Raw genomic sequence first — 55,765 nt, 5'->3', positions numbered from 1 at the left:
CGCCAGCTGCGCATCGGTCCCGGGAACCGGTGACAACGCATTCGATCCGGACAACCCACCCCTGTTCGACGCCTCTGCACCCGGCGCGGACGCGGTACCGATGGACGGTGCCGGCATCACCCCCGACGCAAGCGAGACCGGCGGCACCGGCGGAGTTCAGCTGCCGAGCGATCTTCAGGTACCCACCAACTGATGACCGAGCCCACGACAACCGACAGCGCGGACGCCACCGCGTCCGCCACCAAGCCGAGCCAGCGCACCGCGCTGGTGGCGCTGGCGCTGACCGCCGTGCTGGCGATCGGTTTCGCGCTGGGCTTTCTGGTGCAGAGTCCGTTCCGGGACGACGACACCGCACCTGCTGCGGACTCGGTGGACGTCGGCTTCGCGCAGGACATGACCGTGCACCACAACCAGGCGATCGAGATGGCGGCGGTGGCGTTGACCAACGCGCCGGATCAGGCAGTCAAGAGCCTGGCGTTCGACATGCTCACCTCGCAGCAGAACCAGGTGGGACAGATGCAGGGCTGGTTGGCCCTGTGGGACCGAGCACCGATCTCGACCGACGGCTACATGAACTGGATGGCCGAGGACGACTCGCACGGTCACTCGATGGGCGGAATGTCCATGGATCCCGGATCCTCGGATCCCACCAGGGCCATGCCGGGCATGGCCAGTTCCGCTGAGCTCGCCGCTCTTCGCCAGGCCACCGGCTCGGATGTCGACGTGATGTTCCTGCAACTCATGCTGCGCCACCACGAGGGCGGCCTAGCGATGATGGAGTACGCGCAGACTCACGCGCAGTCACCGGCGGTGATCAATCTGGCGAACTCCATGGTCGCCACCCAGACCAGCGAGTCGACGCTGATGAAGCAGATGCTCGCCGAGAAGGGTGCGCAGCCGCTGCCCGAGGGGTGATTTCGGCTCGGGTCGCGGATGCGCTAGTCTTTCGTACAGCCCAACAGGCACACCGGTTCGTCCGGTGCGCCCCCGTAGCTCAGGGGATAGAGCGTTCGCCTCCGGAGCGAAAGGCCGCAGGTTCGAATCCTGCCGGGGGCACACATCTTTCACGCACGTCATCGTCGTACGGTGGCTGCTCGAACGAGACGGTGGACTTCGATGTCCGAGAATCTCCCCCGAGTCGAGACCGTCGTCGACGACCTGTACTCACTCCCTCCCGCTGATTTCGTCTCGCATCGTGCGGCATACGTCACCCGGTTCAAGAAGGCCGGCGACAAAGCCGGTGCCACCCGCATCGGCGCCCTGCGCAAACCCACTCTCGTGGCGTGGTTGGTGAACACACTCGCTCGCCGAGACGAATCGGCCCTGGCGGAACTGTTCGATCTGGGTGAGCAACTCGAACGAGCACAGCAGCGCGGCGACGGCCCCCGACTGCGTGAATTGTCCACTGCCCGAAGCACTTCGATACGTGCACTGACCGACCGAGCAGTCGCGCTCGGACGCGACCTCGGGGCGACCGTCGGCGACAACGCAGCCCGCGAGATCTCCAACACCCTGAACGCGGCGATGGCCGACGCCGAGATACGCGACCGCGTCCGCAAAGGCAGAACCGTGGTGGCCGAAACGTACAGCGGCTTCGGGCCTGCGCTGCTGTCGATCGTTCCGGACTCTCCCGACGATGACGACGCCGCCGAGGACGACCCGGTTTCTCCCGAGGTCGAGGACGACCGGCATAAAACCGACGAAGCCGAACGAAACCGACTGCTCGCCGAACTCGAGTCGGCCGAATCCGATCTCGATACCGCGCGAACCGAAGTCGACGAAGCCCAAGCGGACACCGAACGAAAAGCGTCCGAACTGCACAGCGCTGCAGAAGAAGTCGAGCGAATCGAGGCCGAGCTGGAGGCCGCCGGAGCCCGAGAGCAGGCTGCACGAGAAGCACACGAGGCCAGCGTCGTACAGGCGGAGTCGACGGCGGCGGCACTAGACGCGGCCCGCATCCGCGTGGCCGAAGCCCGGTCGGCCCTCGACTCCCTGACCTGACCTACCCTGGCGGGGTGACCACACGCTGGCAAGCCGAGAACTCCGCAGACGATTCCGCGCGCTACATCGAGCGATTCGACCGCCTGGCCGAACGCGGCGTGGATCTGCACGGCGAGGCCCGCATGGTCGACGCGGTGGTCTCCCCCGCGTCGAGCATTCTCGATGCCGGATGCGGGACCGGCCGACTCGGTGTCGAGTTGGCCCGCCGCGGACACCGTGTGACCGCAGTGGATCTCGATCCCGTTCTGGCCGAGGCCGCGCGAGCGCACCCCGAACTCGACGTTCATGTCGCCGATCTGACGACGCTCGATCTGGGCCGGACGTTCGACGCGGCCGTGGCAGCGGGCAACGTACTCGTCTTCATGAAGCCCGGTACCGAACGAACTGCGCTCCAACGCATCTGGGCACACCTGACCGAAGGCGGAGTGTTCGTCACCGGATTCGCCACCGATAGGGAGTACACCGTGGACATGCTCGACGAGGATTTGGCGGCGGTCGGTTTCGTCCTCGAGCACCGATTCGCGACGTGGGATCTCCGGCCCTGGCGGACGGACGCCGACTGGGCCGTCACCGTGGCACGAAAGCCGGCCCTGCTGGCCTGACACGGCATCGATCGGAGCGACGGGATTCGAATACCGAGGGTTGATTCGGACGCCTACGGGAAGACTGTGCGTCATGAAGGAACACATGGCGAAGCTGCGGGAATCGTTCTGGTTCATTCCCGCCGTCCTCGGGGTCGTCGCACTCGTGCTCGCGCAGGCTCTGGTGAGTCTCGATCGCTATCTGCTCGATACCCGGGTGGATCTGACGGGCTCGCTGCTCTACCACGTGGGTGCCAGCGGCAGCCGAGACATCCTCGGTGCCATCGGCGGGTCCATGCTCGGCGTGGCTGCGACGTCGTTCTCCATCACCATCTCCGTCCTCGCCACCGCCAGTTCCTCGTACGGCCCCCGCCTGGTGCGCAACTTCATGGCCGATCGCGGCAATCAGGTGGTGCTCGGCATCTTCGGTGCCACGTTCCTGTACTCGCTGATGGTGCTGCGGTCGATTCGCTCGATCGAATCCGACGGCTCGGTCTTCGTGCCGGACATCGCCGTCAACGTTGCCGTCGCACTCGCGGTGGTCGACGTGGGTGTGCTCGTCTACTTCATTCATCACATCGCACAGTCGATCCAGGTGGCGACGCTGTCCGGCCGCGTCCGCGACGAACTGTCGGAGTCCGTCGACGCGCTCTACCCACCCGAACAACCCGCCGATGCAGCGTCGGCAGAGGGCATCGTCAAGCCGCCCGTCTACACGACGGTGCTGGCCGAGGAGTCCGGGGTGATCATCGACATCGACGAAGACGCAGTGCTGAACATCGCTGGCGACACCGACACCGTGATCGATGTTCATCGAGTGCCCGGTGAACACGTCGTCGCCGGTGAACCGCTCGCCGATGTTCTGGCCGATCGATCGGCGAACATCTCCACCGACGCGGTCGGACGGGTTCGAGGGTCGTTCGCCATCGGCACCAGTCGAACACCGCGGCACGACATCGCTTTCGCCGTCGAGCAGATGACCGAAATGGCTGTGCGCGCCCTGTCGACGGGCGTCAACGACCCGTACACGGCACGCAACGCCATCGACGATCTCACGGTCGGACTGGTCGCGGTCGTCCAGCGTCCCAGGCCCTCCCGTGCTCGGTGCGGCTCCGACGGCACCGTGCGGGTGATCACCCGCCGCGTCGCGGTTCCGTCACTGATCGACCATGCCCTCGATGCGGTGCGGATCTACGGCACCGGCAGCCCCATGGTGGTGCAGGCCGGAATTCGCCTCGCCGAGCGAGTGGGTCGGGCGGCACAGGATTCCGAGAACGTCGACGCCGTACTGACTCAACTGGTCTTGCTGGACCGCGCGTTGGCCTCCGGCGACACCGATACCGCCCGCACAGCCGAAGCCCGCGAGCAGATCTCGCTTGCCCGCGCCGCGATCACGGATCGAGTTCCGCTCGCAGTACCTCGCGTCGTCATTCGGTAGACGCCGGAACCGGACACCGTGGGAGGATGGTCGGTATGCCAGCACCGTCTCCGCTTCCCCTCGATCCCATTGCAGAGGCACACCGCCAGTGGACCGAACACGGATGGTCCGACGCCGCCGACGGTATGGCCGCAGTGACCTCGTTGATGCGCGCGCAGCAGATCATGCTCGCCCGGGTCGAGGAAGCGTTGAAGCCGACGGGACTGACCTTTTCGCGCTACGAGCTGCTGACGTTGTTGACCTTCACCAAGAACGGGGCTCTGCCGATGGCGAAGGCGAGCGCACGTCTGCAGGTGCATCCCACGAGCGTGACCAACGCTGTCGATCGTCTCGAGTCCGTGGGATACGTTCGACGCATCCCACATCCGAGCGATCGGCGCACCACACTGGTCGAAATCACCGAGCAGGGACGCACTTTGGCCGTCGAGGCCACAGAGCGCTTGAACTCACTGGTGTTCGCACGCCCCGGTCTGGCACGGGACAAATTACTGGCGCTCGTTCGGATCTTGGCGGAACTCCGTTCGGATGCAGGCGATTTCGACAGTGAAAACATCACTACATCGTTCTGAGTTCGATCGTGACTCGTCACAAGACAATGGCACACCCGTACCGTTCGTGGTGCAATTGCTCCAGGAACAGGTCGGAGCCGATCTGCTGAAGGGCGGGGCGGGGTGCTGGTTTTGGGGGTCGGGGCGGGTGCGCACGGCGCACGCGCAATTCTGACGTATCTGGACAGCCCCCACCGCACACCCATCGTGTCCAGGACGGCGCGCCGAGCCCCGGGTCAGTCGCTGTCCACCACGATCGCCACCGGCGTCGACGCCATCCACTCCATCGCCGCGACGATGTCGCTCCCGGTTCAGTTCTCCGCCATCGCCTATCGGGTTGCCACCGATCCCGGCTCGGTCGCCACCAGCGGTACGGCGCGCACGGCCTCGCTCGTTCCGGAAACCGCTGCGCAGGTGCGCTATCTGCGTTTCATCGGGCTGGTGCCCAATCACGGCGTCACCGTGTTGTGCGATATCGGAAGCACCGGAACCACTGTCACCGTCATCGACCTCGCGTCCACTCGCACCCTCATGACGCGGCGAACGGCCACGTTCTGCGGCGACGATCTCGATCACTCTGTTCGGCGGCTGCTCTCGTCCAACGGTGTTCGCATCGGAATCGACGCCAGCCGGTCCATCAAGGAGCAACTGAGCGTCGACTCCGTCGTCAGCACCACCGATCCATCCGGTGCGGCGCGGCATGTGCTGACCCGACGCGACTTCGACGATCTGATCGCCGGACCGGTGCGGTACGCGGGCATGTTGGTGGAGCAGACCATCGAATTGTCCGGTGCCAGACCGCAGTCCATCGTCGTGGTGGGCGGCGGCGCGAACATCACCTCGATCGCGCGGTCGCTCGAGTTGCGAACCGGCCTGACGACGCTGGTGCCATCGATGCCGGAGTTGGTCTCGGCCCGCGGGGCCGCCCTCCTGTCACCCGACAGGTAGGGCGGGCCCGGGAGTGGAGCCTGCGGAACGACCCCGAAGGTCAGCTACCGATGCTGGAAGTTCGGCGTTCGCTTCTCGATGAAGGCCGACATGCCTTCCTTCTGGTCCTCGGTGGCGAAGGTCGAGTGAAACACGCGGCGCTCGAACAGAACACCCTCGCGAAGGCTCGACTCGAACGATCGGTTCACTGCTTCCTTGGCCATCATGGCGACCGGGAGCGACATCTCGGCGATGGTGGTGGCGGTCGCGACGGCGTCGTCGAGGAGATCCGCGACCGGCACGATGCGCGAGACCAGCCCTGCTCGCTCGGCTTCCTCGACCTTCATGTTGCGACCGGTCAAGCACATCTCCATGGCCTTGGCCTTGCCCACTGCACGCGTCAGGCGCTGCGACCCACCGATTCCCGGAATGACGCCGAGCTTGATCTCGGGTTGCCCGAATACCGCGGTGTCCGAGGCGATCAGAACGTCGCACAGCATCGCGAGTTCGCACCCGCCGCCGAGCGCGTAACCGGACACCGCCGCGATCAACGGCGTTCGAGCAGATGCCAATCGGTCCCAGGCGGCGAAGAAGTCGTCGAGATACACGTCCATGTAGGACTTGGGCTGCATCTCCTTGATGTCGGCCCCGGCCGCGAAGGCCCGCTCGGAACCGGTGATGAGAATTGCACCGATGTCGGAGTCCGCGTCGAGCTCCTCGACCACCGAGACGACCTCGCGCATCAACTGAGAATTGAGTGCGTTCAACGCCTTGGGACGGTTGAGCGTGATGATGCCGACGCGTCCCCGACGTTCGAGCAGAATCGTCTCGTAGTCACTCACAGGTCTGCTCCGTTCGAGCGCTCGCGGATGTCGTTGATGATGCCGGAGAAGTCGACATCGGTGCCGCCCCCAGTTGTTTCCTTGAAGCGAGCGTACAACTCGGCCGCCCGTAGGCCCAGAACACCCTCGACACCGTTGTCGCGCAGTGCATTGGCGGCCAGGCCCAGATCCTTGTCCATGAGCGCCGCCGCAAAGCCGGGCTTGTACTCGTTGTTGGCGGGGCTCGTCGGTACGGGACCGGGCACCGGGCAATTGGTCGTCAGCGCCCAGCATTGACCGGACGCAGTCGAGGCCACGTCGAACAACGCCTGGTTGCTCAAGCCGAGTTTTTCCCCCAACACGAACGCCTCGCTGATGGCGATCATCGACACTCCGAGAATCATGTTGTTGCAGATCTTGGCGGCCTGGCCGTTGCCCGCTGCGCCGCAGTGCACCACCTTGCGACCCATGACGTCGAGAACTGCTGCAGCAGAAGCGAAGTCCTCTTCGGATCCGCCCACCATGAATGTCAACGTTCCCGCAGCCGCTCCCCCGACACCACCGGAGACCGGTGCGTCCAGACTGCGGTGGCCAGCCTCGTGCACCAGCTTGTGCGCGGTGTGTGCGTCGGCGACGTCGATGGTCGAGGAGTCGATGAACAACGTGCCCGGTGCGGCAGCAGGCAGCAGGTCCGCGTACAACCCGAGTACCAGTGTGCCGTTGGGCAGCATCGTGATGACGATGTCGGCATCGGTGACGGCGGCCACGGCCGATTCGACCACGGTGACGCCGTCCTTCGTGGCCTGCTCGAGCGCGGCGGGCACCAGATCGAAACCCTGCACCGTGTAGCCCGCCGCAGCCAGATTGGCGGCCATCGGTCCACCCATGTGGCCGAGGCCGATGAAGCCGATCGTCTTCTCGCTCATGACTGCTCACCTTCTGTGTGTGCGTTCGACAGGCCCAGTTCCGCGTCCCCGAGAGGTGCGAAGTACCGATCGACGTCCTCGGGCGTGACGTCTGCCGACGTACGCGGTTGCCATTGCGGGTTGCGGTCCTTCTCGACCACCTGTGCTCGAATTCCTTCGACGAGGTCGTGACTGCTCAGGGATGCGACCGACACGCGGTACTCCTCGTCGAGCACTGCTTCCAGCGTCGGCAGCGTGGCTGCCCGGCGCAGTGACCTCAGCGTCACGGCCAGCGACACAGGCGATTTGGACGCGATGTCCTCCGCGGACTTCTGCGCCTCCGGCACCGTGCTGGCTGCCAGAGCGTCGACGATGGCCTGAACGTCGTCGCCGGCGTAGCACTCGTCGATCCATCCCTGCTGACGGGCAATCGTGGACTCCGGTGCCGGCTCGCTGAACGTCGCGACCGCCTCTCCGACGCTGACCGTCTCGAGTGCCGAGTAGAAGTCTTCCAGCTTGTCGGACGGGATGTAGTGATCGGCGAAACCGACTGCGATGGCGTCGCCGGCATTCATCCGCGCCGTGGTGAGCGCGAAGTGGGTGCCGATCTCGCCCGGAGCACGCGAAAGTAGGTACGTACCACCCACATCCGGAACGAAACCGATTCCGACCTCCGGCATCGCGATCTTCGATCGCTCGGTGACGATGCGAGTGTTGGCATGTGCCGAGAGCCCGACGCCTCCGCCCATGACGATGCCGTCCATGATGGCGACGAACGGCTTGGGGAATCGAGCGATCGCGGCGTTGAGGATGTACTCCTCGCGCCAGAATTCCTTGCTTCCGCTGCCACCGTCCTTGGCGTCGTGGTAGATGGAGACGATGTCTCCGCCTGCGCACAGTCCGCGCTCACCGGCTCCGGTCAGAAGGACGACGTCGACAGCGTCGTCGGTTGCCCACTGCGCCAACGCCGGCGCGATCTCACGCACCATCGCATGATCGAGCGCATTGATCGCTTTGGGGCGGTTCAGGGTGATCCGACCGATTCCGCCGGAGACCTCGAGGATGACGTCACTCATGCGGCACCCACGATCGAACGTGCGACAACCACTCGCATGATCTCGTTGGTCCCTTCCAGAATCTGGTGCACTCGAAGGTCACGAACGATCTTCTCGACGCCGTATTCGCTGAGGTAGCCGTACCCACCCAGCAGCTGCAATGCGCCGTTGGCGACCTCGAAACCGGTGTCGGTTCCGAAACGCTTCGCCATCGCGCACATCTCGACCTTGTCCGCAGCGTCGTTCTGCAACGCGTCCGCGGCCCGCCACAGCAGCGTGCGGGCGGCTTCGAGTTCGGTCTTGAAATCGGCCAGTCGGAACTGGAGCGCCTGTGCATCGAGCAACCGTGCCCCGAACGCCTTGCGCTCGGCCAGGTACGCAACGGCCTTGTCGAGAGCGGACTGCGCTCCGCCGATCGAGCACGCGGCGATGTTGATGCGTCCGCCGTTGAGTCCGTTCATGGCGATACGGAACCCGTCGCCCTCGTTGCCGAGCAGATTCTCGGCCGGAATGCGGACTCCTTCGAGAACGACCTGCCGAGTGGGCTGAGCGTTCCACCCCATCTTCTTCTCGTTGGCTCCGAAGGAGAGGCCCGCCGAATCCTTCGGCACGATGAACGCGGAGATGCCACGAGGGCCCGGAGCACCGGTACGCGCCATGACGACGTACACCTCGGAAGTGCCTGCGCCGGAGATGAATTGCTTGACACCGTCCAAGACGTATTCGTCACCGTCGCGCACCGCCTTGGTGCCGATCATCGCGGCATCCGATCCCGCGCCTGGCTCGGTGAGGCAATAGCTGCCCAGCTGATCCATCGTGCACAGGCCCGGCAGCCAACGCTGCCTCTGCTCGTCGGTTCCGTAGGTGTCGATCATCCAGGCGACCATGTTGTGAATGGAGATGTATGCCGCGATGGACGGGTCACCGGTGGCCAGCTGCTCGAAGATCCGCACCGAATCGACTCTGGTCAGACCCGATCCGCCCACGTCCTCGCGAATGTAGATGCCGCCCATACCCAGTCCCGCTGCCTTGCGCAGTACGTCCACGGGGAAATGCTTGCTCTGGTCCCACTCGACCGCGTTCGGGGCCAGAAACTCGTCGGCGAATTCACGAGCGGTGTCGTTGATCGCCCGCTCGTCCTCGTTCAATGTGAACATCGCCGAATCAGTCCATGTTCGGAATGACGAAGTGATTCTGTGCCGCAGCCTCTTTGGTGCCCGACGGCCAGCGCTGCGTGACGGTCTTGGTCTTGGTGTAGAAGCGGATCGAATCGGGTCCGTGCTGGTTCAGATCACCGAATCCCGAGCGCTTCCAACCGCCGAACGTGTGGTACGCGATCGGTACCGGAATCGGCACGTTGACCCCGACCATTCCCACCTGGACGCGGGAGCAGAAATCGCGTGCAGTGTCGCCGTCACGGGTGAAGATGGACACGCCGTTGCCGTATTCGTGCTCGGTGGGCAGACGCAGCGCATCCTCGTAGTCTTTTGCGCGCACGACGATCAGGACGGGCCCGAAGATCTCTTCCTTGTAGATCCGCATGTCGGTCGTCACTCTGTCGAACAGTGTTGCGCCCGCGAAGAATCCACCCTCGTGGCCTTCGAGGCTGAAACCGCGCCCGTCGACGACCAACTCGGCACCCTCGTCGACACCGATCTGGGTGTAGTCGTTGACCCGCTTCAACGCATCGCTACCCACGAGCGGGCCGAAATCCGCGTCCTCGTCGTCGGAGCGACCGATCTTCAGCTTCGCAACCCGCTCGGTGAGCTTGGCGACGAGCGCATCCGCGGTCTCTTCACCCACCGGAACCGCGACGGAAATGGCCATGCAACGCTCGCCCGCGGAACCGTAGGCGGCACCGAGAAGGGCGTCGGCGACCTCGTCGAGATCGGCGTCGGGCATCACCAGGGCGTGGTTCTTGGCTCCACCGAAGCACTGTGCACGCTTGCCGTGCTTCGCTGCGGTCTCGTAGATGTACTGCGCGATGGGAGTCGAGCCGACGAACCCGATCGCCTTGACGCGGTCGTCGGTGAGCAGCACGTCGACGGCGGTCTTGTCACCGTTGACGACGTTGAACACACCCGGCGGCAGTCCTGCTTCGAGGAAGAGTTCGGCGAGCTTGAGCGGGACGGACGGGTCGCGCTCGGAGGGCTTGAGGATGAATGCGTTTCCGCAGGCGATGGCCGGGCCGGCCTTCCACAGGGGAATCATCGCGGGGAAGTTGAAGGGGGTGATTCCGGCTACGACACCAAGCGGCTGACGCATCGAGTAGACGTCGATCCCGCCGCCTGCACCCTCGGTGTACTCGCCCTTGAGCAGATGCGGGACGCCGACGGCGAACTCCACGACCTCGACGCCGCGTTGGATGTCGCCCTTGGCGTCGGCAATCGTCTTGCCGTGCTCGGAGGACAGCAGGCGGGCCAGTTCCTCGGTGTCGCGAGTGACGAGCTGCAGGAACTTCATCAGGACTCGCGCCCGGCGCTGCGGGTTCCACTTGGCCCATTCACGTTGGGCCTGTTCGGCATCGGCGATGACGGCCTCGACCTCGGATACGTCGGCCAGGGGAACACGGGCCTGAACCTCGCCGGTGTTGGGGTCGAACACGTCCCCGAAGTTTCCGGAGGTGCCGGCGACGTGCTTGCCGCCGATGAAGTGCGTGAGTTCGCGAGCCATGGAGTTTGTCCGTCCTCGAGCGTGGAAAGTGAAGTACGCCCATCCTATAGTCGGATGTCCACGTAAGTCCAGAAGTCGTCACATTCGGTCGTAGAACTGCCTCAGATCGGCACCGGCGCGACTGACCTCGGCCTCGGAGGAGCCGTCGGCGCGGAAGATTCGACGCAGGATCAACGGATCGAGATCGTCCATCGCGGGAGCGAACGATACCTGGGGAAGTTGGGGGAACGACGCGCGATCGCCGAACCAGTCATCGGGGTCGAACTCGTCGTCCCCGTCGCCGACGCCCTCGATCAGTTGATCGAGATCGACTCCACGCAGTGTCAGGATGGTGGCGGCGGATGCGTCGATGTGCTCGGCGGCGATGTACATCAGCGCCGCCGCGTGTTTGCAGGGCCACCCGTCGTCGGGGCACGTGCAGTCGAAATCGAGCTGCCCCTTGTCGTGCGGCAGCAACACCGACGCCAGCGCCTGCGGAATGGCGTTGGAGGCCAGCTCGGCCAGCATGCCGGGGTTCGAACGCACCCGGCCGACCAGTGCGGCAACCTCACCCTGAGTGAGCGGGTCAACGGTGACCGAGGCCGAGAACGGCTCGAGCTGACTGCCCTGCACCTCGCCGTATATCTGCCCGCGCTCGACCCCGAGAGTGAGCACCTGCCCTTGGCGCGCATACGTTCTACCCCGAGCGATCCGGCCCGGATCCGCGAGGTCTTCCATGGCCGCCACGAAATGCCTGCCCCACCACGTCTGCCCGAAGGCACCGCGCTTGTTTTTGGACTCGATGCCGCCCTTGGCTTTTCGACGCTTGCCGTACTGCGAGAAGTCGACCATCACTCCCCCACCGCATCCTCACTGAGGCGGAACAGTTCCTGCAGCTCCGCGGTGTCCATCTCGGTCACCCAGTTCTCGCCGGTGCCCACCGCCAGATTCGCCAGGTCCTGCTTGGAGACGAGCATCGAGTCGATCCGTTCCTCCACGGTGCCCACGCACAGCAGTTTGCGCACCTCGACGTTCTTGCGCTGCCCGATGCGGAAGGCCCGGTCCGTCGCTTGATTCTCCACCGCCGGATTCCACCAACGATCGAGATGAACAACATGGTTGGCGGCCGTGAGGTTCAACCCGGTGCCGCCGGCCTTGAGCGAGAGCATCATGATCGGCGGACCGTCGTCGCTCTGGAACTTCTCCACCATCTCGTCACGCTTGGCCTTGCTCACCCCGCCGTGGAGGAACGGCACCTCGGTGCCGAATCGTTCGGCGAAGTAGGGTGCCACGAGCTCACCGAACTCCCGAAACTGCGCGAACAACAACGCTTTCTCGTTGTCGCCGAGAATCGAGTCGAGCATGTCCTCGACCAAGCCGATCTTGCCGGAGCGATGCTGACCCCTCTTGAGCACCGGCGAGCCGTCGGACAGGAAATGGGCGGGGTGATTGCACACCTGTTTGAGGCGAGTCAGCGCGGACAGCACCGCGCCCTTGCGCTTCATGCCCTTCGCGTCGGCGATCTGCGCCATCATCTCGTCGACGACCGCCTTGTACAGCGCAGCCTGCTCGGCCGTGAGGTTGGCGCGCACGGTCATCTCGTTCTTCTCGGGCAGATCCGAGATGACCGTCGGATCGGTCTTGACGCGACGCAGAATGAACGGCGACGTGATGGCGCGCAGACGCGAAACCGCGCTCTCGTCGTTCTCGCGCTCGATCGGAACCGAGAATCGCTTTCGGAAATCCGACGGCCTACCGAGCATGCCCGGATTGGCGAAGTCGAGAATGGACCTCAGCTCGTCGAGACGATTCTCGACCGGCGTTCCGGTGAGCGCCAGCTTGTGATCCGCGGGGATCGCGAGCGCCGCCTTGGCCTGCACGGTGCCCGAGTTCTTGATGTGTTGCGCCTCGTCGAGGACCACACGACGCCACGTCTGCTCCGCCAACTGCGCGCGATCCTTCGCCATCAGCGCGTACGTGGTGACGATCAGATCGTGCTCGGCGATCGCCCGGTCGAGCTCCTCGTCGCGTAGTCGCGTCGGACCGTGATGCACCAGAACCCGCAGTGCCGGAGTGAATTTCGCCGCCTCACGCTGCCAGTTGCCGACCACCGACATCGGTGCCACCAGCAGTGTCGGCGTCGAACTCTTCTCGTGCGCGAGCAATGTCAGCACCTGCAGCGTCTTGCCCAGCCCCATGTCGTCGGCAAGTACCGCCCCGAGACCGAGCCGACTCATGAACGCGAGCCAATCGAGCCCACGCTGCTGATACGGCCGCAGAGTCGCGTTCACACCGTCGGGCACCGGGATCGTCTCCGGCACCGCACCGGGCTCGAGCAACGTGGCCGCCCAGCCGGTGGCGCGGATGTCCTGGACCGGAGCAGGTGGCGGATCGGCCAACGTCATCTCACGCATCAGCGTGCTGAGCGCAGTCCCGTCACCGTGATGCTCGGCGACGTACTTGGCGGCTCGCGCGAGCTGACCGCCGTCCGCGAGCACCCACTGACCGCGGAGCCGCACGAGATCGCCCTTCGAGACGGCGAGCCTGTTCATCTCCGCCTCGGTGAGCACCATGTCGCCGAGTTGGAGTTGCCAGTCGTAGGACACCAGTTCGTCCATGCCGACCGCCCGATCGGCTGCCGCTTTCGTCACCGCCGGTGAATCGACGCGCAATCTCATCGACGGATCGAGCCTCGTCCAGGCCCGGGGAAGCAGAACCGTGGTTCCGGTGGCCTGCAGTGCCGTCGCACCGTGTTCGACGAGGTCGATGACCACCGACGTCGGAAGCAACAGATCCAGGGTGCCTTCCTGAGACGGCAGATCGCGCAGTCTCGGGTACGCCGCCACGGCCTCACCGAGCTTGCGCACGGCGATGGAGAGCAGCGTGGCACCGACCTTGCGGCTCATCGGAACCGGTCGCGGCGCTTCGCCGTCCGCGCGCAGACACACCTGCAGCGTCCAGTACGACTCCACCGCTTCCGCGGAGGAACTGTCGACGGCGTCGTCGCCATCGGGTTCGAGCAGCCGGAGCACCAGCGAGGGTTCGTCGACGGTGAGGCTTCCGCGCCACTTCTCGAGCAACGTCGACATCTGTTGAGTGCCATCGGCATACGGGTCGTCGCGAACCAGAGCCGACAACAGTGGATGCTCCGAGTCGGGTCTACCCAGAACCGATCTGACGATCGGATCGGTGAGCTCCTCCACCATGTCGTCGAGAATCTTCTTGGGCCGCTCACCTGCACGCTGCACCGACGGCATCGCGACGGCGAGTTCGCTGAGCCAGGCACGTTGACGCTCGCCCCCGACCAGACGCCACCGTGGCCACCACTGCCCGTCCATCAACTTCAGGGCCGGAACGACGCGACCGCCGCGGACCCAGCGTTCGATTCCGCGGGCGACATGCGCCAGGTAACGGAGGTCACCGGAGATCGCCGCGTGGTCCGGCGGCGTCCGCAACAGCAGATCGGCGCCGTCGTGCGGGGCGAGTGCGATGGCCGGAACCTGCACCGGGGCCTGCGCGGTGGCGGCGCGTCCGGGTGCCGGAAACGACACCGCAGCACGGTGCCGAAACGTTCTGGTGAGCACGTGCGCGTGGGTCGGCGGCAAGTCGGGTTCGTCGCCGGTGGTGATCTCGTCGTCCCACAGCATCAGCCCGGCACCGGGAGACCAGAGACCGTGCAGCATCGGTCCATCCAATCAGCAAGCACCGACAGACTTCGGGTGAGGCGCTTCGAGTGAGTCGCTGGGTGAGGCACAGTATGTGCATGATCGCGTACGGCTTCAGTGAATACGGCGGACCCGACACCGAATACCTTCTGGACCTACCCGTCGCCGAGCCGGGACCTGGCCAGATTCTCGTCGCGGTCCACGCCGCCGGCGTCAATCCCGCGGATTGGAAGGTGCGGGCGGGCAATCGCAAGGACACCGTGCCGATCACCCTGCCTGCGGTACTCGGCCGGGAAGTATCGGGCACGGTCGTGTCGGCCGGTGCCGGTGTGGCCGACTTCTCGGTGGGCGACCACGTGTTCGGAGCCACCGCGTCGGGATACGGAGGCTATGCGCAGTACACCGTGCTCAACGCGTCGAGCACAGCCCACAAGCCCGAATCCGTGTCCTGGGCGGCCGCAGCCACTCTGCCGGTGGCCGCCGGGACCGCATACGACGCGCTGGCGCGGCTCGCCGTTGACACGGGTGACTCCATCCTGGTGCTCGGCGCGGGCGGCGGCGTGGGTTCGACCGTTCTGCAACTCGCGCGAGCCGACGGTATCGACGTTCTCGCAGTCGCGAGTACGGGCAAGCAGGAGTGGATCGAGAGCCTCGGAGCCGAATTTCTCGCCTCCGGCGCCGATTTCGTCGACTCGCTGTCACGACCGGTGAACGGCATCATCGATCTCGTCGGGGGCGAGAGCTTGCGCGCCGCCGCGACCGCTGTGACGGCGGGGATACCGATCGTCAGCGTTGCCGACCCGGTGCTCGCGGCGCAGTGGGGTGGTTCCGGTGTCGATCGCGACCGCACCACCGCGGCATTCGCCCGGCTGGCCGACCTGACTGCGTCGGGCATCATTCGTCCGCGTATAGACCATGTGTTCCCGCTCGAGCGTGCGGGTGAGGCTCTCGCTTTGGTAGAGGACGGGCACGTGCTCGGCAAGGTCGTGGTCGAGGTTCGCTGATGCCGGGTTGGCGTGAGCGGAGAACTGTCGGTGTCTTCCGGCACACTGCTGACGCAAGGAACGACAACCGAGGACCGAGATCGACGATGGGGCGTGCGTGAGAAAGCTGTGGGTGGCGGTACTGCTGGTGATCTCTGCGGCCGTGATGGCTGTGTTCGGCTCGTGCGACCGGCCCGTCATCCCCGGTTTCTCCCCCGCCGAACCCGCTCCGGGTAGTCCCACTCGCACTCAGGTCGAGCAATTGCTCGCGCAGGTTCGCGTGGTCGCCGCCAGGCCCGACGCCGTCGGCTACGAGCGCGGATGCAAGAGCGGCGAAGGGTGTGTGTTCGGCCCGGCGTGGACGGACGACTACGACGGGCCGGGTGGTCACGACGGCTGCGGTACCCGCGACAACGTCCTGGCGCTGTCGATGACGGAAGTCGAATTCCGCGCCGGCACCCGCGACTGCGTCGTGCTGTCGGGTTCGCTCGCAGATCCGTACTCCGGTGAGCCGATGCAGTTCACCAAGGCCGATGCCGGAAAGATCCAGATCGATCACGTCTACCCCCTGTCCGCCGCGTGGGACATGGGCGCGAACACGTGGTTGCCCGACAAGCGAATTCGGTTCGCCAACGACGTGGCGTTCAATCTGCTCGCGGTCAACGGAGTCGACAATCAGAGCAAGAGCGACAAGACACCCTCGCAATGGTTACCGCCGAACGAGGCCTACCACTGCTTCTACGCGGGAAAATACCTGTCGGTCGCCGCCCAGTACGAGTTGCCGATCACCCAGGCCGATCATGGTGTTCTCGCTTCGGTCGCCTCGACGTGCGCGGCGTAAAGTCTCAGCGATGGCACCAGCACACGCGCGCAGCTTCCTCGACCGTGAGACACAGCTCTGCATGTCCCTGTCCGGCCGACCGAGCAACATCGGAACACGCTTTCACAACTATCTGTACGACGAGTTGGACCTGAACTTCGTCTACAAGGCGTTCACCACCACCGACCTCGCCGCCGCGGTGGGAGGCGTTCGCGCGCTGGGCATTCGAGGCTGCGCCGTGTCCATGCCGTTCAAGGAAGATGTCATCGAACTGGTCGACGTGATGCAGGAGTCCGCCAGCGCGATCGAATCCGTCAACACGATCGTCAACGAGAACGGCGTCCTGCACGCATACAACACCGACTACCAGGCCGTCGCGAACCTACTCGGCGCGAGTGGATTCTCGACCGATTACTCGGTGGCGGTCACCGGCAGCGGCGGTATGGCCAAAGCTGTCGTTGCCGCGCTGCGGGATTCGGGTTACACCCGGGGTACCGTCGTCGCCCGCAACTCGAACACCGGCCCCGCCCTCGCCGACACCTACGGCTACGACTGGTCCGCCGAAGCGGTGGGCGCAGACCTGTTGGTGAACGTGACCCCGGTGGGTATGGCCGGCGGACCGGACGCTGATTCGGCACCGTTCACCGACGAGCAGATCGACGCGGCGAAAGCCGTGTTCGACGTCGTCGCCATGCCGTCGGAGACGCCGCTGATCGTCGCCGCTCGGGCCGCCGACAAACCTGTGATCACCGGCGCTCAGGTCATCGCCCTGCAGGCGGCAGAACAGTTCGTCCTCTACACCGGAGTCCGGCCGTCGGACGAACAGATCGCGCGCGCATCGGAGTTCTCGCGCAGGTGACTCACAGGTGCTGCCACCGGGGCTTGTTGGTGTAGGCGTACCGGTAGTACTCCGCGAGTGCGAGCGACGACGCCGCGGCCTCGTCCAACAGCACCGTTGCGTGCGGGTGCCATTGAATGGCCGACGCCGGACAGTACGCCGACAGCGGTCCCTCGACGGCCGCCGCCACCGCGTCCGCTTTCGACTCCCCCGTTGCGATCAACACGAGGTGGCGCGCCTCGTCGATGGTGCCCAGCCCCTGCGTCAGTACGTGATGCGGTACGTCCTCGGGAGAATCGAAGAACCGGGCATTGTCGACGCGCGTCTGTTCGGTCAGCGTCTTCACCCGCGTCCGCGACTTCAGTGAGGATCCGGGCTCGTTGAAGCCGATGTGCCCGTCGGTGCCGATTCCGAGGATCTGGACATCGACGCCACCTGCGGCCGCGATCGCGGCGTCGTACCGCTGCGCCTCTGCCGCTATGTCGTCCGCTTCGCCGTCGGGCGAGAACACCGCGGCGTCGTCCAGGTCGACGTGGTCGACGAAGTTGTCTCGAATGAACGAGAAGTACGACTGCTCAGCGGCTTTCGCCAGTCCGATGTACTCGTCGAGGAGGAAGGCGCGACAAAGCGCGAACGACAGGCCGTCCTCCCGATGCCGTCGAGCCAATTCGCGATAAGTGCCCACCGGGGTCGACCCGGTCGCCAGTCCCAGTACAGCCGGACCGGCTCGCACCACTCGTTCGACGATGTCGGCGGCCGTTCGATCCACTGCGTCGACCCCCTCGAGGATCACTACCTCCATCTAGCTGTCCTCTCCGATTGCAGTTCCGCCTCTGATCACCTGCAGTGGCTCGAACGCCGCGTCGACCACCAGGACGTCAGCTCTCATGCCCTCTTCGAGGCAACCGATCTCGGAGTCGAGGCCGATCGAGGCCGCCGGAGTCGACGATGCAGCCCGCACGGCCTCGACCAGGGGCACGCCGGCGTCCAGCACGGCTCGGCGCACCAGGTCCAGCACGGTAGCGGTTCCGCCCGCGATCGGAGCGGTCTCGTTGTCTGCGTCGCGGGACAACCGTGCAACCGCGTGGCGGACGGTCACATCCAGTGGTCCGAGTCGATAGCGACCGTCCGGCATGCCGGCTGCGGCCATCGCGTCGGACACCAGTGCGATCCGTGCGCCACCGACGAGATCGAACACCGCACGCACGGTCTCGTCGGCGAGATGCACTCCGTCGCCGATCAATTCGAGCACCATCATGCTGCGCGCCGCGGCCGCCAGGCATTCGCTCACCGGGCCCGGCGACCGATGATGCCAGGTCGGCATTCCGTTGAACAGATGTGTTGCAGTCATGGGGCCGTCCCCCAACGACTCGATACCGCGTCGAGTGGTGAGCGCGTCGGCGTCCGTGTGCCCGATGCTGGGAAGTATTCCGTTCTCCCGCAACATCTCTGCGATGACGGGGAACCCGTCGATCTCGGGCGCCAGGGTCATCGACCGCACCGCGCCGCGGCCCGCGTCCAGTATGTCGCGGAGCAGTCCGGGATCTCCGCTGCGCAGCGAGGCCGGATCCTGTGCGCCGCAGCGTGCGACGGCGAGAAACGGCCCCTCGAGGTGGACGCCTGCGATGTCACCGGATTCGTACAGATCGGCCAACAGCGACGTCTGCGCGATCAGCCGATCCGGCGGTGCCGACACCAGTGAGGCGAGCATCGTCGTGGTCCCGCGATAGCGGTGATGCCGTACCGCCGTCATGAGATCGACGGCCGGTGAATCGGGAAACGACGTTCCAGCTCCACCGTGGCAGTGCAGATCGACCAACCCCGGGAGGATCGTCGAATTCGTTTGCGGGACGGCCTCACCGGGCCACGCCGATGTCGGCCCGACCCACGAGATCCGGTCTCCCGTCGACGCGACGACGCCGTCCTCGATCACCCGGTCGCGCGTGACGACCCGTCCGCGGTGCGTCGTCGCAGTGGATGCGGTCATGCTCGGTCGGGTTCGAGCACGGCGTCGTCCTCACGTCCGGGGGTGCGCAGGTTCCACTTCTTGATGACGAAGCTGAACAGGAAGTAGTAGATCACCGCGTACACCAGGCCGATCGGAATGAGCAGCCAAGCCTTGGTGGCGATTCCGTAGTTCAGCAGGTAGTCGATGCCACCGGCGGAGAAGAAGAAACCGTCATGGATTCCGAGGGCATTGGTCAACGCCATCGAGGTTCCGGTCAACACCGCGTGGATGATGTAGAGCGGCCAGGCCACGAACATGAACGAGTACTCGAGCGGCTCGGTGATCCCGGTGACGAAGGCAGTCAGGCCGGTGGACAACATGATTCCGCCGACGATCTTCTTCTGCGACGGCTTGGCATTGCGGTAGATCGCGAATGCCGCAGCGGGAAGGGCGAACATCATGATCGGGAAGAATCCGGTCATGAACACTCCGGCGGACGGGTCGCCGGCGAAGAACCGGTTCAGATCGCCGCGGACCAATTGACCGCTTGCATCCTGGTAGTCCCCCACCAGGAACCAGACGACGGAGTTCAGAATGTGGTGCAGCCCGGTGGGAATGAGCATGCGGTTGGCGAAGCCGTAGATTCCGCTGCCCACCACACTGTGGTCGGCGACGGTGTTGCCCACCCATTGGAGAGCGCTGTAGAAGAGTGGGTACACGAACGACATGATCACGGCGACGACGAGACCGGTGATCGCCGTCATGATCGGCACCAGACGACGGCCGCTGAAGAAGCCGAGATAGTCCGGCAGCTTCTGGCGATAGAAACGCTGCCAGAGAATTGCCGAGAGCAGTCCGATGACGATGCCTGCCAACACGCCGTAGTCGATCACGGCGGGGTCACCGTTGGCATCGAACTCTCCGTCGAGCACGACCGGCGACATTGCCGTGAAGACGCCGTTCATCACCATGTAGCCGACCACCGCTGCGAGCGCCGTCGAACCGTCGGACTTCTTCGCCCAGCCGATGGCGATACCGACCGCGAAGATGAGGGGAAGCCAGGTGAAAACCGACTGACCGGCGGCGGAGATGACCGCAGCAGTGGTCTCCAGTGCGCTGAATCTCCCCAGCAGGTCGTCCTGACCGAGCCGCAGGAGAATTCCGGCGGCAGGCAGAACAGCGATCGGCAGCATGAGGCTGCGACCGAACCGCTGCAGCCCGGCCAATGATCGTGATTCCTTCTTCGGCTCGGTATCGATCGAGTCCGTCTTCTTCGGGGTCATGGCGACCTTCTCTTCGAGGCTGGTCCTTCGGGGGCGATTTCTCTGTTGTGACCGGATGCCATCAGGGGTACTGTCCGGTCATTACCAGTTGTAGTTTGGCCAGGTGGCAGGCTCGTGTCAACCCGGCCGTGTGATCCACCCGACAGATACAAGCCGACAGAAAGCGAGAATCCACATGTCCAAAGCGGACGCGATCGTCGAAGGCCTCGGCGGTGCCGACAACATCGTCGAGATCGAAGCGTGCATCACTCGACTGCGCACCGAGGTGAAGGACGGGTCGTTGGTGAACGAGGCGGCGCTCAAGGCGGCAGGTGCCCACGGCGTGTTTCACAAGGGAACCGCCGTTCAGGTCATCGTCGGCCCCGAAGCGGACACGCTCGCAGAAGACATCGGCGACATCCTGTGAGCGCACGGGCGATCCTCAGCCCGGTTGCCGGGCAGGTCATCTCGCTCGCCGATGTGCCGGACCCGGTGTTCTCGGCGCAGATGGTCGGCTCCGGTGTCGCGCTACGCCCGGCTCCGAGCGACGGGGCCGTCGAGGTTCGGTCACCGGTCGCAGGCACGATCCTCAAACTCCATCCGCACGCGTTCGTCGTCTTCACCGAGGACAAGGCGGGCGTGTTGGTGCACATCGGCATCGACACCGTGAAGATGAAGGGCGCGGGCTTCGAACTCGTTGCCGCAGAGGGTGATCGAATCCAGGCCGGCGACCTCGTCGTCACCTACGATCCCGCAGCGATCGCGGCGGCAGGCTACTCGGATGTCGTTCCGGTGGTACTGATGGACTCGAAGCCGGATTCGGTCACCAGTGCAAGCATCGACAACACCGTGGCAGTGGGCGATCTTCTGTTCGAGCTGCCCTGATCTCACCGACGCTGCGGGGTGCGCCGCCCGCCTTCGACTTCCATCGACAGTTGATACCGATCGCAGCGGTACCAGCTCTCGGTGTGTTCGAGCGGCTCGTCGCCGCTGAAGGAGACGCGGTCGAAATACAGCACGGGGGCACCGCGCTTGGTGCCGAGCAGAGTGGCGATATCGCTGTCGGCCGCAGTGGCTTTGACTGTCTGCTCGGCCCGGTCGATGGTCAACCCGTAGTGGATCTGCACGGCCTCGTACACCGATTTGCTCAGGTCGTGCTCGATCAGGCCGGGGAGCAGGGAAGCCCGGTACCACGCGTCGTCGACGCTGACCGGTTCGGCGTCGGCGAGCCGGAGGCGCTTGACGTGGTAGGTCTGTTCGCCGTCGGCCAGGCCGAGGGCACGAGTCGTTGCCGCCGAAGGGCTTTCGAGCCGTGCGAACAGCACCACCGTGGTAGGCGTCAATCCTTGCGCGCGCATCTCCTCCGAGAACGACGCCAGGTGCAAACGAGACTGAACGGTGCGACTGGCCACGAACGTGCCCTTGCCACGCACCCGAACCAGGTGTCCGTCGTTGACGAGCTGGCCGATGGCCTCGCGGACGGTGATGCGGCTGACGCCGTAGTCCTCCATCAGTTTTCGCTCGCTGGGCATCAGATCGCCGGGTTGCAACTCCTTGGTGCAGCGGTGCAGCAGAATCGCGCGAAGCTGTTCGTGCTTCGGGACTTGACTGTCCCTCAGATGTACGGGCATCACCACTGCGCCGGCCTTTCCGTCACTCGCCGACCCAGCGGTACGGACTGGTCCGGTCCAACCCAAAGACTACGTCACGTCGACCGTGCCCCGACAGCGTTCGGCCACCGACTCCGAGCGCCGACCCGGCGCGACGGGAAACGACGCGACAGGCGACGGCCCACAGTGCATCATCGTCAGTCGTGACCACTGCCGACGCCGCCGACAGACCGACGCCGCTCTCGACCCCCGTCAGCGCGGGAATCGTGGCATCACTGGTCGGCTTCACCAGCTCGTTCGCCGTCGTGCTGACGGGCCTGCGGGCGGTAGGGGCAAGCCCGACCGAGGCGGCCTCCGGATTGCTGGCGCTGTGTGTCACCCAGGCCGTGGGCATGATGTGGCTCGCGCGCAGATACAGACAGCCCATCACGCTGGCGTGGTCGACGCCGGGCGCTGCGCTGCTCGCCGGAACCGGCATGGTGGTCGGAGGGTGGCCCGCCGCAGTGGGTTCGTTCGTCACTGTTGGGGTGCTGATCGTCCTGACCGGCCTGTGGCCACGACTCGGTGCCGTGGTCTCGAAGATCCCGATACCACTCGCTCAGGCGATGTTGGCCGGAGTGCTGCTGCCGCTGTGCGCGGCACCGGTCGTTGCATTTGCCGACTCCCCCGCCCGGATAGCTCCGGTGGTACTCGTCTGGCTGCTGGTACTTCGCTTCAACGCGCGCTGGGCGGTGCCCGCTGCGTTCCTCGCGGCAGCTGCAGTCATCGCAGCGGACTTGATCGGCGGCGGCACACCCATCGCGGCCTCCGATCTGATTCCTCGGATCGACTGGACGATTCCGCACTGGACGTGGCAGGCGACCGTCGGTATCGCAGTGCCGCTGTACATCGTCACCATGGCGTCGCAGAACATCCCGGGCACCACCGTCATGGCGTCGTTCGGCTACCGAATTCCTTGGCGTGCGTCGATGACCGTCACCGGAACCGGAACCGTCCTCGGCGCTTTCGCGGGTGGGCACACGATCAACCTCGCGGCGATCAGCGCTGCGCTCGCGGCGAATCCCGGTGCCCATCCGGACCCGAAGCGGCGATGGGTCGCGGCGTTCTCCGCCGGCTCCTCGTATCTGGTGCTGGCGCTGGCGTCCGCGGCCCTGGCGACCCTGGTTGCCGCAGCGCCTGCAGGCGTGGTCGAAACCGTTGCCGGACTTGCCTTGTTGGCAACTCTCGCCGCGTCGCTGTTCGGTGCACTCGAACATGCGTCGGACAGGGAGGCGACCGTTCTGACGTTCCTCGTCGCCGCTTCCGGCCTGACGTTCGCAGGAATCGGCTCCGCATTCTGGGCCTTGGTCGTCGGGCTGGTGGTCCGAGCGATCCTGCGTCGGCAGTCCCCGGCGACGTCCGCTTCCGACGCCACTGGTTAGGGTCACGTTCATGACCGATCAGGTGAACCCAGGGCCGGAATTGTCGCACGCATCGGACTTTCCGGCTCTGTGGCCCGTGACGACGCGATGGGACGACAACGACCACTACGGCCACGTCAACAACGTCACCTACTACGCGTATTTCGATACCGCCGTCAACGGTTGGTTGATGGAGACGACCGGACTCGATATCCGGACACTGCCGGCGATCGGTGTCGTCGCCGAAACCTCGTGCCGCTACCTGTCCGAGTTGAGCTTCCCGGATCGACTTCAGGTGGGCCTGGCCGTCGAGAGGCTGGGCACCCGAAGCATCGTGTACTCGCTCGGGTTGTTCCGCGAGGCCGGCGACGATGCGTTGGAGTTGGCGGCGAGGGGTCGATTCGTACACGTGTACGTCGATGGGGTCACCCGTAAGCCGGTGGCGATTCCGCCCGAAATCGAGAGCGCAGCGCGCACTTTGGTGATCGGGACCGCGTCGAGCTGACCGACTACAGGCCGATCTCGTCGGCCGTACGCAATGCCCTGGTGACTATGTCGTCGATGAGCGTCGTGGTCGGCCCGCCTGCCACGGCCCGGTTTCGCGAGTCGGCTTCCATCCGGCGCATGACGCCTTCGGCGATGATCGAGAGCTTCCACAGTGCCAACACCTGCCAGAATCCGACGTCGGAGACGTCGCGCCCGGTGTGCTGCGCATACGACTCGACAAGCTCGGCCCTGGTGGGAAAGCCCGGCAGAGTCGACGCCATGAACGGACCGGCGACCCCGTCGTCGGCTTGCGGCCAGTAGGCCAGCAGACCGCCGAGGTCCGCCAACGGATCTCCGAGTGTGCACAGTTCCCAGTCGACGACCGCCGCGACACGGCCGTCTTCGCGGGCCGTGATGACGTTGCTCAGGTGGAAGTCTCCGTGCACCAGGGCCACCTCGTGCTGCGGAGGAATCCCCGCTGCCAATCGAGTTGCCAGCGAATCGATACCGGGTACGTCGCGAGTGCGCGAGGATTGCCACTGATTCGTCCACCGGGCGAGTTGGCGAGCGGCGTACGGTTTGTGACTGGCAAGATCTGCCAGACCCGCGGAGTCGAGATCGACGCGGTGGATGTCGGACAGCGCCACCGTGAGGCCGAGTCCGATGCGGCGTCGGTGATCGGGGTCGAGTTGTTCGGCTGCCGCCACCGAGTCGACGACGATCCCGTCGACGAAACTCATCAGCACGAGCGGGACCTCGGACACCGAAGGATCCTCGGTGATCGCAATCATCTTCGGAACCGGCACCGCCGTGTTCTGCAGGCCGGACAGAATTCGGTGTTCGCGCACGACATCGTGTGCGGAGGCCAGCAGATGCCCCAGTGGTGGACGTCGAAGCACCCAGTTACTGCCACCGGCGTCGCGGACGGCGTAGGTGAGATTGGACTGACCGTTGCCGATCCGCTGAAAGGTGAGGGGCGAGGTTGCGCCTATCCCCAATCCTGCGATCCAGGTCGATACTGCGTCTTCGTCCAGTCCCACTGCGCCCATACAGAACCCTCACTTCGCCGCGCGACACCGTTGTCGCCTGCCGTCACCGGAATTCGACCGATAGTAGCGAAGCGGAACCTGCCCTGGTGCGAAAGACTCCGGGCTCGGGGCGTGTCAGCTGGCGCGCACGAACGCGGGGACCAGATCCGGTGCGGCAGGTACTGCGGCCGGCACCGCTGCGCCGCGCTTGACGGCGATTTCGTCCACTTCACCGATCAGCATTGCGACCAACGTCTCCGGTTCTGCCGCCCACACCGAGGAGATGTTGCGCACCTCGGCCGGAGCGAAGAGGCCGCTGTTGGTCAGTGCATCGATCCACTCGGCGACGGCCTCGGCGGTGGGCTCGGGCACCGTGGATCGATCGAGGGAGTCCGCCTCGAACTCGTTGCAAAAGAAGGCGCGGACCATGTCGAGCTGTCCCTGAGACATTGCGGTCATGTTCTTCTCCTTCGAGTGTCCGGCGTCCGTAGTTGTCGAATACCCCGTGGCTACGGGTTACGACGGGTAGCACGGTCCGTTTCCAGATCGTTATCGTTTGGGCTGTAACGGTCGAATGCGGGTTTCCGATGCGGCTGAAACTACGCCCTTCCGGTGGGTCTCGCCCAGGGTGAACTGGACTATGTGAGTATCGTCACACAGTTTTACCCATCCGATCAACGCTTTGCAACGAAGTCATAGTTCGCTTTACGAACTGCTGTGATGGGGAACAATGCGAGGACAAATGCCCAGCTGAGAGGGCCGAGGGCCGACCCGGGGTGCTGTTCGACACTCGGACATGAGCACCACCGAATCGAATCCACCCCGCTCCGTTCCAGGTCAGAGGATTGCTGCCACGCATGCAAACATGGTCGCGCACCTGAATATGGCGCTGAAACAAACTTCCAGAATTTGACGGCGCAGACTCTGCTCCTCGACAATTCACGGTTCCGCACACGCGACCCGGTGTGATCGAATCGTTACCAGAGCAATGATCAGCCGGTTCCCAAGTTCCTCACATCCGCCGTTCAGCAGGTTCTGGCACCGTGGCACCCATGTCACCACCGAGCCTGGACTCCGGACCGATTCGCGCGTCGACCGACGCAGAGACGACTGCGCTGCCGTCCAGCACCTCGAGCCGCAGACGCAGGCGAGCCGTCGTTGCGCGCTCGGCCGTGTCAGGTGCCTCTGCGGTCCTGCTGCCGATCTTCCTGATGTGGGCACCGCACATCGCAACCACGACGTCCTGGGAATCGACCCCGGCCGCGGCACTGGCCGCTCATCTGCTCGATGCGATCGATGTGACCGCGGTGTTGATCGCCGTAGCCGCGCTCGCCGTCGTGGCGCTGATACGCAAGCTGCCGTACGGAATCGGGGTGGTGATCGCCTGCACCGTCGGTGCCGTCGTCACCAGTGCGATCGCTCGCGAGATCATGGGAGCGTCGATGCCGTCCGCAGACCTTCCGAGCGGTCAACTCGTCGCCGTGGCCTCGCTGCTCGGAGCTGCATCCATGGTGGCGTCCGCGGCGTGGCGGCCCGTGATCCTCGGTCTGGGAACGGTCGCAACACTCGCGGTGGCGGCGGCCGCCCTGATCGCCGGATCCGCGTCCGTCACCGGGATCGTGAGCGCCGCATCGATCGTGTTCGTGTGGTGGCCGGCGTGCTCGATCGTCATGCTCTTCTCGCCCGATGCAGCTGCCCGTGAAGCCCGCAACCCGATCGACACGGCCGCTCTGGCCGTTCGACGCAAGACGGGGCGCTCCCGTTGACATCGGGAGCGCCCCATTCTGCGTTGCTACGAGGTCGTGACTAGAGAGCTTTGAGCTCCTCGGTCACCTCGGATACCGACTTCTTCGCGTCACCGAACAGCATCGAGGTGCCCTCGGCGAAGAACAGCGGGTTCTCGATGCCTGCGAAGCCCGAGGACATGGATCGCTTGAGGACGATGACCGACTTCGACTGATCCACGTTCAGGATCGGCATCCCGTGAATCGGGCTCGACGGGTCGTTGCGCGCCGCCGGATTGGTCACGTCGTTCGCGCCGATGACCAACGTGACGTCGGTACGGGCGAACTCGTCGTTGATGTCGTCCATCTCCTTCATCGCGTCGTAGGCGACGTCGGCTTCGGCAAGGAGCACGTTCATGTGCCCGGGCATGCGACCGGCGACGGGGTGAATGGCGTACTTGACCTCGACGCCCTTCGACTCCAGCAGCTTGGCCATGTCCTTGACCGCGTGCTGCGCCTGCGCGACGGCGAGGCCGTATCCGGGAACGACGATGACCTGGTTGGCGTACGCCATCTGGATGGCAGCGTCGGCTGCGGAGGTGGCCTTCGCCGTTCCGCCGCCTGCACCCGCAGGACCTGCAGCAGCGTCGCCCCCGCCGAATCCACCGGCGACGATCGCCGGAATGGAACGGTTCATGGCCTTGGCCATCAGGTTGGTCAGGATCGTGCCGGACGCGCCGACGATCATGCCGGCGACGATCATCGCAGTGTTGTTGAGCGCCAGGCCTGCGGCCGCCGCAGACAGACCGGTCAGAGCGTTGAGCAGCGAGATGACGACCGGCATGTCAGCGCCGCCGATGGGCAGCACCACCGTTAGACCGAGAATTCCGGCGAGAACGAGAACCGCCACGATCCACCACTGCGACACCCCGCCGCCCGGAGTGGCGTTGATGCCGATGACCACGGCGGCGGCCACAGCACCGATCAGCAGCAGAGCATTGAGCGGCTGCTGCAACTTTCCGATGGTGATGGGCGAGCCGGGCAGGGTCTCCTGCAGCTTGAGGAACGCGATCAGCGATCCCCAGAACGAGATCGACCCGATGATGGCCGCGAACAGCGACCCGATGACGATGTGGACCGTCGGCGATTCACCGTGCTTGAAGTTCGAGAATCCCGACGTGTCGAGGAATTCCGCCCACGCGATCAGCGCAACCGTTCCACCGCCGACGCCGTTGAACAGGGCCACCAACTGTGGCATCGCGGTCATCTTGACTCGGCGAGCAGGCGGGATACCGAGCGCGACGCCGACGACCAAGCCGACGACGATCAGAATCCAGTTTCCGGTATCGCGAATAGAGATCAACGTCGCCACGACGGCGAGGAACATGCCGACAGCGGCGATCTGGTTGCCGCGCACGGCTGTCTTCGGTCCGGTCAGACCCATCAGTCCGTAGATGAACATGCTAAAGGCGACGATGTAGAGAATGTTGACGAGATTGTCCATCAGGAGTCAGCACCCTTCGTGGCCTTGGCAGGAACGGGCTTGGACTTGAACATGCCGAGCATGCGGTCGGTGACCACGAATCCACCGATGACGTTGACCGTTCCGAACACGAGAGCGACGAACAGGATGACCTGCAGGCCGATGGACGGATCCTCGACCTTGCCGAGCACCACCAGGGCACCGAGCACGACGATGCCGTGGATGGCATTGGTTCCCGACATCAACGGGGTGTGCAAGGTGTTGGGCACCTTGGAGATCACCGCGAAGCCGACGAACCCGGACAGCACCAGGATCGCGATGTTCGCGAGCAGCGGGGTGTACATCAGTTCTCCTTCTCACGTGTCACGCAGGCGCCGGCGAGGACCTCGTCCGAGAAATCCGGAGCGAGCTTGCCGTCCACCAACATGAGTTCGAGCAATGCCGAGATGTTCTTCGAGTACAGCTCGCTGGCGTGCTCGGGCATCGAGGCCGGGAGGTTCAACGGGGAGCAGATGGTGACGTCGTGCTTGACGACGGTCTCGCCGGGCTCGGTGAGTTCACAGTTGCCACCGGTTTCCCCTGCGAGGTCGACCACGACGCTGCCCGGCTTCATGCCCTCGACGGCCGCGGCCGTGACCAATCGCGGGGCAGGGCGTCCGGGAACCAACGCGGTGGTGATGACCACGTCGAATCCCTTGATGGCCTCTTCGAGAGCCTTCTGCTGTTGCACCCGCTCGTCTTCGGTCAGCTCACGCGCGTATCCGCCCTCGCCAGCGGCGTCGATCCCCAGATCGAGCCACTGCGCGCCGACGGAGCGAACCTGATCCGCCACCTCCGGACGCACGTCGTATCCGGTGGGGCGGCCGCCGAGACGCTTCGCGGTGGCGAGCGCCTGCAGACCTGCCACGCCGACGCCCAGCACAAGCACGGTGGCGGGCTTGACGGTGCCCGCAGCGGTGGTGAGCATCGGGAAGAACCGGGTGGACTCCGACGCTGCCAACAGCACGGCCTTGTAGCCGGCGACGTTGGCCTGAGAGGACAGTGCGTCCATCACCTGCGCCCGTGAGATCCGCGGGATCGCCTCGACGGCGAAAGCCTGTACTCCGGCCGCCTTCAACGCCCCGATGCTGTTCTCCGCGTTGCGCGGTGCCAGAAATCCGATGAGCGTCGAACCCGACGTCAGCTTGGCGATCTCGGCATCGGACGGCGGCGCGACCTTCACCACGACGTCGGCCGACCATGGATCACCGATGGTCGCTCCGGCGGCGACGTACAGCTCGTCGGGAATCAGAGCGCCGAGACCAGCGCCGGACTCGACGACGATCTCGACGCCCTTGCCCGCCAGGGAGGCAACGATCTTGGGCACCAGGGCGACGCGACGTTCGCCCTCCCCCGATTCCCGAACCACACCGACGACAGTCGTGGATCCCGAACCCTTCTCAGTGCTCTGCGATGTATCCAAATCTCCGTCTTCCTGCGTTGAATGGTGTCCACGAATCGACCAACGGCTCCGAGCCTGCGACGAGCGGACGAAACCATGCGACAAGGCACAAGGTCCCTGATAGTAGCCAGAGGAGACAGACCGCGGGTAGCCCGGAACACAGTCCGATTCGTTCTGAATCGAGTCCGTTTCGACATTCCTCGGCCACGGGGAGCGCAATTGTGATGCGCACCATATGGGTCTATCGGTGATGAACGGACCCTACAGTGACAACCGTGGAACCTTGCATCTTCTGTGCCATCGTCGCGGGTGACGCTCCCGCGCACCGCGTGTTCGAGAACGAGCATGCCGTCGCGTTTCTCGACATCCGGCCGGTCACTCGCGGCCACCTGCTCGTCGTTCCGCGCGAGCACGCCACCGATCTGAACGCGACCCACCCGGACGCGGCCGCAGACGTGTTTCGCGTCGGGCACACGCTGGCGCGCGCGGTCCGGCACTCGGACCTGCGAGCCGACGGAGCCAATCTCGTGATCAACGACGGTAAGGCCGCATTTCAGACGGTCTTCCACCTGCATCTGCACGTGGTGCCTCGTTGGCACCGGGACCGCTTCCGGTTCGCGGCCGGCTTCGTGACACGTCGTCTGAGTGAGCCCGAGCGTGTTGCAGACGCCGTTCGTGTCGGGTTGGCCCGGCTCGATGGCGATCCGACAGCATGAAGCTGTTCCTGTCGTCGTATCGATTCGGTGGCCACTCCGAGGCTTTCGTCGACCTCACCGGCCCACCGTCCGATCTCGCCGTGATTGCGAACGCATCGGACGCGTGGCCGCGCGCCGCTCGCGAATCCTCGCTCACAAGCGAGTTCGTTCCGCTGCGGGCGCTCGGGTATCGGCCTGCCGAGCTGGATCTGCGCGAGTACGTGGGTCGGTCCGCTGCTCTCGAGCGCGCCCTCGACGACTTCGGCGCGGTGTGGGTGCGCGGGGGCAACACGTTCGTCCTGCGCGCTCAGCTCGCCCGCTCGGGCGCAGACGAGGTCATCGCCGAGCGTGTTCGGCGAGGATCGATCGTGTACGGCGGATACAGCGCGGGCGCGTGTGTTGCCGCACCGTCGTTGATCGGCGTCGAGGACGCGGACGACCCCGGCGAGGTTCGGCCCGCGACAGGTGTCGATCCGGTGTGGACCGGACTGGGCCTGGTCGGTTTCTCGATCGTCCCGCACCTGAATTCCGTTCTGGACGAGAACGATTCGGGGCATGCAACGATGCAGCGCCTGCGCAGGGACGGCATCGACTGCCGTGGGTTGACCGACGAACAGGCCATCGTCGTCGATGCGTCGGGAACGCGTGTGCTCGGTAGTTGACCGTCCTTCGGCCCGGGCGAGTCTTCAGCCCAGGCGAGCAAGTGGAGCGAGTCGGTCCAGCGAGGACCACGCCAGCGAGCACCGTCTGGCGGTCATTTCGTCCGCGTCGAGCACCAGCATGTCGAACAACTGGCGAGGGGCCTGATGCCACGAGTCGGCAATTTGCGCGATGGCTGCTCGATCGAAGAGCCCGGACTGTGTCAGCGCCTGAACCCACTCGTCGATCTCGCCTCGGTGAATGCGCTCGATGGTGTCGTATTCGATTCCGCCCCCGAGAAATTCGTACGAGAACATCGCGGCCACGTAGTTCCAGGAGTCACTTCCGGGATCGATCATGGTGCAGCCTCCTTGTCGACTCGCACCGCGTGGAGTGCGAGGTTCGCTGCGCTGGACGCTAGCGTGGCGAACTACAAATTTACGTGTCGACGACGCATCGATCTGGTAACGCCTGAGGCTGGTGTTACTGATGTGACTCACTTCGGTCAAACGCTCTCCCTCTCCCCGACAGGGTGGGTAAAGTCCGCGTTCGTGCGCACTCGAGCCGTTGCAGCCTTGATCGCTGCGGTCGCGTGCGGGCTGGTCGGATGCTCGAACACGCCGGCCACCGAGGCCGGTCCGGATACGTCCGAGACGGCCGACCGACCCATCACCGAAGAACTCTTCGTCGGTGAATGCGGCTCGATGGACGACGCAGAAGTGCAGGAACTCACGGCCGTATCCGACCTGACGGCGGTGTCCGAGAACGCCATTCGTTGCCGCTGGGAATCCGCGAGCGGCGCGTACGCGATGTTCACCTGGTACCGCGGCAGCCCCATCGACCGAGAGAGTTCCGTGGCCGAGGCCGTCGGTCGCACCATCGAGCGCATCGATGTGGACGGTCACCCTGGATTCACCGCCGCGGCGTCGGGAGCGTCGTGCGAGGCCGGAGTCGAGAACGGGGACGGCTTCGTGCACTGGTCCGTCAACTTCGTGGTCGACGGCCCCCGCGATTCCTGCGACGTCGTCGAGGATCTGGCCAGAACCACGATCTCGAAGGCGAAGTAGCCTGATGTCGACATTCCGCTCCGCCGATTCCACCCGCCGCGTCCTCGCCGCTGTCCTCGTCACTGCGGCCGTCGGTACCGGATGCACCACCACCGTGACCGGTACGGCCGTGCCCGCTCGATCCGGCGGCAGCGGACAGTTCGACAAGCTGCTCGGGGAGTGCATCGCCGTCCCTGATCCCACCATCGCCGAAACAGTGGGTGCCGACCTCGTCGAGCAGTACTTCTACGGTGCAGTGTGCATGTGGACCGGCATCGGCGGCGGCGGACTCATCGATGTGACTTTCGCCTGGTTCGAGAACGATGCACTCTCGCGCGAGCGAGACCTGGCCGATCGGCTCGGCTACGCGACCGAAGACGTCACCGTTGCCGGCACCACGGCGTTCCTGTCACGACGGCCGGACGATCCGTCGTCGTGCGGAATCAGCGCGGCGTACTCGGGTGTCATCACTTGGTGGGTGCAGTACCGAGGCGCCAGTCCGGCCGACCCGTGCGCCGCCGCCACCGAACTCGCAGAACTGACGCTGCAACGCAATCAGTGACCGAGCGCCGACCGGCCCCGACTCCACCGCACACGCGGCCGTGACACACTCGAGTGGCGACGGTCACAATTTCGATGTGAGGAGACCGAGATGTCGGTGACGACCGATACAGATGCCCGCCTGAGCGAGCTCGAATCCCTGCTGTCACCCGGCGCGGTGGTCACCGACCCGGACATCACCGAGGGCTACCGCCGCGACTGGGCGAAGGATCCCGACGCCGGCACCCCACTGGCCGTCGTGCGCGCACAGTCCACCGAGGACGTTCGCGCCGTCATGCGGTGGGCCACCGAGCACAACGTGGCGGTCGTCCCACGCGGCGCCGGATCGGGTTTGTCCGGTGGAGCCACCGCCGTGGACGGCGGAATCGTGCTCACCACCGAGTTGATGCGCGAGATCACCGTCGACCCGGTGACCCGCATCGCCGTCGTACAACCCGGGCTGCTCAACGTCGAGGTCAAGAAGGCCGTCGCAGAGCACGGCCTCTGGTACCCACCCGACCCGTCCTCGTTCGAGATGTGTTCCATCGGAGGCAATGCGGCCACCAATGCGGGCGGCCTGTGCTGTGTGAAGTACGGCGTCACCACCGATTACGTTCTCGGTCTCGAGGTCGTCCTGGCCGACGGTACCGCCGTCCGACTGGGTGGGCCACGCCTGAAAGACGTTGCGGGCCTGTCCCTTGCGAAGCTGTTCGTCGGCTCCGAGGGCACGCTGGGCATCATCACCGAGATCACTCTTCGACTGATCCCGGCGCAACCTCCCGCCAGTACGGTGGTCGCGTCGTTCGCGTCGGTACACGACGCGACCGCCGCAATTCTGGCCATCACCCGGAACTTGAGGCCGTCGATGCTCGAGTTCATGGACCGCGCGTCCATCGGTGCCGTCGAAGATGCCATGAACATGGGACTCGATCGCGAGGCGGCAGCGATGCTCATTGCTCGGTCCGACTCCCCCGGTGCCGACCGAGGTCGCGAGATCGAGATCATGGCGGCCGCGTGCACCGAGGCCGGCGCATCGGATGTCTTCACCACCGACGACCCCGACGAGGGTGAGGCCTTCGCTGCCGCACGGCGATTCGCCATTCCCGCGGTCGAGCGACTCGGCAGCCTGCTGCTCGAGGACGTCGGGGTTCCACTGCCCGCACTTCCGGCCCTCGTCGACGGAATCGCCGAGCTGTCCACGAAATACGACGTGCTGGTGGCGGTCATCGCCCACGCCGGCGACGGCAACACCCACCCCCTGATCGTCTTCGACCCCGAGGACGCCGACATGACACGGCGCGCCAACATCGCCTTCGGCGCGATCATGGATCTGGCAATTTCGTTGGGCGGCACCATCACCGGTGAACACGGTGTCGGTCGCCTCAAGAAGGCCTGGCTGCCCGATCAGGTCGGTGAGGACGTCATGGAGCTGACCCGCAGGATCAAGACTGCCCTCGATCCGGCGGGCATCCTCAACCCCGGTGCGGTGCTGTGATCACCCGTCGACGGTGAACCCGTCCGCGACCGTCAGCACCTCGTCGAGGATTTCCAGTCCCTGACGAATCTCGTCCTCCGAGGTCGTCAGCGGGGGCGCGATCTGCAGACGGTTACCTGCCACGAACGGCCACAACCCACGCGACTTTGCCGCGGCGGTCACCGTGCCCATGGCCGCCGCGTCCTTGCCCGACGCAGCGAACGGCACCAACGGTTCCCTGGTCTGGCCGTCCTTGACCAATTCGACGGCCCAGAAGAATCCCTTGCCGCGCACCTCGCCCACGCTCGGATGAGATTCGGCCAGCTTCGACAGGCCCGCCCCGAGTACGTCCTCCCCGACGTGACGCACGTGCGGAAGAATCTTGTCGCGCTCGAACACTCCGATGGATGCCACGCCGGCGGCGCACCCGAGCACGTGACCGGAGTAGGTCAACCCGCCGGGATAGGGCTTGTGATCGAACTGCGAGGCGATCTTCTCCGAGATGACCACCCCGCCCAGAGGCACGTACCCGGAGTTGACGCCCTTGGCGAACGTCATCAGATCCGGTGTCACATCCCAGGCCTGGCATGCGAACCATTCGCCGATTCGCCCGAACCCGACCATCACTTCGTCGGCGATGTAGACGATTCCGTACTTGTCGCACAGCGCCCGAACGCCGGCCAGATATCCGGGCGGCGGGATCAGCACACCGTTGGTGCCGATGACCGATTCGAGGATCAGTCCGGCGATGTTCTGCGCACCCTCGAGCACGATGACCTGTTCGAGGTGTGCCAGTGCTGCGGCCGTTTCGTCCTCGGGAGTCGTTGTCCCCCAGGGTGACCGGTAGGGATACGGCCCGAAGAACCGGACGACGTCGACGTTGGTGGGTTCGGTGCCCCAACGCCTCGGCTCACCGGTGAGACCGATCGCAACTCCGGTTCCACCGTGGTACGAGCGGTACGCGGCAAGCATCTTCGTGCGCCCGGTGTGCTGTCGGGCCAGCCGCACCGCGTGCTCGACGGCTTCTGCGCCACCGGTCGTGAAGAACACTCGATCGAGATCACCCGGCGCACGTTCGGCGATCAATGCCGCGAGTTCACTGCGTTTGTTGTTGGCCACGGTCGGAGAAATGGTCGTCAGAACCTGGGCCTGTTCGACGATGGCGGCAACGACGTCAGGGTGCTGATGCCCGAGGTTGACGTTGACCAACTGTGACGAGAAGTCCAGGTATCGCTTGCCCTTGTCGTCCCAGAACCACGATCCCTCCGCACCCTCGACGGTGATCGGATTCAGTTCGGCCTGCGCCGACCAGGAGTAGAACACGTGATCCATCTACTTGCCGCCTTCCTCCAGTGTGACCTCCATCGGAGCGTACGACTCTCCGGTCACATCCACACCGTCGGCCTTCAACAAATCCAAAGCCTCGGTGACGTACTCGTTGGTGTACGCCTCGGCGTCGGGGTCGGCCGTCAGCACCGTCGAGCCCTCGGCATTCCGGGTGGACTTCGCGATGTCGACCGTCTGCTGCCAGGCCGCCTCGTCGATCATTCCGATCCCGTCCGCGGACGGCCAGATCAGTTTGTTGACTTCGTTGACCTGCCACAGCTGATGACTCGCGCCGAGTGTCGAGCCCGCAGCGACGGTGATGTCGCGGCACGTCTCGACGTTGTCGCGGCAGAATATCCAGCCCTTCAACGATGCCGCCAAGAATTTGACGGTCTGCTCCCGGTACGCCTCGTCGGAGAGCTTGTCGGTATTGGCCCAGATCGCGTCCTGCAGCATCGCGACGCCGTCGTCGTTCCAGTTCAGCGACGTGAAATCGTCCTCCGTGTAGAGCGCACCGGTTGCGGGGTTCACGGTCTCGAGCAACTGGGCGTACTCGTTGTAGGACATCGCCTGGGCTGCGGCGATATCTCCGGACAGAAGGCCGTTCATGTCGAACTGCTGCTGCACCAACGTCACGTCGGAGGGACTGACCCCGGCCTTGGTCATACCGGCGAACAGCTCGAATTCGTTGCCGTATCCCCAGTTTCCGACGGTCTTGCCCTGGAGATCGGCCGGTGTGGCGATGTTCTGATCCTTGAACGAGACCTGCAATGTGCCCGACTTCTGATAGATCTGGGCCACGTCGGTGATGCCGGCTCCGGCCTCACGGGATGCGAGCGCCTTGGGTACCCACGCGACGGCGTAATCGGCCTGCCCCTGTGCGAGCACGGTTTGCGGAACGATATCCGTTCCACCGTCGAGGATTTCGACGTCCAGCCCCTGTTCCGCATAGAAACCCTGATCGACGGCGGCGAGGTAGCCCGCGAACTGGCCCTGTTTGAACCACTGCAGTTGCAGCTTGATCGTGGTGTTCCCGTCGGCCGCGGTGTCGGTGTCGGTCGTGGTGGTGCTGCAGGCCGAGGCGACCACCGCCAGAGCCATGACGACGGCGAGAAGGGGTCGGGGGGTTCGAGTGATGTTCATATCCATCTTTCCTGGGGACGACGCCGGGACACGAGTTTCTCGAGCAACAGAACAACCACGAAGAAGAGCAAACCGACTGCGATGGCACCCATCACGTAGGCCCACGCCCGGGGGTAGGCCGTGTTCGCCGCGGCGGAGGTGATCCGCGACCCCAAACCGTTCTGCAGTCCACCGAAGTACTCGCAGATGATGGCAGCAATGACAGCATTGGGAGCGGCAACCCGCAACCCGGTGAAGATGTGCGGAACGGCGGACGGGAGGCGAACGATTCGGGTGAACTGCCAACCGCCCACGGCATACGACGTCATCAGGTCGTGGTGCACGGCCGAGACCTGACGCAGTCCTTTTGCCGCACTGACGAATACCGGGAAGAACACGACGATGGTCACCACGAGTCGCCGCGGTAGGTCGGTGGTCGAGGAGAACATCGAGTTGAACACCGGCGCAAGAGCGACGATGGGAACGGCTGCGGCACCCGCCGCCAACGGGGTGAGCAGTTCGTCGACGATCCGCAGGCGAACCGCGGCCATTGCTGCGAGGAGACCCAGAACCGAACCTGCGATCAACCCCACGAGAGCGTTGGTTCCCGTTGCCAGACTTGCCGATCCGATGTTGCCGAGGTTGCGCACGAATTGCTCGGCGATGGCGCTCGGCGACGGCAGCAGGAACGACGGAACCCCCGCGACGACCGTGAGCAACTGCCACAGGGCGAGTGCCGTAGCACCGAACACCACCGGTGGCAGCCAGAGCTTCATCGCAGATCCGCACTGCGCACCGCACGGCCGTGCAATGCGTCACGAACCGCGGTGATGGACGCGAAGAACTCCGCCGATTCTCGTGGATCCCCGTTCGCATCGAAACTGTCGATCGTGAGTGTGTCGACGATCCGTCCCGGCCGAGGGGACATGACAACCACCCGATCGGACAGGTACACCGCTTCCGGAATCGAATGGGTCACGAACACCACTGCTGCGCTGGACTCCTCGGCGATGCGGAGTAGGTCGTTCTGCATCTTCTCGCGGGTCATCTCGTCCAGTGCCCCGAACGGTTCGTCCATCAACAACAGTCCCGGCGTTCGAGCCAGCGCCCGTGCGATCGCCACTCGTTGCTGCATCCCACCGGACAGCTCACTGGGAAATTTCTCTGCGAAATCGGTGAGTCCGACGAGGTCCAGCAACTCGCGAACCCGTTCTGCTCGCTGACGTTTGGGAACCTTGTGCAGTTCCAGCGGCAATGCGACATTCGATTGCACTGTGCGCCAATCGAGCAGCCCTGCCTGTTGAAAGGCGATGCCGTACTTCTGTTCGACGCGGGCTCGGCGAGCGGACAGGCCGAACACCGATACCGAACCGGACGTCGGTTGCTCGAGATCGGCCACGATGCGGAGCAACGTCGACTTACCGCACCCCGAAGGCCCGATCAGCGAGACGAATTCACCGGGGGCGATCGCGAGCGATACATCCTCCAGCGCAGTCACTCCCCCGTCGAACGTCTTCCCCACGCCCTCGACGAGTACCGCATGCTCGGTCATGACCGATCCTTTCGACCGGGCGAGCGGCCCGCATAACGGCCGAGCGCGACATCGAGCAGCGATACCAGTGCGGTCACCACCAACCCGAGCACCGCTGCGCCGAGAACAGCGGCGTACAGGCGGGACGCGTCTCCAGTTGCCTGCTGCGAGAACACGATGATCTGCCTACCGATACCGCCGGTCGTTCCGGTGGAGATTTCGGCGACCACGGCACCGATCACGGCTGCGGCTGCAGCCAGCCGCAGCGCCGGAATCAGATGCGGCACAGAGGCGGGCAGGCGAAGTCGAACGAGGGTGCTCCACCATCCGGCCGCGTAACTGTGCATCAGATCGAGTGCTGCCCGATCGGGTGCACGCAGGCCGCGCAGCATTCCCACCGCCACCGGGAAGAATGCGAGATACGACGCGATGACGGTGATGCTCATCCACGGCTGCCAGGCGTAACCGCCGATGGCGATCTTCCCGCCCCAGCCCGCGACGAGCGGTGCCAACGCGATCAGCGGAACCGTCTGCGAGACGATCACATACGGCAACACGGACCGCTCGACCCACACGAACCGTTGCATCGTCACGGCGAGCAACAGCCCGACCACCGTCCCCAGCGCGAACCCGAGTACGGCGAGCCCGAACGTGAACAGGCCACTGGACACGATCGCGGCACCGACACTGCGAGCACCGGCGACGTTCACCTCGGGCTCGGTCAGCGCCGCCAACACCGACCACACGTGCGGTAGTGCACCGTCGTCGGTGCGCGGCAGCACCCGCACTCCGGCGACACTCACCCCGTTCTCGGGGACGAGCACTTTCACCAGCTCCCAGACCGCCAGCAACGAGCCGACAGCCACCACTGCCATCACCGGACGCCGCACTCCTCGATTCGCACCGGCGGGAGTGGGTGCCACCACCGCAGCCCGATCGAGCAGACTCGTCACGACGTTGCCGTCACGCTCGGGCGGATCTGCGGAATGATGCTCTCTCCGTATGCCTCGAGTGTCGCGGCCTTGGCGTCGTGCTGCAGGTACACCGAGAACTGGTCGACGCCGAGTGTTTCCAGCTCTTTCAGCTTGGCGATGTGATCGGCCGGAGTGCCCAGTAAGCAGAACCTGTCGATCACTTCGTTCGGAACGAATTCTGCGTGCGAGTTTCCTGCTCGACCGTGCTCGTTGTAGTCGTACCCTGTGCGCGCTGCGATGTAGTCGGTGAGAGCCTGCGGAACACCACCGCCATCGCCGCCGTATCGCGAGACGATATCGGCGACGTGGTTGCCGACCATCCCGCCGAACCAACGACACTGATCTCGGGCGTGTTCGAGCCCTGCGTCGGTACCGTCGGTGACGTAGGCGGGAGCTGCAACGCAGATCGAGATCGAGTCCGGGTCGCGACCCGCTTGCTCGGCCGCAGCGCGGACCCGACCGATCGTCCAGGCCGCGATATCGGGATCGGCCAGCTGCAGAATGAACCCGTCCGCCACCTGTCCGGTGAGCTCGAGGGCTTTGGGCCCGTACGCCGCAACCCATACCTCGAGCCGGGACCGCTCCGCCCACGGGAACTGCACCGTCGTCTCACCGACCCGGGCGCTCCGACCGTTGGCCAGGCTTCGGATCACCTCTATCGATTCCCGCAGCGTTGCAAGGGTTGTCGGCTTGCCGCCGAGGGCACGGACCGCCGAATCACCGCGGCCGATGCCGCAGACGGTCCGATTGCCGAACATGTCGTTGAGCGTCGCGAACGTCGATGCCGTCACCGTCCAGTCACGGGTGGCGGGATTGGTGACCATCGGGCCGACGGTCACCCGTCTCGTCGCGGCCAGAATTTGGCTGTAGATGACGTACGGTTCCTGCCACAGCAGGTGCGAATCGAATGTCCACACGTGCGAGAAACCATGTGTCTCGGCCTGTCTGGCCAGGTCGACCACACGGGACGCCGGCGGATTGCACTGGAGCACTACCCCGATGTCCATGGCTCAGATCAGATTCTGAGACAGGTCGCGTCGGACGAATCGGCCGTGTCCCGCAGTGCCGGAATAGGATCCAGCGTCGACGATGATCCGGCCTCGCGAGATCACGGTATCGACGTGACCGTCGATCTCGAAACCTTCGTACGCCGAGTAGTCCATGTTCATGTGGTGGGTCTTGTCGACGCCGATGCTGGTGTGTCCGTTCGGGTCGTAGATCACGATGTCAGCGTCGGCGCCCGGGGTGATGACGCCTTTCCTCGGATACATCCCGAACATCCTGGCCGGAGTGGTGCAGCAGACGTCGACCCATTTCTCCAGCGTGATCCTGCCGCTCTTGACGCCCTGGAACATCAGATCGATGCGGTGTTCCACCGAACCGATCCCGTTGGGAATCTTGGAGAAATCGCCGATACCCATCTCCTTCTGGTCCTTCATACAGAACGGGCAGTGATCGGTACTGACGGTCGATACGTCACCGGTGCGGAGGTACCGCCACAACTCGTCCTGATGCCCCTCGGCTCGCGACCGCAGTGGCGTCGAGCAGACCCACTTGGCACCCTCGAAGCCCGGTGCACCAAGTTGTTCTTCGAGAGACAGATAGAGGTACTGAGGACACGTCTCGGCAAACACGTTCTGCCCGTTGCCACGGGCCTGCGCAATCTGTTCCAGGGCCTGCTTGGCCGAGACGTGTACGACGTAGAGCGGTGCGCCGGTGACGTGAGCGAGCATGATCGCTCGATGCGTCGCCTCCTCCTCGAGCTGCCACGGCCGTGACGTGCCGTGGAAGTACGGGGCCGTGTCTCCACGCGCGATCGATTGAGCAACGAGTACATCGATCGCGATGCCGTTCTCCGCGTGCATCATCAGCAGTGCACCCGTTTCGGCGGCGGACTGCATGGCGCGCAGGATCTTGCCGTCGTCGGAGTAGAACACACCCGGATAGGCCATGAAGAGTTTGAAGCTGGTGACGCCCTCGGATACCAACTCGCTCATGGCTTTCAGCGAATCGTCGGTGACATCGCCGATGATCTGATGGAAGCCGTAATCGACGGCGCATTGCCCCGCGGCCTTGTCGTGCCATTGCGCGAGAGTGTCCTGGACGCGCTGACCGGGTGTCTGAATCGCGAAGTCCACGATCGTCGTCGTGCCGCCCCAAGCGGCTGCGCGCGTTCCGGTTTCGAAGGTGTCGGAGGCGAACGTACCGCCGAACGGCATCTCCATGTGCGTGTGTCCGTCGACCCCACCGGGAATGACGTATTTGCCGGTCGCGTCGACGACGACGTCCGCCGAGGTCTTCAGGTCGGCGGCCAGGGAGACCGATCCTGGTGCCAGCACGGCCACGATGCTCTCACCGTCGATGAGCACATCCAATGCCTGTGCGCCGGTGGTGGATACCACGGTTCCGCCGTGCACGAAGGTGGTGGCCATCAGGGTTGCACCAGCGGTCCGTATGCGTCGGGCCTGCGGTCACGATAGAAGGCCCACCGGTCGCGTACCACCTTGAGCAGGTCCATGTCGAGGTCACGCACGATTATTTCGGGTTCCGTATCCGACGCCACTTCGCCGACGAATTTGCCTTCGGGGTCCACGAAATAGCTGGTCCCGTAGAAGTCGTCGTCACCGTATTCGGATTCGATTCCGACTCGATTGATCGCGCCCACGTAGTACTCGTTGGCGACGGCCGACGCGGGCTGTTCGAGCTTCCACAGATAGTTCGACAATCCACGCGAGGTGGCCGACGGATTGAAGACGATTTCGGCACCGGCAAGACCGAGCGCCCGCCAACCTTCCGGAAAATGCCTGTCGTAGCAGATGTAGACACCGATACGCCCGACCGCGGTGTCGAACACCGGCCACCCCAGATTGCCGGGGCGAAAGTAGAACTTCTCCCAGAATCCGTTCACGTGGGGGATGTGGTGTTTTCGATACTTGCCGAGATAGGTTCCGTCGGCGTCCACCACGGCAGCGGTGTTGTACAGAAGTCCGGGCTGTTCCTGCTCGTACACGGGCAGAATCATCACGATACCGAGTTCTTTGGCCAACGCGGCGAAACGGTCGACGGTAGGCCCAGGTACCGATTCGGCATATTCGTAGAATTTCGCGTCCTGCAATTGGCAGAAGTACGGACCGTAGAAAAGTTCTTGGAAGCAGACGACTTTCGCGCCCTGCTCGGCGGCGGACCGAGCAAACCCCTCGTGTGCCGCGATCATCGATTCTTTGTCACCGGTCCACTTGCTTTGGACCAGAGCAGCTCGAACTGTGGACATCATTGGCACTCCATCTCTCGCTGGCTTGCACCCTCGAGAATATTTTGCGCCGTGTTACGGGGTCGTTCGGCCGGTTTCGTATGTATTAATCGTCGGGACTGTTTTCACGAGTGTGGAAGGAGTGCGCGCACGGCGTCGATGGAGTCCGCGGTGGCGAGGTCCTTGTCGGGGCGATACCGCAGTACTCGCGCGAATCGCAGGGCCACGCCGCCCGGGTAGCGCGGGCTGACCTGCACACCGTCGAGTTCGATTTCGACGATCAGTTCGGGACGCAGGTACACCGTGTGCTCGTCGCGTTCGCGCTCGTGTTTCGGGAATTCCTCGGTCTGCCACTGCAACAGAACGTCGGTCAGGCCCTTGAAGGTCTTACCGACCATGATCGGCTCACCGCCGTCGGGATCGCGAGCTCCGAGATGCAGATTGGACAGGTAGCCGGTGCGGCGCCCGTATCCCCACTCGGCTCCGAGGACGACGAGGTCGAGCGTGTGTTCGGGTTTGACCTTCTGCCAGCTCTTTCCGCGGCGGCCCGCGGCGTACGGCGCACCGAGCGCTTTGAGCATGACCCCTTCGTGCCCGGCGTCGAGTGCAGCGTCGAAGTGGGCCGCTGCTGCGTCCGCATCGGGCCGAACGGCACTGGGAATTCGGTGCCCTGGCGCTACCCGGTCCAGTGCGGCCAGGCGCTGCTCCAGCGGGGCATCGAGCAGGTCCACGCCGTCGAGGTGCAGGCAGTCGAAGAAGTAGTGCTGCAGCAGCAGCTCGTGTGCACTCTCGGCACCGAACCGACTCATCGTTTCCTGGAACGGTCTCGGCCGTCCGCTGTCTTCGAGCGCGAGGGTCTCCCCGTCCAGGACCACCGAATCGCACGGCAGCTCGAGAACCAGTTCCACCAGCTCGGGCACACTTGCAGTGATGTCGCGCAGGGTTCGCGTGTAGATGCTCACGTCGGTTCCGGAGCGGTGCACCTGAATTCGCGCACCGTCGAGCTTGTATTCCACGGTGAGGTCGCCGGACAACTGTTCCCAGGCAGCGTGTAGAGACTCTGCGGGAGAGGCAAGCATCGGCCGGACCGGGCGACCGACCTCGAGCCGGAATGCATCCAACGCGTCGACGCCACCGCTGATGGCGGCAATGGCCGTCGCAGTCAAACGACCCGAGAGCATGAATGCGCGACGCACCGGTGCCTGCGGCAGGTTCGTGGCCGCGGCAACAGCGTCGACCATGATTCCTTCGAGCGCGCCCTGACGCAGCTCGCCGGTGACGAGCCGGATCAGAAACCGACGCTCCTCGGCTGTGCTGCGGGAGAACAGGTCGGTCAGTATCGCTACCCGCCGCGCAGCAGAACCGGCTCCCGACGTCGCCGCGACCGAAGATATCGCCTCGTCCACCTCGGCAACCGTCAGCGTCGAGTCGGCAGCGGCCGCCACGTCGAGATCGGCCAGGGTGCGCCAGCCGACTCCTATCCGCCCCTGCGGCAATTCTCCCGACAGCCACGACACAGCGGGCTCGATGTCGTCGGTCTCGGCCTCGGCGAGCAGGGCAGCGATCTGCCCGATCTTGATCTTGCGCGAACGCGTCGCCGACACTGCACGGGACGTTTCGACGATCCTCGACATCAACACACAACGAACATAACCGCCCCCACCGACAGACCCGCCTGATCAGGTCATTCCGCAGGCTCCACTCCCGCGCGCTGACTTCCAATTGTTACCGGTGTGACTCGAGCGACCACTGTTCTTGCTGTTACGTTCGATTCATGTCAGCCACGTCCGTGCGACAGAACGCGCAGGAGTGGAGCCTGCGGAACGACTCCGTTGCATGGATGACGTGTCAGCTGAACCCGAGAACGCGGTCGCCCCACGCCGCGCGCATGTCGCCGTCTGGGTCGTCGACGAGAGTGTCGGATGCATCGATCACCAGCGTCCAGCGCGTCTTCTCGGTGTACGGAGCCCAATGCTTGGACGCATCCAGCGCGGCGGGAACACCGTACCGCGCGAAAGCGAGCCAGCGTCTCTGCATCCGCGCGGACACCGCCATTGCGGGCTTTCGGCCACCGAGCCAGAAGGTGGGGTCTCGGTTGAGAGTTCCGAAATTGCCGAAGACGTACGGCAGCTCGGTCGCATGTCCCGCTCCCACCCGTGCGGCCTTGAGCATCGGCGTCGCATGATCGAATCGGTACATCCATGTCGGCGAATGCCTGCTGTGCGCGTCGGCGATCCACAGACTGGGCATGAGAAATCCTGCGTCCCGCGAAATAGCTTGTGCTCCAGCGGGTTTGTCTCGGTCCGGATACGCTGCCATGATTTCGGCGACACGATAGGCCGGCAGATCCGCGTGGTCGTGCGCGATGGCGCGGAACATCTCGGAGACGGTGTCCGAGGTGATCGGCATCAACGGAGACTTCATGAATCGGAAGATCGAGGGCTCGTCGTGGTTGGTGCCGATGATCAACGGGATCTTGTGCGAGAGCCCCTTCTGAAAGGCAGCCACGGGATAACGCGGAACGATATCGCCGTCGACGACCGGCGAAAGACCAAGTGTCCCAGGAACTGTCGTCGGGATCTCGTAACAGAGCGTGTCGCCGGCGGTGACCAGCCGGGTGAAATGCATGTCGAACAATTCGCCGATGTCTTCCCGGTCGACGCCCACCAACTCGAGGAATCTCGACGCCACCGCGGCTCCGCGGTCGGGGCCGTACACCGAGGTCGCAGGCGCGCTCTGCACGATCGCGCGCTGGAACAGCCCCTCGGCCTTGGGAGAAGTCATCAACGTGGTGACCGACGCTCCCCCGGAGGATTCACCGAACACCGTCACCTGATCGGGATCGCCGCCGAACGCAGAGATGCACTCGCGGACCCACTGCAGTGCGGCAATCTGATCTCGCAGCCCCAAATTGGTCTCGAACGTGTGCTCGTCGGTGGAGAACGAGGAAAGGTCGAGGAACCCGAACGGGCCCAGTCGGAAATTGATGGTCACCACCACCACGTCGCCGTTCTCGCTGAGGTTCCTCCCGTCGTAGACCCGCTGGGCGGACGATCCGAGCGAGTACGCACCGCCGTGGATCCAGACCAGCACCGGCCGCAGTTCCGCGCCGGGACGGGGAGCCCAGATGTTGAGCGTGAGACAGTCCTCGGAAATCGACAGCGACGGATCGATCGGCACCGGACTGTCGCGACCCTGCGGAGCCATCGCACCGAACTCGAGGCCGTCGAGCACCCCCGACCAGGGTTGCAACGGACGCGGCGCACGGAACCGGAGCTTGCCCACCGGAGGCGTCGCGTAGGGAATACCCCTCCAGGCCACGATCGGCGACGCATCGGCAGCGACCGGATAGCCGAGAACGTCGCCGTAGGGCGTGCTCACGAGCACGGTGGAATCGGACGCAGCGGAGTCAGACGCGGTGTCCATGGAACCTCCCCTTCGGTCGTTGCCCAACGTACCAACATCAACCATCCCCTCGGCGACGATACGCACAGCGTCGACGCCCGCGAGCGAAGGAACCGACGATGAAGACAATCGGATGTGCCGCAGTGGCAATCGTCGGGGCGTGCCTGCTCGGAGGCTGCGGCTCGAGCGGGGAAGGCAACGGTCCGATGGCGACCGTGATCACCGACCGCCCCACCCCGATCACCACGGCTCCCTCCGTCACCTCCGCCGCGCCGGCATCACCGTCCACCCCAACGACGACCACGCCGACGTCCACCACGGCGGCACCGACGAGTCCTGCTGCAGCCCAGGCAGAACCGCAGGATTACGCCGGTAAAGCACCCGGCTGGTACTACTTCACGAGCCCGAGCGGGAAATTCGAGTGCGGTATCGCCGTCCTCGAGTCCTCGATCGCCGGATGCCACGGGTCACTGCCTGATTCGGCACCCGAGGTTCCCGGCAGCGGGGCGTCGGGAACGGCGGTGAAACCCAACGCTGTGCAGCTGATTGCCGGGTCTGCGGCGAAGTTCGAGAGCTTGGGTGATCCCAAGTTCCACCGTTTCGACGGCACTGCGGCGGCCTTGCCGTACGGCGAAGTGCTCACAATCCCCGGAAGTGGCTCCACCAACGGCCTCCAGTGCAGCGTCGACGAGCAGACCGGGGTCACGTGCACCGATCAGGTCGGCCACGGTTTCACCGTCTCGGACGACGATTTCGACCTTCGTTGACGGTCTCGTTCGCGCGGCAAACAACCAGGCGTAATGTCCGGGGACGGTACGACAATCCCTGCCGTACGGTCTCCCCAGCGGCCGACGCCTGTGCGCGCGGCCGGAAGGTGCATCACTCATGAATCAGACCTCGGACCGCCACACAGCGAAGGTCATCGGCGTCAGCATCGCCGCTGCTGTGGGCGGATTCCTGTTCGGCTTCGACAGCTCGGTCATCAACGGCGCTGTCGACTCGATCGAAGATCACTTCCTCCTCGGTTCGTTCACCACAGGCTTCGTGGTCGCGATCGCGCTCATCGGGTGCGCAGTGGGTGCCTGGTTTGCCGGCAGCCTCGCAGACCGTTGGGGACGCAAGAAAGTCATGCTGCTGGGCTCGGCCCTGTTCGTCATTTCCTCGATCGGTTCGGGATTGGCCTTCAGCGTCCCCGACCTCATGCTCTGGCGCGTACTCGGTGGCCTCGGAATCGGCATCGCCTCGGTGATCGCCCCGGCCTACATCGCCGAGATCGCTCCGGCCAAATGGCGCGGATCCTTGGCCTCGCTCCAGCAATTGGCCATCACCATCGGCATTTTCGCCGCTCTACTGTCCGACGCTCTTCTCGCAGGCGCAGCCGACGGCGCGTCCAACGACCTGTGGTTCGGCATCGAGGCATGGCGCTGGATGTTCCTGGTCGGCGTGGTTCCCGCTCTCGTGTACGGGTTGCTTGCCACCCTCATCCCGGAGTCTCCGCGCTACCTCGTCGGTCAGCATCTCGACGAGGAAGCAGCCCGAGTCCTCGCCGAGATCACCGGGGAACTGCACCCGGACGAGCGCATCCACGAGATCAGGCTGACGCTGCGCAAGGAGTCGCGTTCGTCGTTCGCCGACATTCGCGGTCCGAAGTTCGGCCTGCAACCCATCGTCTGGGTGGGCATCACCATGGCTGTGCTGCAGCAGCTGGTCGGCATCAACGCGATCTTCTACTACTCGACGACGCTGTGGCGTTCTGTCGGATTCACCGAGGATCAGTCGTTCACCACCTCCGTCATCACCGCGGTGATCAACGTGGTCATGACATTCGTGGCGATCCTGTTCGTCGACCGTATCGGTAGGCGCAAGCTGCTGATGGGTGGCTCGATCGGCATGTTCGCCGGACTGGTGATGGCGTCGGTGGCGTTCTCGCAAGCAACCGGCAGCGGCGACGACGTCACCTTGCCCGCTCCGTGGGGTGCGATCGCCTTGGTCGGGGCCAATCTGTTCGTCATCTTCTTCGCCTCGACCTGGGGTCCGATCATGTGGGTCATGCTCGGTGAGATGTTCCCCAACCGCATGCGCGCCATGGCGCTCGGCATCGGTACCGCAGCCAACTGGATGGCCAACTTCGCTGTCACGCTTGCCTTCCCGCCGCTGACGTCGTCTGTGGGCCTGTGGGTGATCTACGCAGGATTCGCATTGTTCGCCGCGCTCTCGTTCTTCTTCGTCAAGGCCAAGATCCGGGAGACCAAGGGTATGGAGCTCGAAGACATGCTGGGGTGATGCCGGACCGCAGATACAGGGGCAACAGCAGCGCCATCGAGTGACCGGTGTTACTGTCACTGTCGTTCTGACACGGGGTGTGTCCGCCGATGCGGATGCTGAGATCAAACCCGCCGAACCTGATGCAGGTAATGCTGACGAAGGGATGTCAAGGCGATGACGCCTGTTGTATCTGCGGACCCGGTCCGCTTCACCGATCGACTGTGGGATGCGTCCGAGAACATTCGACGTGCGATCGACGACCTCGAATTTCTTCGGCTCCTCGGGGCGGGGACGCTTCCGCTCGACGCGTTCCGTCGGTATCTCGAACAGGACTCGCTCTATCTGGGCGGATACGTCAAATCGCTGTCACTGCTGGCAGCGCATGCACCGAACCCGGTCGTCGGCGCGTTCTGGGCGAGCGCCGCCGCGAGTGCGATGGACGAAGCCGCATCGCACGAAGCGATGCTGACCGGTGGAGCGCTGCCCCCGTCGACCCGGACGCCCGAGCCTTCACCTGCATGCCTGGGCTACACGTCCTACCTGACCGCGACGGCGGCGACCGAACCGTATCCTGTTGCGGCAGCAGCTGTTCTGCCGTGCTTCTGGATCTACGCCGACGTCGGCCGCTCACTCGCCAGGGCAGCGAAGGCGGTTCTCGATCGAGATCCCGAGCATCCGTACGCGCAGTGGGTGGCCGCGTACGACGCGCCGGAATTTCATGCCTTGGTCGACGCCGCCAGAACATTCGTCGATGACGCCGCAGCGGCCGCGACGCCGACGCAGCGCGAACAGATGATCGACGCCTTCTTCGTGGCATCGAGATACGAATTGATGTTCTGGGACAGCGCGTTACATCCCACCCCATGGCCCCTGGCCGAGAGTGCGGTGTACGCATGAGAGCCACTCGGATTCTCGCCGCATTGGCGGCGGCCGTCGTTGCCACGACCGGACTTGCGGGCTGCTCGGACTCGACGGACTCGAACACCATTCGGTTCGCCCTCGACTGGACGCCGAACACCAACCACACCGGCCTGTACGTAGCCCTGCAGGAGGGTTATTTCGCAGACGCAGGCCTGGACGTGGAGATCCTCCCGTACAACAACACCGCGGCAGATACTCTCGTCGATGCCGGAAACGCCGAGTTCGGAATCAGCACACAGAGTTCGGGCGTCTTCGCCACCTCCGCAGGCGCGCAGACCGTCTCGGTCCTCGCGCCGCTCCAACACTGGGCGACCGGTATCGGAGTTCGTGCAGACAGAGACGACATCCCGAGCCCGAAAGCACTCGACGGCAAGGTCTATGCCGGCTTCGGTGAGTCCGGCGAGCAGGCCGGCCTGCAACAGGTCATCAAGAACGACGGCGGCACAGGCGAATACGAGACCGTGGTACTGGGTACTTCGGCGTACGAGGCGGTCTACTCCGGTACCGCGGACTTCACCGTCTCCTACTTCGCGTGGGAAGGCATCGAGGCCGAGCACAGCGGAACTCCGATGAAGTACTTCGACTACACCGACTACGGATTTCCCGACGCCTACGCCATCACGATCAGCGGCAACGAACCGTGGCTCGACGCCCACCCGAACGAGGCGAGAAAGTTCGTGCAGGCACTGCAGCGCGGCTACCAGCTCGCTGCCGACGATCCGGACAAGGCAGCACAGGATCTGATCGACGCCAACCCGGGAACCTTCACCGACGAATCGCTCGTCTTCGAGAGCCAGGAGATGCTCGCCGCGAAGTACATGAAGGACTCCAACGGCGAGGTAGGACGACAGAGCCTCGACAAGTGGGCCGCGTACTCGAAATTCCTCTACGACAGCGATGTGCTGGCCGATCAGAACGGCGCACCTCTGACTGCGGAGCCGGACTGGTCGACCTACTTCACCAATGACTACCTCGGCGATCGATGAGTCGGTAGCCGCTGACCGGGGTTCCTACTCGTTCAGCGGTATCCGAGCCTCGCTGCGGTGGGCGTGGCCCGCGCTGACCGTCGTCGTCCTACTCATCGCCGCCTGGCAGATCTATGTCGAGATCAGCGGCATCCGACCGCAGGTGTTGCCGTCCCCCGGCCGCGTGGTGGTCCAGGGTTGGGCGCAGCGCGACGCGATCGCCGAGAACGCAGCGGCGACCCTGCAGGTGACCCTCGTCGGCTTCGCGGTCTCCCTCGCCCTGGCGTGGTTGCTGGCCATCGCGGTGGATTTCTCGCCGTGGCTGCGGCGCGCGTTCGTTCCCCTCTTCGTCGTATCGCAGACGCTCCCGATCATCGCGATCGCGCCGCTGCTGATCATCTGGTTCGGCTTCGGGCTGCTTCCGAAGATCCTGGTGATCGCACTGGCCACGTTCTTCCCGATGGCCATCGGGCTCATCGAGGGTTTCGCGGCGGCCGATCGAGACGCGCGATCGCTGCTGGCCAGCATGGGAGCATCGCGCTGGCAACAGTTTCGATACGTGCGGCTTCCGTCGGCGCTTCCGCGGTTCTTCACCTCTCTTCGCATCGGAATCACCTACGCTGTGGTCGGCGCGATCTTTGCCGAATATGCCGGAGCCAGTGGAGGGCTCGGCATCTACATGAGTCAACAGAAGAACTCGTTTCGTACCGATCTGGTTCTCGCCGCGGTTGCCGTGACGGCCGTGATCAGTGTGGTCCTGTTCGTCTCCACCTTTGTGGTGGAGCGGTTCGTCGCACCTTGGGCGCGCCACGGTTCGGTGGGTCTTCATGTCTGAACCCGACACCTTCATCGATGTTCGCGATCTCACCAAGTCGTTCGGCGAAAAGCCAGTGCTCGACGGCATTTCGTTCGGGGTGCAGCCTGGTGAGTTCGTATCGATCATCGGTCCCAGTGGCTCGGGCAAGAGCACTGTGTTCAACATGCTCGCCGGGCTCGACCGACCCGATTCCGGCACGGTTCGCGTACCGCCGTGCGCCTACATGCCGCAGAAGGATCTGCTGTTTCCGTGGCGTTCGGTGTTGGACAACACCACCCTCGGTCTCGAAGTGCAGGGCGTCGCCAAGAAGGAGGGGCGTGCGCGGGCACGCGAGCTGTTTCCGGTCTTCGGCCTGGACGGGTACGAGTCGGCCAGGCCGTTCGAGCTCTCCGGCGGTATGCGCCAGCGAGCAGCGCTGTTGCGCACGGTGGTTCAGGGTCGATCGGTACTGCTGCTCGACGAGCCCTTCGGGGCGCTGGACTCGTTGACGCGAAGCGACATGCAGGCCTGGTTGCAGCAGGTCTGGTCGGAGTTTCGATGGACGGTACTGATGATCACGCACGACATCCGTGAAGCGGTCTACCTCTCCGATCGCGTGGTCGTCCTCTCCCCCAGACCCGCCCACGTTCGACGCCAGGTCGAGGTGACGCTACCCCGCCCACGCGGGCTCGAGATCGTCACGACGCCGCAGTTCGCAGCGGTCGAGAAGCAGCTGATGGACGTTCTGCTCAGCGCGTCGACGCTCTGACCGACATCACGACGCCGACCTCGGGTGGTGTCGTTGCCTGGCCGTTCGAGCGGACTTCGCCAGGCTACTGGGCCCTCACCTGGCAGTTGTCCCACCCAATCGCACCGCGAGATCGTCGACGGCGGAGAACGCCGCCTCGAGATTGGCTTGCGCCTTGGGAATCTGCGGCGCGAGTGCCGGCACCCGCTCGGCGAGCGTCAAGTCGACCGGAACGAAGTGAACCTCCATTCCCAGCGCAACTCCGAGCACCTGACGCAGTTGTGCAGTGGTGTGATCGGCGGACGCGTTGTCCGTACCGGGGGTGTAGTCGTTTCCCCGACTGGTCACCACGACGACGGGCTTGCCGACGAGGGGTGCGGTGTCACTGTCGAACGGCACGGTGAGGCCCGGAACGTGTATGTAGTCGATCCATGCCTTCAGGGTCGATGGGATCGACCAGTTGTACATCGGCGCACCGATCAGCACCGCGTCCGCAGAGATCAATTCCTCGATCAGTTCGACCTGCAGCGCCTCGGCAGATGGCTCGACGGTTTCGTCTGCGGTTCGCAGATGAGGTGCCCAATGCAGCGCGGAGGTGGGCAGATGCGGCAGCGGACTCGTGTGCAGGTCTCGATGGATCACCGAGTGGTCCGTGCCGATCCCATGCCAGGCGTCAGAGAAGCGGGCCGTGACCCGCCGGCTGGTCGAGCGGACCGGGTCGGCGGACGAATCGAGGTGCAACAACTGCGGCACTGAACGCTCCTCACATGCTGGGTGCTTCGAGCCTATGCGTACCGCCGCGTTCGCTCGCTCCTATCCTGGACGAATGGACTTCCGATTCGTCATGCCTGCCCTCGACTCGCGATCGGCCACCTCGCTGGCGGCGGTCGTTCACGAGCGCACCGGGTCAGACGTCGACATCAGAATCGGCGGTTCGGAGGTCCGACTCGACGACGCGACACGCAGCGCGGTGTTGGAACTTCTCACCCAGCTCGCGACCGGCCGGGCGGTGGCCGTCGGTACCGTGGACGAGTTGCTGACCACCTCGCACGCTGCCGAGGTGCTCGGTGTTTCGGACACCTATGTCAGACGGTTGGCCGATGCGGGCGATCTACCGATCGAAATGCGCGGCACCCACAGGCGATTTCGGCTCGAAGACCTTCTGCGGCATCGTGATCGATTCCGGTGACGATGACGGTTGCCGTCACCCGGCCTCGCGCTCGAAGTGCTCGGACTGGACCGTCATGAGATCACGGAACGCCTGTCCGGCGGCCAGCCAGAGCTGTTCGGAGTCTATGTAGTCCACCCCTCGGACCTCGACGTCTCCAAGGTAAGCGCCGACGTCGACCGACAGCATTCCGATGACCGAAGAGACGTCGGCATCGAGATACGTGGATTGGGTGTTCTGCAGCTCGCGGAACTGAGCCGAGAAGAACTCGGCTGGGATCCTGCGATCGACGAACTGGGCGATGAGGAACAGGAAGCGGGACGCATGGGCGGAGCCCGTCCGGAAGGAATGTTCCATGGTGAAGACCTCTCCCCACGGTCGACAGCACCCCTCGCACTGTCGACCGTTGAGCTCGCTGGTACCCGAATTTCGATGATCGGACGAACTCTCGAACATCGATTCGACCCAGGGGCTAAAACAGGGAGCTCGTCCTACCAGGGCCAGATTAATCGGACCTTTCTCCGGTTTTGACCGGAAAAGGCGATTTGATGAGGAGTCACAACTACACAGTCCCGGGCTGTGGTTCTCTACTGAAACGATCCCAGCGGAGCACGATCCGGAGTGTCCAGTTGCCAGAACTCCCAACCGTCACGCTCTTCGACATCACCACTGATATGCGTTGCCACCGCACTGGCAGCGACGGAAGGATTGTCGAACCGTCGGCCTTCCATCGGTCCTGCGGTGATCTCGAGTCGCTGCGTTTCGGGATCGTAGCGTCCGCTCAGCCGATAGCCCTCGCAATCGGCGACCACGCGTACTCGGTTGTCGATCACTTCTTCTTCCAAGGCCGCCTTGGCCGACTTACGGGGTGCTTTCACCCGGGGAGTACGTACCCACGTCTGTTCGGGGCCGACATCGATCGTCGTGTCCAGCGTCGAGCTCAGACCAAGCAGGTCCCAACGCTCGCTGCCGTGCAGCACTCGGTCCACCGCGATTGCGTGGTGCCCGGTCCTGGTGCGCAGTGGCGAATCCTGGACCCAGAGGTCGACCTCTCCGCGAATGTCGGTGGCCATCTCTTCCGACGACACCATGTAGAAACGCGGCTCTTCGTTCGCGAGATCGACGAACACCCAGTACGAGGATCCGGTGTCGTCACTCTCGAGCGATTCGTCCTGCCTGCGGGCCTTCCAATCACCCGTCACCTTCGATCGAACTCGAACTATGCACGACGACGTGCCGTCCATCGACCAGACCTGCACGGGATTTCGACGCGACGTTGTCAGCCGCTCCGCACGTCCACCGCGCTGAGCGACGGTTCGAATGAATGCCTTGATTCCCCGGTCGGATGTGTCTTCCACGGATTGCCACCTTCAGCCTCGAGAGCGACCCGTACTTATGAAGAGCGGTGTTGCGACGGGTGGCGCTGGCACGACTCGGTTTCCCTCACCCTACTGCGTCGATGCCTGCTCGAGTAACCGCAGAACGCCCCACCGGAGGAGTGCCGGTTACCGTGGTGACACCGAAACTCGGCCAGGAGGTACCACCATGCCGGTCAAGATCACCCACGACACTGTTGACCACAGGTTCGAGATCCATGTCGATTCCGAGCTGGCAGGCTACTCGGAGTACCTCGAATCGGACGGATCGCGAACGTTTCATCACACCGTGACGCTTCCGCAGTTTCGCGGCCGAGGACTTGCCGCCGCCCTCACCGAATACGCGCTCGACGACACCAGCACGCAGGGTCTGCGCGTTGTCCCCGCGTGCTGGTTCGTTCGCGACTTCATCGCAGCCGCGGGCGATCGCTATTCACATCTGACCGTCCTCTGACCGTCAGCGACGGGACGACATCACCTCGAAGCTGATCTCGGATTCCGATTCGCAGTCCTTCGAGGCCATGTCCTCCGCAGCCTCACCGTCACATGAAATCTCTTCTGCAACAGTTGCTTCGGCAGCTCTCTCCGCCGCGACCCGACGACGTTCGTAGTTCTGCGCACCCCGCGCGACGCGTTGTCGATGTTCGTTCAGGATTTGTTCGTAGTGGTACATCTGTTCTCCTACAACAAGAGTGGACGCCGAGCACAGAGCATTGCTGTGCGGCGAAGTATTGGATCGATTGCTGCATATCGTCGGCAGGAACCGGCCGATTGTGCCGAAGGCTCACTCAGAGAGCATGATCGGCGACCATGGCAATCCGCGTGTAGACGAATCGACGGCGCACGGAATTCGCGTCTGCTGCCATTGTCCACCTCCACGGTCTCTGCGATGTGCCTGTGCCACGATCATGCACGGCTGCAGAGACGAACTCCACCGATTAAATTCAGCGAGTGACAACGAAGGAGTTGTTGTCCACCAATCCTCCTGGTGCAGCTGGTGATTCGCGTCGACTCTGCCCTCTCTGCGATGCCGTGAGACCCCGACAGTGACGACACATCGAACCGACACCCTGGACGCTGCCCGGAACTACTCGTTTCTGACGTTCGCTGAGTCGAGATGGTGATTGTGAGCCCGCAACCGCGCGCCGGCACCTGGGTTCTGGCCTCGCTCTCCGCAGACGCGCGCGCGTTCGTCAGGTGCGCGGGAAATGGTGACTGGTCGGGGCGCGATTCTGCGCGCGGATAGCGAACGCGCTCGCGTCTGCGCCGGAGTACACAGTCCGCTGTCGCGTCGTCTATCCGCACCCCAGTTCAGACACAGACCCCGACTGCCCCGCCCCCGCTCGCCGCAAGTGCGCGCGCGTTCGTCAGGTGCGCGGGATTTGGTGTCTGGTCGGGGCGCGATTGTGCGCGCGCGTTCGTCAGGTGCGCGGGATTTGGTGTCTGGTCGGGGCGCGATTGTGCGCGCGGATAGCGAACGCGCGCGCGTCTGCGCTCCTATGAGCGTCCGCGGTCGCGTCGTCTGTCGGCAACCGGGTCCAGGCCCGGACCGTAGCGGATGCGTGCGGATTCGTGGTCGCCGGTCGCGTCGTCTGCCCGCACTCCAGTTCAGACACAGACCCCGCTCGTCGCAAAGGCGCGCGCGTTCGTAAGAGCGTCCGCGGTCGCGTCGTCTGCCGGCTGACTAGTTCAGGCAGGCCGCACTCGTGGCGGGTGCGCGTTCGTCGTCGGGTGCGCGCGCGTTCGTGAGGTGTGCGCGCGTTCGTGAGGTGTGCGCGCGTTCGTGAGGTGTGCGTGTGGTGTGGGTGATGGGTGGTTTCGAAATGCAGAATGGCCCTCGACCGTGGTCGGGGGCCATTCTGGGATGTTGTGTTCGGCGGTGTCCTACTCTCCCACACCCTGTCGAGT

Annotated in this window: 59 protein-coding genes, 1 tRNA gene and 1 riboswitch (1 of these 61 cut by a window edge); of the genes, 29 read left to right on the top strand and 31 right to left on the bottom strand. The window is 64.6% G+C overall.

Annotated features, from left to right (window positions below):
• From CH283_RS09895 to CH283_RS09860, 8 genes are all read left to right on the top strand, one after another.
• Nucleotides 1–193: the 3' portion of a DUF3105 domain-containing protein gene (locus tag CH283_RS09895; protein WP_068048298.1), read on the top strand. The gene continues 689 nt to the left of window position 1, outside the view; only the last 193 of its 882 coding nucleotides appear in the window; its start codon lies beyond the left edge, outside the window; its stop codon occupies nucleotides 191–193.
• Nucleotides 193–915 carry a DUF305 domain-containing protein gene (locus CH283_RS09890; protein ID WP_094638670.1) on the top strand — a complete coding sequence of 241 codons (723 nt, stop codon included), beginning with the start codon at nucleotides 193–195 and terminating at the stop codon, nucleotides 913–915. Before CH283_RS09895 ends, CH283_RS09890 begins: the two co-directional genes overlap by 1 nt.
• Nucleotides 916–983: 68 nt before the next feature.
• Nucleotides 984–1,056: transfer RNA gene (locus tag CH283_RS09885), tRNA-Arg, on the top strand.
• 60 nt (nucleotides 1,057–1,116) lie between these two features.
• A complete protein-coding gene (locus tag CH283_RS28255) occupies nucleotides 1,117–2,001 on the top strand; it encodes a hypothetical protein (RefSeq protein WP_094638669.1) in 885 nt (294 codons plus the stop codon).
• 14 nt (nucleotides 2,002–2,015) lie between these two features.
• Nucleotides 2,016–2,603, top strand: coding sequence for a class I SAM-dependent DNA methyltransferase (locus CH283_RS09875; protein WP_094638668.1), 588 nt, complete (start codon nucleotides 2,016–2,018; stop codon nucleotides 2,601–2,603).
• Between the two features lie 73 nt (nucleotides 2,604–2,676).
• Complete coding sequence (locus CH283_RS09870) at nucleotides 2,677–4,020, top strand: DUF2254 domain-containing protein (protein ID WP_094638667.1); 1,344 nt, start codon at nucleotides 2,677–2,679, stop codon at nucleotides 4,018–4,020.
• Nucleotides 4,021–4,055: 35 nt separating this feature from the next.
• Nucleotides 4,056–4,589 (top strand): MarR family winged helix-turn-helix transcriptional regulator, encoded by a 534-nt coding sequence (locus CH283_RS09865; RefSeq protein ID WP_094638685.1) that lies wholly within the window; start codon nucleotides 4,056–4,058, stop codon nucleotides 4,587–4,589.
• Between the two features lie 102 nt (nucleotides 4,590–4,691).
• On the top strand, nucleotides 4,692–5,516 hold the full coding sequence (locus CH283_RS09860; RefSeq protein WP_094638581.1) for a hypothetical protein: 825 nt from the start codon (nucleotides 4,692–4,694) through the stop codon (nucleotides 5,514–5,516).
• Nucleotides 5,517–5,560: 44 nt separating this feature from the next.
• On the opposite strand, the gene CH283_RS09855 is transcribed toward CH283_RS09860, so the two are convergent.
• The 7 genes from CH283_RS09855 to CH283_RS09825 form a co-directional block, all read right to left on the bottom strand.
• Nucleotides 5,561–6,337, bottom strand: a complete 777-nt coding sequence (locus CH283_RS09855) for an enoyl-CoA hydratase (protein ID WP_094638582.1) — start codon at nucleotides 6,335–6,337, stop codon at nucleotides 5,561–5,563.
• A complete protein-coding gene (gene mmsB, locus CH283_RS09850) occupies nucleotides 6,334–7,242 on the bottom strand; it encodes a 3-hydroxyisobutyrate dehydrogenase (protein ID WP_094638583.1) in 909 nt (302 codons plus the stop codon). The genes CH283_RS09855 and mmsB overlap by 4 nt, the downstream gene beginning before the upstream one ends.
• Complete coding sequence (locus CH283_RS09845) at nucleotides 7,239–8,297, bottom strand: enoyl-CoA hydratase/isomerase family protein (protein ID WP_094638584.1); 1,059 nt, start codon at nucleotides 8,295–8,297, stop codon at nucleotides 7,239–7,241. The genes mmsB and CH283_RS09845 overlap by 4 nt, the downstream gene beginning before the upstream one ends.
• Nucleotides 8,294–9,433 (bottom strand): isobutyryl-CoA dehydrogenase, encoded by a 1,140-nt coding sequence (locus tag CH283_RS09840; RefSeq protein WP_094638585.1) that lies wholly within the window; start codon nucleotides 9,431–9,433, stop codon nucleotides 8,294–8,296. The genes CH283_RS09845 and CH283_RS09840 overlap by 4 nt, the downstream gene beginning before the upstream one ends.
• A gap of 7 nt (nucleotides 9,434–9,440) precedes the next feature.
• Nucleotides 9,441–10,949: a CoA-acylating methylmalonate-semialdehyde dehydrogenase gene (locus CH283_RS09835; RefSeq protein ID WP_068048327.1), complete on the bottom strand. Its 1,509-nt coding sequence runs from the start codon at nucleotides 10,947–10,949 to the stop codon at nucleotides 9,441–9,443.
• A 78-nt stretch (nucleotides 10,950–11,027) separates the two neighbouring features.
• The gene (locus CH283_RS09830) at nucleotides 11,028–11,780 is read right to left on the bottom strand and encodes an SWIM zinc finger family protein (RefSeq protein WP_094638586.1); all 753 of its coding nucleotides are present in this window, start codon (nucleotides 11,778–11,780) and stop codon (nucleotides 11,028–11,030) included.
• Entirely contained in the window at nucleotides 11,780–14,611 is a 2,832-nt protein-coding gene (locus CH283_RS09825; protein WP_094638587.1) for a DEAD/DEAH box helicase, read from the bottom strand. Before CH283_RS09825 ends, CH283_RS09830 begins: the two co-directional genes overlap by 1 nt.
• Nucleotides 14,612–14,691: 80 nt before the next feature.
• On the opposite strand from CH283_RS09825, the gene CH283_RS09820 reads away from it, so the two are divergent.
• The 3 genes from CH283_RS09820 to CH283_RS09810 all read left to right on the top strand — a co-directional run bounded on the left by CH283_RS09820 (nucleotide 14,692) and on the right by CH283_RS09810 (nucleotide 17,255).
• On the top strand, nucleotides 14,692–15,597 hold the full coding sequence (locus CH283_RS09820; RefSeq protein WP_094638588.1) for an NADP-dependent oxidoreductase: 906 nt from the start codon (nucleotides 14,692–14,694) through the stop codon (nucleotides 15,595–15,597).
• A 97-nt stretch (nucleotides 15,598–15,694) separates the two neighbouring features.
• On the top strand, nucleotides 15,695–16,417 hold the full coding sequence (locus tag CH283_RS09815) for an HNH endonuclease family protein (protein WP_255183167.1): 723 nt from the start codon (nucleotides 15,695–15,697) through the stop codon (nucleotides 16,415–16,417).
• Nucleotides 16,418–16,427: 10 nt separating this feature from the next.
• Nucleotides 16,428–17,255: a shikimate 5-dehydrogenase gene (locus tag CH283_RS09810; RefSeq protein WP_094638589.1), complete on the top strand. Its 828-nt coding sequence runs from the start codon at nucleotides 16,428–16,430 to the stop codon at nucleotides 17,253–17,255.
• Nucleotide 17,256: 1 nt separating this feature from the next.
• Here the strand turns inward: CH283_RS09810 and nagB are convergent, their stop codons facing one another.
• Genes nagB through CH283_RS09795 form a run of 3 tightly spaced genes read right to left on the bottom strand, consistent with a single transcriptional unit; the run spans nucleotide 17,257 to nucleotide 20,465 of the window.
• Nucleotides 17,257–18,036, bottom strand: a complete 780-nt coding sequence (nagB, locus tag CH283_RS09805; RefSeq protein WP_094638590.1) for a glucosamine-6-phosphate deaminase — start codon at nucleotides 18,034–18,036, stop codon at nucleotides 17,257–17,259.
• A complete protein-coding gene (locus CH283_RS09800; RefSeq protein ID WP_176460458.1) occupies nucleotides 18,037–19,221 on the bottom strand; it encodes an N-acetylglucosamine-6-phosphate deacetylase in 1,185 nt (394 codons plus the stop codon).
• Entirely contained in the window at nucleotides 19,218–20,465 is a 1,248-nt protein-coding gene (locus CH283_RS09795) for a PTS transporter subunit EIIC (protein ID WP_094638591.1), read from the bottom strand. Before CH283_RS09795 ends, CH283_RS09800 begins: the two co-directional genes overlap by 4 nt.
• A gap of 175 nt (nucleotides 20,466–20,640) precedes the next feature.
• On the opposite strand from CH283_RS09795, the gene CH283_RS09790 reads away from it, so the two are divergent.
• Entirely contained in the window at nucleotides 20,641–20,871 is a 231-nt protein-coding gene (locus tag CH283_RS09790) for a glucose PTS transporter subunit EIIB (RefSeq protein ID WP_032393491.1), read from the top strand.
• Nucleotides 20,868–21,329: a PTS sugar transporter subunit IIA gene (locus tag CH283_RS09785; RefSeq protein ID WP_094638592.1), complete on the top strand. Its 462-nt coding sequence runs from the start codon at nucleotides 20,868–20,870 to the stop codon at nucleotides 21,327–21,329. The genes CH283_RS09790 and CH283_RS09785 overlap by 4 nt, the downstream gene beginning before the upstream one ends.
• Before the next feature lie 2 nt (nucleotides 21,330–21,331).
• Here the strand turns inward: CH283_RS09785 and CH283_RS09780 are convergent, their stop codons facing one another.
• Complete coding sequence (locus tag CH283_RS09780; protein ID WP_176460457.1) at nucleotides 21,332–22,075, bottom strand: GntR family transcriptional regulator; 744 nt, start codon at nucleotides 22,073–22,075, stop codon at nucleotides 21,332–21,334.
• Nucleotides 22,076–22,257: 182 nt separating this feature from the next.
• Between CH283_RS09780 and CH283_RS09775 the strand changes: the two genes are divergently transcribed.
• Nucleotides 22,258–23,475, top strand: coding sequence for a benzoate/H(+) symporter BenE family transporter (locus tag CH283_RS09775; protein WP_094638593.1), 1,218 nt, complete (start codon nucleotides 22,258–22,260; stop codon nucleotides 23,473–23,475).
• A 10-nt stretch (nucleotides 23,476–23,485) separates the two neighbouring features.
• Nucleotides 23,486–23,959, top strand: a complete 474-nt coding sequence (locus CH283_RS09770) for an acyl-CoA thioesterase (RefSeq protein WP_068048350.1) — start codon at nucleotides 23,486–23,488, stop codon at nucleotides 23,957–23,959.
• A gap of 4 nt (nucleotides 23,960–23,963) precedes the next feature.
• Here CH283_RS09770 and CH283_RS09765 read toward each other — a convergent pair whose 3' ends face one another.
• Together CH283_RS09765 and CH283_RS09760 are read right to left on the bottom strand one after the other, a co-directional pair.
• Complete coding sequence (locus CH283_RS09765) at nucleotides 23,964–24,989, bottom strand: phosphotransferase family protein (protein ID WP_094638594.1); 1,026 nt, start codon at nucleotides 24,987–24,989, stop codon at nucleotides 23,964–23,966.
• Between the two features lie 114 nt (nucleotides 24,990–25,103).
• Nucleotides 25,104–25,427 carry a hypothetical protein gene (locus tag CH283_RS09760; RefSeq protein WP_068048355.1) on the bottom strand — a complete coding sequence of 108 codons (324 nt, stop codon included), beginning with the start codon at nucleotides 25,425–25,427 and terminating at the stop codon, nucleotides 25,104–25,106.
• Between the two features lie 593 nt (nucleotides 25,428–26,020).
• Between CH283_RS09760 and CH283_RS09755 the strand changes: the two genes are divergently transcribed.
• On the top strand, nucleotides 26,021–26,734 hold the full coding sequence (locus CH283_RS09755; RefSeq protein WP_094638595.1) for a hypothetical protein: 714 nt from the start codon (nucleotides 26,021–26,023) through the stop codon (nucleotides 26,732–26,734).
• A gap of 40 nt (nucleotides 26,735–26,774) precedes the next feature.
• On the opposite strand, the gene CH283_RS09750 is transcribed toward CH283_RS09755, so the two are convergent.
• From CH283_RS09750 to CH283_RS09740, 3 genes are read right to left on the bottom strand one after another with little or no spacing between them, the layout of a single operon-like run.
• Nucleotides 26,775–28,196 (bottom strand): NAD(P)(+) transhydrogenase (Re/Si-specific) subunit beta, encoded by a 1,422-nt coding sequence (locus CH283_RS09750; protein ID WP_094638596.1) that lies wholly within the window; start codon nucleotides 28,194–28,196, stop codon nucleotides 26,775–26,777.
• Nucleotides 28,196–28,519, bottom strand: coding sequence for an NAD(P) transhydrogenase subunit alpha (locus CH283_RS09745; protein ID WP_068048360.1), 324 nt, complete (start codon nucleotides 28,517–28,519; stop codon nucleotides 28,196–28,198). The genes CH283_RS09750 and CH283_RS09745 overlap by 1 nt, the downstream gene beginning before the upstream one ends.
• Nucleotides 28,519–29,637: a Re/Si-specific NAD(P)(+) transhydrogenase subunit alpha gene (locus tag CH283_RS09740; protein ID WP_068048363.1), complete on the bottom strand. Its 1,119-nt coding sequence runs from the start codon at nucleotides 29,635–29,637 to the stop codon at nucleotides 28,519–28,521. The genes CH283_RS09745 and CH283_RS09740 overlap by 1 nt, the downstream gene beginning before the upstream one ends.
• A gap of 245 nt (nucleotides 29,638–29,882) precedes the next feature.
• Here CH283_RS09740 and CH283_RS09735 point away from each other — a divergent pair, with 245 nt between their 5' ends.
• Together CH283_RS09735 and CH283_RS09730 are read left to right on the top strand one after the other, a co-directional pair.
• Nucleotides 29,883–30,332: an HIT family protein gene (locus tag CH283_RS09735; RefSeq protein ID WP_373557623.1), complete on the top strand. Its 450-nt coding sequence runs from the start codon at nucleotides 29,883–29,885 to the stop codon at nucleotides 30,330–30,332.
• Nucleotides 30,329–30,973 carry a Type 1 glutamine amidotransferase-like domain-containing protein gene (locus tag CH283_RS09730; protein ID WP_094638598.1) on the top strand — a complete coding sequence of 215 codons (645 nt, stop codon included), beginning with the start codon at nucleotides 30,329–30,331 and terminating at the stop codon, nucleotides 30,971–30,973. Before CH283_RS09735 ends, CH283_RS09730 begins: the two co-directional genes overlap by 4 nt.
• A 24-nt stretch (nucleotides 30,974–30,997) precedes the next feature.
• Here CH283_RS09730 and CH283_RS09725 read toward each other — a convergent pair whose 3' ends face one another.
• The gene (locus CH283_RS09725; protein ID WP_068048371.1) at nucleotides 30,998–31,309 is read right to left on the bottom strand and encodes a hypothetical protein; all 312 of its coding nucleotides are present in this window, start codon (nucleotides 31,307–31,309) and stop codon (nucleotides 30,998–31,000) included.
• 192 nt (nucleotides 31,310–31,501) lie between these two features.
• Between CH283_RS09725 and CH283_RS09720 the strand changes: the two genes are divergently transcribed.
• From CH283_RS09720 to CH283_RS09710, 3 genes are all read left to right on the top strand, one after another.
• A complete protein-coding gene (locus CH283_RS09720) occupies nucleotides 31,502–32,017 on the top strand; it encodes a DUF3558 domain-containing protein (protein ID WP_068282542.1) in 516 nt (171 codons plus the stop codon).
• 4 nt (nucleotides 32,018–32,021) lie between these two features.
• Nucleotides 32,022–32,558: a DUF3558 domain-containing protein gene (locus CH283_RS09715; protein ID WP_094638600.1), complete on the top strand. Its 537-nt coding sequence runs from the start codon at nucleotides 32,022–32,024 to the stop codon at nucleotides 32,556–32,558.
• A gap of 90 nt (nucleotides 32,559–32,648) precedes the next feature.
• The gene (locus CH283_RS09710; RefSeq protein ID WP_094638601.1) at nucleotides 32,649–34,031 is read left to right on the top strand and encodes an FAD-binding oxidoreductase; all 1,383 of its coding nucleotides are present in this window, start codon (nucleotides 32,649–32,651) and stop codon (nucleotides 34,029–34,031) included.
• On the opposite strand, the gene CH283_RS09705 is transcribed toward CH283_RS09710, so the two are convergent.
• From CH283_RS09705 to CH283_RS09660, 10 genes are all read right to left on the bottom strand, one after another.
• The gene (locus CH283_RS09705) at nucleotides 34,032–35,342 is read right to left on the bottom strand and encodes an aspartate aminotransferase family protein (RefSeq protein WP_094638602.1); all 1,311 of its coding nucleotides are present in this window, start codon (nucleotides 35,340–35,342) and stop codon (nucleotides 34,032–34,034) included.
• Entirely contained in the window at nucleotides 35,343–36,479 is a 1,137-nt protein-coding gene (locus tag CH283_RS09700) for an ABC transporter substrate-binding protein (RefSeq protein WP_094638603.1), read from the bottom strand.
• Nucleotides 36,476–37,234 (bottom strand): ABC transporter permease, encoded by a 759-nt coding sequence (locus tag CH283_RS09695; protein WP_094638604.1) that lies wholly within the window; start codon nucleotides 37,232–37,234, stop codon nucleotides 36,476–36,478. Before CH283_RS09695 ends, CH283_RS09700 begins: the two co-directional genes overlap by 4 nt.
• Nucleotides 37,231–38,010, bottom strand: coding sequence for an ABC transporter ATP-binding protein (locus CH283_RS09690; RefSeq protein WP_094638605.1), 780 nt, complete (start codon nucleotides 38,008–38,010; stop codon nucleotides 37,231–37,233). Before CH283_RS09690 ends, CH283_RS09695 begins: the two co-directional genes overlap by 4 nt.
• Entirely contained in the window at nucleotides 38,007–38,942 is a 936-nt protein-coding gene (locus tag CH283_RS09685) for an ABC transporter permease (RefSeq protein ID WP_094638606.1), read from the bottom strand. The genes CH283_RS09690 and CH283_RS09685 overlap by 4 nt, the downstream gene beginning before the upstream one ends.
• Entirely contained in the window at nucleotides 38,939–39,970 is a 1,032-nt protein-coding gene (locus CH283_RS09680) for a TIGR03842 family LLM class F420-dependent oxidoreductase (RefSeq protein WP_068048397.1), read from the bottom strand. Before CH283_RS09680 ends, CH283_RS09685 begins: the two co-directional genes overlap by 4 nt.
• Nucleotides 39,971–39,973: 3 nt before the next feature.
• Complete coding sequence (gene hydA / locus CH283_RS09675) at nucleotides 39,974–41,395, bottom strand: dihydropyrimidinase (protein WP_094638607.1); 1,422 nt, start codon at nucleotides 41,393–41,395, stop codon at nucleotides 39,974–39,976.
• Nucleotides 41,395–42,234 carry a nitrilase-related carbon-nitrogen hydrolase gene (locus CH283_RS09670; protein WP_197477958.1) on the bottom strand — a complete coding sequence of 280 codons (840 nt, stop codon included), beginning with the start codon at nucleotides 42,232–42,234 and terminating at the stop codon, nucleotides 41,395–41,397. The genes hydA and CH283_RS09670 overlap by 1 nt, the downstream gene beginning before the upstream one ends.
• A 104-nt stretch (nucleotides 42,235–42,338) precedes the next feature.
• Nucleotides 42,339–43,853, bottom strand: a complete 1,515-nt coding sequence (locus tag CH283_RS09665; RefSeq protein WP_094638608.1) for an ATP-dependent DNA ligase — start codon at nucleotides 43,851–43,853, stop codon at nucleotides 42,339–42,341.
• Between the two features lie 208 nt (nucleotides 43,854–44,061).
• Nucleotides 44,062–45,639 (bottom strand): carboxylesterase/lipase family protein, encoded by a 1,578-nt coding sequence (locus CH283_RS09660; protein WP_094638609.1) that lies wholly within the window; start codon nucleotides 45,637–45,639, stop codon nucleotides 44,062–44,064.
• A gap of 98 nt (nucleotides 45,640–45,737) precedes the next feature.
• Between CH283_RS09660 and CH283_RS28725 the strand changes: the two genes are divergently transcribed.
• The 6 genes from CH283_RS28725 to CH283_RS09630 all read left to right on the top strand — a co-directional run bounded on the left by CH283_RS28725 (nucleotide 45,738) and on the right by CH283_RS09630 (nucleotide 51,334).
• On the top strand, nucleotides 45,738–46,385 hold the full coding sequence (locus CH283_RS28725; protein WP_231893729.1) for a hypothetical protein: 648 nt from the start codon (nucleotides 45,738–45,740) through the stop codon (nucleotides 46,383–46,385).
• Between the two features lie 118 nt (nucleotides 46,386–46,503).
• Nucleotides 46,504–47,901, top strand: coding sequence for a sugar porter family MFS transporter (locus CH283_RS09650; protein WP_094638610.1), 1,398 nt, complete (start codon nucleotides 46,504–46,506; stop codon nucleotides 47,899–47,901).
• A 63-nt stretch (nucleotides 47,902–47,964) separates the two neighbouring features.
• Nucleotides 47,965–48,064: riboswitch (TPP riboswitch) on the top strand.
• On the top strand, nucleotides 48,058–48,780 hold the full coding sequence (locus CH283_RS09645) for a TenA family protein (RefSeq protein WP_094638618.1): 723 nt from the start codon (nucleotides 48,058–48,060) through the stop codon (nucleotides 48,778–48,780). It overlaps the preceding riboswitch by 7 nt.
• Nucleotides 48,777–49,790, top strand: coding sequence for an ABC transporter substrate-binding protein (locus CH283_RS09640; protein WP_094638611.1), 1,014 nt, complete (start codon nucleotides 48,777–48,779; stop codon nucleotides 49,788–49,790). Before CH283_RS09645 ends, CH283_RS09640 begins: the two co-directional genes overlap by 4 nt.
• Nucleotides 49,768–50,604 (top strand): ABC transporter permease, encoded by an 837-nt coding sequence (locus CH283_RS09635; protein ID WP_094638612.1) that lies wholly within the window; start codon nucleotides 49,768–49,770, stop codon nucleotides 50,602–50,604. Before CH283_RS09640 ends, CH283_RS09635 begins: the two co-directional genes overlap by 23 nt.
• Nucleotides 50,597–51,334, top strand: a complete 738-nt coding sequence (locus CH283_RS09630) for an ABC transporter ATP-binding protein (protein ID WP_094638613.1) — start codon at nucleotides 50,597–50,599, stop codon at nucleotides 51,332–51,334. The genes CH283_RS09635 and CH283_RS09630 overlap by 8 nt, the downstream gene beginning before the upstream one ends.
• 75 nt (nucleotides 51,335–51,409) lie before the next feature.
• Here the strand turns inward: CH283_RS09630 and CH283_RS09625 are convergent, their stop codons facing one another.
• A complete protein-coding gene (locus tag CH283_RS09625) occupies nucleotides 51,410–52,066 on the bottom strand; it encodes an FMN-dependent NADH-azoreductase (RefSeq protein WP_094638614.1) in 657 nt (218 codons plus the stop codon).
• A gap of 73 nt (nucleotides 52,067–52,139) precedes the next feature.
• Between CH283_RS09625 and CH283_RS09620 the strand changes: the two genes are divergently transcribed.
• Entirely contained in the window at nucleotides 52,140–52,502 is a 363-nt protein-coding gene (locus tag CH283_RS09620; protein WP_068048439.1) for a helix-turn-helix domain-containing protein, read from the top strand.
• 15 nt (nucleotides 52,503–52,517) lie between these two features.
• On the opposite strand, the gene CH283_RS09615 is transcribed toward CH283_RS09620, so the two are convergent.
• Both CH283_RS09615 and CH283_RS09610 read right to left on the bottom strand, forming a co-directional pair.
• Nucleotides 52,518–52,838: a homoserine dehydrogenase gene (locus CH283_RS09615; RefSeq protein WP_068048442.1), complete on the bottom strand. Its 321-nt coding sequence runs from the start codon at nucleotides 52,836–52,838 to the stop codon at nucleotides 52,518–52,520.
• 230 nt (nucleotides 52,839–53,068) lie between these two features.
• Nucleotides 53,069–53,839: a hypothetical protein gene (locus tag CH283_RS09610; protein ID WP_094638615.1), complete on the bottom strand. Its 771-nt coding sequence runs from the start codon at nucleotides 53,837–53,839 to the stop codon at nucleotides 53,069–53,071.
• Nucleotides 53,840–54,026: 187 nt separating this feature from the next.
• On the opposite strand from CH283_RS09610, the gene CH283_RS09605 reads away from it, so the two are divergent.
• Nucleotides 54,027–54,311: a GNAT family N-acetyltransferase gene (locus tag CH283_RS09605; protein ID WP_068048422.1), complete on the top strand. Its 285-nt coding sequence runs from the start codon at nucleotides 54,027–54,029 to the stop codon at nucleotides 54,309–54,311.
• Between the two features lie 3 nt (nucleotides 54,312–54,314).
• Here CH283_RS09605 and CH283_RS09600 read toward each other — a convergent pair whose 3' ends face one another.
• The gene (locus tag CH283_RS09600; protein WP_068048425.1) at nucleotides 54,315–54,530 is read right to left on the bottom strand and encodes a hypothetical protein; all 216 of its coding nucleotides are present in this window, start codon (nucleotides 54,528–54,530) and stop codon (nucleotides 54,315–54,317) included.
• Nucleotides 54,531–55,765 lie beyond the last annotated feature (1,235 nt).

It is taken from the genome of Rhodococcus sp. 05-2254-2 (genome assembly GCF_002259095.1).
Lineage (GTDB): Bacteria > Actinomycetota > Actinomycetes > Mycobacteriales > Mycobacteriaceae > Rhodococcoides.
This window is presented reverse-complemented; position numbering and strand designations above follow the sequence as displayed.

Bases quoted from the DNA above. Each gene is read 5' to 3' on its own strand.
- CH283_RS09820 (WP_094638588.1), top strand. From the start codon at position 14,692: ATGATCGCGTACGGCTTCAGTGAATACGGCGGACCCGACACCGAATAC.
- CH283_RS09645 (WP_094638618.1), top strand. From the start codon at position 48,058: ATGACGCCTGTTGTATCTGCGGACCCGGTCCGCTTCACCGATCGACTG.
- CH283_RS09755 (WP_094638595.1), top strand. From the start codon at position 26,021: ATGTCACCACCGAGCCTGGACTCCGGACCGATTCGCGCGTCGACCGAC.
- CH283_RS09620 (WP_068048439.1), top strand. From the start codon at position 52,140: ATGGACTTCCGATTCGTCATGCCTGCCCTCGACTCGCGATCGGCCACC.
- CH283_RS09730 (WP_094638598.1), top strand. From the start codon at position 30,329: ATGAAGCTGTTCCTGTCGTCGTATCGATTCGGTGGCCACTCCGAGGCT.
- CH283_RS09835 (WP_068048327.1), bottom strand. From the start codon at position 10,949: ATGGCTCGCGAACTCACGCACTTCATCGGCGGCAAGCACGTCGCCGGC.
- CH283_RS09605 (WP_068048422.1), top strand. From the start codon at position 54,027: ATGCCGGTCAAGATCACCCACGACACTGTTGACCACAGGTTCGAGATC.
- CH283_RS09760 (WP_068048355.1), bottom strand. From the start codon at position 25,427: ATGACCGCAATGTCTCAGGGACAGCTCGACATGGTCCGCGCCTTCTTT.
- CH283_RS09630 (WP_094638613.1), top strand. From the start codon at position 50,597: ATGTCTGAACCCGACACCTTCATCGATGTTCGCGATCTCACCAAGTCG.
- CH283_RS09640 (WP_094638611.1), top strand. From the start codon at position 48,777: ATGAGAGCCACTCGGATTCTCGCCGCATTGGCGGCGGCCGTCGTTGCC.
- CH283_RS09700 (WP_094638603.1), bottom strand. From the start codon at position 36,479: ATGAACATCACTCGAACCCCCCGACCCCTTCTCGCCGTCGTCATGGCT.
- CH283_RS09680 (WP_068048397.1), bottom strand. From the start codon at position 39,970: ATGGACATCGGGGTAGTGCTCCAGTGCAATCCGCCGGCGTCCCGTGTG.
- CH283_RS09650 (WP_094638610.1), top strand. From the start codon at position 46,504: ATGAATCAGACCTCGGACCGCCACACAGCGAAGGTCATCGGCGTCAGC.
- CH283_RS09695 (WP_094638604.1), bottom strand. From the start codon at position 37,234: ATGAAGCTCTGGCTGCCACCGGTGGTGTTCGGTGCTACGGCACTCGCC.
- CH283_RS09770 (WP_068048350.1), top strand. From the start codon at position 23,486: ATGACCGATCAGGTGAACCCAGGGCCGGAATTGTCGCACGCATCGGAC.
- CH283_RS28255 (WP_094638669.1), top strand. From the start codon at position 1,117: ATGTCCGAGAATCTCCCCCGAGTCGAGACCGTCGTCGACGACCTGTAC.
- CH283_RS09705 (WP_094638602.1), bottom strand. From the start codon at position 35,342: ATGGATCACGTGTTCTACTCCTGGTCGGCGCAGGCCGAACTGAATCCG.
- nagB (WP_094638590.1), bottom strand. From the start codon at position 18,036: ATGGAGGTAGTGATCCTCGAGGGGGTCGACGCAGTGGATCGAACGGCC.
- CH283_RS09600 (WP_068048425.1), bottom strand. From the start codon at position 54,530: ATGTACCACTACGAACAAATCCTGAACGAACATCGACAACGCGTCGCG.
- CH283_RS09615 (WP_068048442.1), bottom strand. From the start codon at position 52,838: ATGGAACATTCCTTCCGGACGGGCTCCGCCCATGCGTCCCGCTTCCTG.
- mmsB (WP_094638583.1), bottom strand. From the start codon at position 7,242: ATGAGCGAGAAGACGATCGGCTTCATCGGCCTCGGCCACATGGGTGGA.
- CH283_RS09830 (WP_094638586.1), bottom strand. From the start codon at position 11,780: ATGGTCGACTTCTCGCAGTACGGCAAGCGTCGAAAAGCCAAGGGCGGC.
- CH283_RS09715 (WP_094638600.1), top strand. From the start codon at position 32,022: ATGTCGACATTCCGCTCCGCCGATTCCACCCGCCGCGTCCTCGCCGCT.
- CH283_RS09660 (WP_094638609.1), bottom strand. From the start codon at position 45,639: ATGGACACCGCGTCTGACTCCGCTGCGTCCGATTCCACCGTGCTCGTG.
- CH283_RS09845 (WP_094638584.1), bottom strand. From the start codon at position 8,297: ATGAGTGACGTCATCCTCGAGGTCTCCGGCGGAATCGGTCGGATCACC.
- CH283_RS09745 (WP_068048360.1), bottom strand. From the start codon at position 28,519: ATGTACACCCCGCTGCTCGCGAACATCGCGATCCTGGTGCTGTCCGGG.
- CH283_RS09800 (WP_176460458.1), bottom strand. From the start codon at position 19,221: ATGACCGCATCCACTGCGACGACGCACCGCGGACGGGTCGTCACGCGC.
- CH283_RS28725 (WP_231893729.1), top strand. From the start codon at position 45,738: ATGAAGACAATCGGATGTGCCGCAGTGGCAATCGTCGGGGCGTGCCTG.
- CH283_RS09890 (WP_094638670.1), top strand. From the start codon at position 193: ATGACCGAGCCCACGACAACCGACAGCGCGGACGCCACCGCGTCCGCC.
- CH283_RS09870 (WP_094638667.1), top strand. From the start codon at position 2,677: ATGAAGGAACACATGGCGAAGCTGCGGGAATCGTTCTGGTTCATTCCC.
- CH283_RS09780 (WP_176460457.1), bottom strand. From the start codon at position 22,075: ATGCCCGTACATCTGAGGGACAGTCAAGTCCCGAAGCACGAACAGCTT.
- CH283_RS09710 (WP_094638601.1), top strand. From the start codon at position 32,649: ATGTCGGTGACGACCGATACAGATGCCCGCCTGAGCGAGCTCGAATCC.
- hydA (WP_094638607.1), bottom strand. From the start codon at position 41,395: ATGGCCACCACCTTCGTGCACGGCGGAACCGTGGTATCCACCACCGGC.
- CH283_RS09635 (WP_094638612.1), top strand. From the start codon at position 49,768: ATGACTACCTCGGCGATCGATGAGTCGGTAGCCGCTGACCGGGGTTCC.
- CH283_RS09750 (WP_094638596.1), bottom strand. From the start codon at position 28,196: ATGGACAATCTCGTCAACATTCTCTACATCGTCGCCTTTAGCATGTTC.
- CH283_RS09690 (WP_094638605.1), bottom strand. From the start codon at position 38,010: ATGACCGAGCATGCGGTACTCGTCGAGGGCGTGGGGAAGACGTTCGAC.
- CH283_RS09840 (WP_094638585.1), bottom strand. From the start codon at position 9,433: ATGTTCACATTGAACGAGGACGAGCGGGCGATCAACGACACCGCTCGT.
- CH283_RS09725 (WP_068048371.1), bottom strand. From the start codon at position 31,309: ATGATCGATCCCGGAAGTGACTCCTGGAACTACGTGGCCGCGATGTTC.
- CH283_RS09865 (WP_094638685.1), top strand. From the start codon at position 4,056: ATGCCAGCACCGTCTCCGCTTCCCCTCGATCCCATTGCAGAGGCACAC.
- CH283_RS09765 (WP_094638594.1), bottom strand. From the start codon at position 24,989: ATGGGCGCAGTGGGACTGGACGAAGACGCAGTATCGACCTGGATCGCA.
- CH283_RS09825 (WP_094638587.1), bottom strand. From the start codon at position 14,611: ATGCTGCACGGTCTCTGGTCTCCCGGTGCCGGGCTGATGCTGTGGGAC.
- CH283_RS09670 (WP_197477958.1), bottom strand. From the start codon at position 42,234: ATGTCCACAGTTCGAGCTGCTCTGGTCCAAAGCAAGTGGACCGGTGAC.
- CH283_RS09795 (WP_094638591.1), bottom strand. From the start codon at position 20,465: ATGACCCCGAAGAAGACGGACTCGATCGATACCGAGCCGAAGAAGGAA.
- CH283_RS09790 (WP_032393491.1), top strand. From the start codon at position 20,641: ATGTCCAAAGCGGACGCGATCGTCGAAGGCCTCGGCGGTGCCGACAAC.
- CH283_RS09810 (WP_094638589.1), top strand. From the start codon at position 16,428: ATGGCACCAGCACACGCGCGCAGCTTCCTCGACCGTGAGACACAGCTC.